Source organism: Solirubrobacter soli DSM 22325, from assembly GCF_000423665.1.
Classification (GTDB): Bacteria; Actinomycetota; Thermoleophilia; order Solirubrobacterales; family Solirubrobacteraceae; genus Solirubrobacter; species Solirubrobacter soli.
Window position 1 is genome coordinate 279,152 of record NZ_KE384072.1, and the last position, 54,028, is coordinate 333,179.

Genomic DNA, 54,028 nt, shown 5'->3' on the forward strand with positions numbered 1-54,028 from the left:
ACCCGGGCGCGCCGCTCCGCGCAGCCTCGCCGGCCAACCCGGGCGCGCCGCTCCGCGCAGCCTCGCCGGCCACCAGCGCGCCGCTCGCCATCGCCCGGGCCACCGCCGCGTTGCCGATCGTCCGGCTCAGCCCCAGCACATGTGACGCGGTGACGCCACGGCCGGGGCTCGGGAGCGCGATCGGCGTGCCCGCCGCGGGTGCGGCGACGGGGCCGACCGGCGCGGCAGGGGCTGGCTCGTGGACGTGACCCTCGTCCGGCACGCGGCGGAGTCTCTCACGCCACTCACAGCGAACGCAAGCGAGACGCTTGCGCATGGATCAGCGCATTTCAGCTATTCAAACGATCTCCCTGGCGCGATTCGATGTGCGCCATGAACACGATCCGCACACTCAGCCTGATGGCCGCGGCGCTCACGATGGGGCTCGCGACCGGCGCCTTCGCCCTGTACGCCCACGCGATCATGCCGGGCCTCAAGAAGACCGACGATCGCACGTTCGTCACGGCGTTCCAGTCGATCGACCGGGCGATCATCAACCCGTGGTTCATGCTCACCGCGTTCCTCGGTGCGCTCGCGTTCACGGTCGCCGCACTGGCCTTGAACGTCGGACGGGACGCGCTGCCGTGGGTCGCGCTCGCGCTCGGCCTCTACGTCGTCGCCGTGATCATCACGTTCGCCGTCAACGTCCCGCTCAACGACGCGATCAAGGCCGCCGGCGACGCCGATCCATCGGCCACGCGCGCCGCGTTCCACGAGACCCGCTGGGCCGCGTTCAACGTCGTCCGCACGCTGCTCTCCGCCGGTGCGTCGGTCTCCCTGCTGTGGGCACTCGTGGTGCACGGACAATCCGTCGCTTGACTTCCTAATGCCATTAGGTATTCTCCTAAGCACATTAGGAAAGGAACCGCCGTGAAGACCACCACCGTCACCGAGAACATCACCCAGCTCACGCGAGCCCACTTCGTCAACGCGTTCCTCGTGCGCGAGGACGACGGGTTCACGCTCGTCGACACCACCGTCGGTCGCGGCGCCGACAAGCTGATCGCCGCGGCGCGCGCGGCGGGCGGGCCGATCCGCCGCATCGCCCTCACCCACGGCCACGGCGACCACGTCGGCTCGCTCGACGCCCTGCGCGAGCGGCTCGGCGGCGAGGTCGAGGTGCTGATGCCAGAGCTCGACGAGCAGATCCTCGCCGGCGAGACGCAAGGCAAGTTCCCGGGCAGCTGGCCGACCGTCAACACCCGCGCCGACCGTCGTCTCGTCGCGGGCGACCGCGTCGGCAGCCTCGAGGTCGTCGCGACCCCGGGCCACACGCCCGGCCACGTCGCGTACCTCGACACCCGCGACCGCGCGGTGATCGCCGGCGACACCTTCACCGCCTACGGGCGGCTGGTGCCCTCCGACCGCCTCCGCCTGCCGTTCCCGCTCGCGGCGAGCGCGACGTGGGACGGCGCCCAGGTCCTCACCTCCGCCCGCACCGTCCGCGAGCTCTCACCGTCGGTGCTGGTCGTCGGCCACGGCCCGGTCGTGCGCGACCCGCTGCCGCGGATCGACAAGGCGCTCGCGCTGGCGGGCGCGCCGGTGGCGGCGCGATGACGCGCGCGGGAGTGGCGGCGCCGCCCGCGGGGCAAGGCGGCGCGCTGACCCGCCCGGGGGCGGCGCCGCCCGCCGGGCAAGGCGGCGCGGCGACGCGCCCGGGCGCGGCGGTGTCGCCCGCAGGCGCGGCGACGCCACCCGCAGCCGCGGCGACGCCACCCGCAGACGCGACGACGCCACCCGCAGACGCCGCGACGCCACCCGCAGGCGCGGCGACGCCACCGGCAAGCGCGGCGACGCCACCCGCGGGCGCGACGCGGCCACCCGCAGGCGCGGCGACGCCACCCGCAGACGCGGCGACGCCACCCGCAGGCGCGGCGCGCCCCCTCCCCACGACGGGGCGCCCCTGATGCCCCGCGCGGGGCTGGACGGCGACGCGGTCGTCTCCGCGGCCGCCGCGCTCGCGGACGCCGAAGGGCTCGAGGCGGTCACGCTCGCGAAGGTCGCGGCGCAGCTCGGGGTCAAGTCTCCCTCGCTGTATGTGCACGTGGACGGGCTGCCCGGGCTGCGCCGGCGGATCGCCGCGCGGGGCGCGCGGGAGCTGAGCACGCGACTGCAGGCCGCGGTCGCGGGACGCGCCGGAAGCGAAGCACTGGCGACGTTGGCGAACGCGTACCGCACCTACGCGCACGAGCACCCCGGTGTCTATGCGGCGATGCAACGCGCCGAGAACGTCGCCGACGACGAGGGCGCCGCGGTGCTGCTCGACGTCGTGTTCGCCGTGCTGCGCGGGTACGCGTTCGACGACGACGCCGCGATCCACGCCGCCCGCGTGGTCCGCTCGGCGCTGCACGGGTTCATCTCGCTCGAGGCGGGTGGCGGGTTCGGCATTCCGCTCGACCTCGACCAGAGCTTCAATCTGCTCGTCGCGACGCTCGATCGCGGGCTTCGCTGAGCAGCGCGTCGGTGTGCTCGCCGCGGAACGGCCCGCGGGTCGGCGGGACCGGCGCGCCGGGGACGCGCAGCGGGCTGGCGATGTGCCGGACGGTGCCGAGGACGGGGTGCTCGACCTCGACGATGCCGGCGCGGGCCGCGACCTGCGGGTCCGCGAGCGCGGCCGCGACGTCGTTGACCGGCTGCGCCGGCACGCCCGCCTCGCGCAGCGCGCGCACCCATTCGTCGGTCGGCCGCTTGCGGAACTCCGCCGCGAGCTCGGAGACCACGGCGTCGCGGTGCACGCGCCGGTCCTCGAACGTCGCGAAGCGGGCGAGGTCGCCGCGCCCGAGGACCTCGAGCAAGCGCTCCCAGAACTTCTGCTTCGCGCACGCGAGCATCAACCAGCCATCGGCGGTCTCGAACCCCTGGAACGGCACGATCGACTGATGCGCCGAGTTCGCCAGCCGCTCGGGCTCGTAGCCGCGGCTGGCCACCCACGTGCCCTGGTACGTGAGCAGGGCGAGCGCGGTCTCGAACAGCGAGAGGTCGCAGTCCCCGCCGACGCCCTCGCGCCGCGCGCGCCAGACCGCCGCGACGATCGCCAGGGCGGCGACGTACCCGCCCGCGAAGTCGACGAGTGACAGGCCGCTCTTGGTCGGTGGCTCGTCCGGGCCGCCGGTGAGGCTCATCCAGCCCGCGAGGCCTTGGACCACGTAGTCGTACGCACCCTCGTCGCGGCGCGGTCCGGTGTTCCCGTAGCCGCTCAGCGAGCAGCACACGATCGCCGGGTTGATGTCATTGAGTGAGGCGTAGGTGAGGCCGAGCTTGTCGGCGCCATCGCCGCGCAGGTTGGAGAAGATGGCGTCGGCGCCGCGGACGAGCGTGTTGAACGCGTCGCGTCCGTCGGGATCGCGCAGGTCGAGCGAGACGCTCTTCTTGCCGCGGTTGAACGTCTCGAAGAACAGCGAGTCCTCGCCCTCCTGATAGGGCGGGACGGAGCGGGAGACGTCGCCGCCGGACGCCGGATCCTCGATCTTGATGACCTCGGCGCCGAGGTCCGCGAGCTGCATCGTGCCGAACGGCCCGGCACCGAACTGCTCGACGGCGACGATCCTGAGGTCGGCGAGAGGCGCATTCATGTCCGGGAGTCTTCCCGATCTCTTACGTTCCTTCGGTGGTTCTCTTAGGCTGCTGACCGACGCTTGTGGGCGATGGACTCCGCGATCACCCCCGCCGAGCGCAATCGCGCGCACGCCCGCGTGGGCGTCGGCGCCGGCGCCGCGTTCGTCGCCTTGCTGCTCGTGCTGATCGCGACGCGCGGAGCGGCCGTCGCCGACCCGGGCGTCCCGACCACCGCACCCGCACCGACGGCCCAGCCGCAGCAGACGCAGCCCGACCCCGGGTTCCGCCCGCGGCGTGACGGTGGCTTCGGCCGCCGCGGCGGCGGCCGTCCCGGCTACGGCGGTGACCAGGCGCCCGACGGCGGCTTCGGCGGCCAGGCGCCGGACGACGGCTTCGGCGGGCAGGCGCCCGACAGCGGCGGCTTCGCCCCCGGCGGCGGGCAGAGCGTTCCCGCGCCCGATCAGACGGTCCCCGACAGCGGAGGCACCACGACATGAGCACCGCCGCCACCGCCGCGCTCCTCGTCGCGATCGGGCTGCTCGTCCTCGCCGCGGCGGCCTGCGCCGTGCAGATGACGCCGGTGAAGGACGCCCGACTGCGGCGCCTCGCCCGCCTCTACCTCGACCCGCTGAGCACCTGGTGCCTGGCGGCGATCGTCGTCCACGCGCTGACCACGGTCGCCGCGGGGGACGTAGTCGCGCTCAAGCTCGTCCTGCCGATCGGCATCGGCGTCGCGGCGTTCCTGCTGCGCTGGGCCGATGAGCCGCACGAGCCCGCGCCGGCCGCCGCGGCCACGCCCGCCGCCGACGACCCCGTCGCCGCCGTCCCGCCGCGCCCCGCCGCGCCCGTGCGCCCCACCACGGGGTCGCTCTGGTCGCGCCAGGCCTGACGCTCCCAGGAACCTCCCAGGTTCCTCTGATCGGGTCCTGACAGAACAACCCGAGACTCAAGGTCATGGTCGCGATTTCCTCACGAGACGTGCGCGTGGAGCGCGTCATGGGCACGGTGGTCTCCCTCGACATGCGCGCGGGCTCCCACGAGGGCGTAGCCGACGCCATGCAGTGGCTGCACGAGGCCGATCGCCGCTTCAGCACGTATCGCGCCGACAGTGACATCGCCCGCCTCGAGCGCGGCGAGCTCCTGCCGTGTGACGCCGACGACGACGTGCGCTGGGTCCTCGACCGCTGCGCCGCGCTCCGCGAGGAGACCGGCGGGTTCTTCGACATCCGCGCGACCGGCCGCCTGGACCCGTCCGCGCTCGTGAAGGGCTGGGCCACCCAGCGCGCCGCCGACATCCTCGACGCCGGCGGCCTGACCGACTACTGCCTGACGGTCGGCGGCGACGTCATCGCCCGCGGCGGACCGTGGAGGGTCGGCATCCAGCACCCGCTCGACCGCGACGCGATCGCCGCTCGCGTCCTCGCCGGCGACCTCGCGATCGCGACCTCCGGCACCTACGAGCGCGGCGAGCACATCCGCGCCCCGCACGGCACCCCCACGGGCGTGCTCTCCGTGACCGTCACCGGACCGGACCTCGGCACGGCCGACGCCTACAGCACCGCGGCGTTCGCGATGGGCATCGCCGGCCCACAGTGGACCCTCGGCCTCGTCGGCTACGAGGCCCTGACGATCCTCGCCGACGGCACGGTCCTGCAGACCCCCGGCTTCCCGCTGCTGGAGGATGACGAGTGAGCGGCTCCCTGTGGGCCGGCCCGCGCCCCGTGGAGCCGCGCGGCGTCGGCGAGGACGACGCCGCCGGGCGGGACCGCCCGCGCGCCGCAACCCCGCGGGCCACGCCCCCGCGCGCGGCGACCGCGCGCGACACGGCCCCGCGCGCCGCAACCCCGCGACCCACGCCGCGGCGGGCCACGACGGCGCCGGCCGCCGTCGCCCTGCCCGCCGGCGCGCATGTCGGCGCCCCGCGCCTCACCCGCGTGCGCCGTGTGCGGCGGCGCCTGCCCGCTCGTCCGCGGCCGCTCGTCGTCGACGCCCTCGCGGCGCTGGCCGGCCTCGGGCTCGGCATCACGCTCGCGCTCGGGGTCTCCGCCGAGAGCGCCGGGTCGCTGCGCGCCGACGGTGGCATCGCCACGGCCGCGGGGCGTCTCACCGGGTTGGCCGCCGCGTACGGCATGATCGTCGTGGTCGTGCTGGTCGCCCGCTGCGGGCCGCTCGAGCGAGCGGTCGGCCAGGACCGGCTCGTGCGGTGGCATCGCAGGCTCGGGCCGTGGCCGCTCTACCTCCTGACCGCACACGCCGCGCTGATCACCGTCGGCTACGCGCAGGCCGCGCACGACGGTGTCCTGCATCAGTTCGGGCAGCTGGTGTGGACCTATCCGGGCATCCTCGCGGCGACCGTCGCGTCCGCGCTGCTGATCGCCGCCGGTGTCACCTCGTACCGCCTCGCCCGCCGCCGCATGGCGCACGAGACCTGGTGGGCGGTCCATCTCTACACCTACCTGGCGCTCTTCCTCGCGTTCTCGCACCAGGTCGACACCGGCGCCTCGTTCGTCGGCCACCCGTGGGCGAAGACGTGGTGGACCGCACTGTGGATCAGCACGCTCGCGCTCGTCGTCGCGTACCGGATCGTGCTGCCGGTGTGGCGCTCGATCCGCCACCGCGTCACCGTCGAGTCGGTCGAGCCTGAGGGCCCGGACACCTACTCGGTGACACTCCGAGGGCGCCGGCTCCACCTGCTCCCGGTCGCCGGCGGCCAGTTCCTCCAGTGGCGATTCCTGCGCTGGGGGCTGTGGTGGCAGGCGCACCCGTACTCGCTCTCCGCCGCGCCCACCGGCTCGCGCCTGCGGATCACGGTCAAGAACCTCGGCGACCACAGCGCCGCGCTGGCGGCGATGGCGCCGGGAACGCGGGTCGCCATCGAGGGTCCATACGGCGCGTTCACCGCCGACCGCCGAACGAACGACCGCGTCCTGCTCGTCGGCGCGGGCGTCGGGATCACGCCGATCCGCGCCCTGCTGGAGGAGCTGCCGGAGACCGCCGACGTCGTCGTGATCCTGCGCGGCTCGCGGCGCGAGGATCTGGTCCTGCGCGACGAGATCGCGGCCCTCGTCGCGCACCGCGGCGGCCGGTTGCTCGAGCTCGTCGGACCGCGGGAGCGGGTGCGGCTCGACGCCGCGATCGATTCCAACGCCCGGGGCCGCGACGTCTACGTCTGCGGCCCCGACGGCTTCACCGCCGCCGTCGTCGCAACCGCCACCGACGCCGGTGTCACCCCCGATCGAATCCACTACGAGAGCTTCACCGTCTGACATGCGCCGATCCCCCATCATCCTGACCGCGACCGCCGCCGGCCTCGCCGCAGTGCTCGGCTTCGACGCCCACCAGCCCGCGCTGCCGACCGCGTCGGCATCCGCGACCCCGGCGCCCGCCGACCCGCCGGCGTCGTCGAGCGGCAGCACCCGCACCGCCACCGGCGATGCCATCGATACCCGCTACGGCGCGGCCCAGGTGAAAGTCACGATCTCCGGCGGCAAGATCACCGACGTCCAAGCGCTGCAACTGCAAGGGAACGATCCGAAGTCCGTGCAGATCTCGAGCTCGGCCGAGCCGCAGCTGCGCGCCAGCGCACTCGCCAAGCAGAGCGCGGCGATCGACGCCGTCAGCGGCGCGACGATCACGAGCGCCAGCTACGAGGCCTCGCTGCAATCGGCGCTCGACAAGCTCGGCTTCAAAGCCCCCGACGGCTCGCGAGGATCCTCGACGATCCCCGATGTCGAGGAGCATCACGACGGTCCGTTCGGCTGAGCAACGCGTTGAGCCCGAGAACCGCGGCGACGATCGGTCCCAGCCCGGCCAGCAGCAGCGCCGCCCGCGGCCCGAGCACACCGACCGCGACGCCGCCGAGCCCCACCGCACCCAGCTCGGCGGCGTTGCGCGCCGCGTTGTAGGCCGCGAACGCGCGGCCGTGCACCGCTTCCGGCACGCGCGCCGTGAGCAACGCGCGCAGCAGCACGTTCTTCACCCCGTGCCCGACGCCACCGATGACATAGCCGGAGAACGCGACCGGGAGGATCGCCCACGCGGTCTGGACGCCCGTGCCGGCACCCTGCACGGCGAGGGCGACGAGCGCGATCGGCGCGATCAGCCGCTTCGGAACCCGATGCGCGAGCCCTGTCGCGCCGCACACCATGCCGACCATCCAGGCCGCGACGAGCAGCGCGTAGGCGGTGTCACCGGCGCCGACGACGTCCTTGAGGTAGAAGATCTCGACCGTCAGCGAGGCGCTGATGAACAGCAGCGCGCCGACCGCGGGCGCGAGCGTCGCCCGCAGGACGCGGTCCTCGCGCAGGATGCGGAAGCCGTCGAGCGCCCGCTCCCTCGCCGTGGCGACGGGAGCTCGGCGGGCGCGCATCGCGACCGCGGCCGCGGCGATCGCGGCGAAGCTGGCGGCGTTGACGAGCAGCGCGGCCTGCGGGCCGAGCACGGCGAGCGCGGCGGCCAGCACCGGCCCCAGGGCGAAACCCGCGTAGCGAGCCGACTCGACGACCCCCGTCGCCCGCGTGGTGTCAGTCGCCACCGCGGGCACGAGCGCGAACTCCGCCGGCTGCGCGAAGGCGTTGCCGGCCGTCAGTAGCGCCGAGAGCGCGAGGATCGCCGAGAGGTCGTGCGTGAAGGCGAGCGCAACCGCGATCCCCGCCTGCGCGAGCGATGCCACAACGAGCACGCGGACGCTCTCGACGCGGTCCGCGACGAGCCCCGCCGGCGGCGCGAGCGCGATCATCGGGACCAGCGTCGCCGCGAACAGCGCCGAGACCGCCAACCCGCTCCCGGTGAGCGCGTGGACCTGCAGCGCGAGGACGATCAGCGCGAGCAGGTCCCCCGCCGAGGAGAGCAGAACGGCGCCCGCGAGCAAGCGGAGGTCGCGGGTCATCGCGCGGGCTGGATGTTCTGGTTGAGGTTGAAGCGGTTCTCGGGGTCGTAGATCGCCTTGATCCGGGCGAGCCGGTCGTGGTTGGCGCCGTAGCTCGCGCGGACGGCGGCCTCGCCCTCCTCCAGCAGGCCCGGGAAGTTGAAGTACGTCTTGCCGTCGGAGAACGGGACCGCCGCGTGCCAGAACGCGCGCGTGTAGTCGATGTTGGCCGCGTCGTCGCCCGGGCTCTGCCAGGTCGAGTCGATGCTCAGCATCCACTCCGAGCTGCGGTCGCCGAACGCGGTCTGCTCTGCGCCGACGCGGGCCATCGCGCCGCCGCAGTGGCGGACGATGACGAGCGTCTCCGGCGACGGGCGGCGGTTGGACCAGTCGACGGTCGTCTCGATCGCGTCGTCGGCGAAGCCGTCGAGGTAGAGCGCCTTCCAGTACCGGCGGGCACCGTTGGGGAAGAACGGGTCCAGCGAGGCCTGGAAGTCGCGATAGGGCAGCGTGCCGCTCATGTCCAGGAGCGGCGTGGCGAGCTCGCGCAGGGGTCGCGTGTACACCTCCCCGTAGCCCGGCTCCCCCGCCCACATGCCCGCGACGCCGACGTAGGGCGCGCCGCGCAGCGGCTCGGGGAGCTCTGGCGTGTCCGGGAGCGACCAGATGAACCCGGCGGTCGAGAGCTCGTCGGGGGCGTCCCGGACCGCGTCGCGCCAGCCCTTGAGGACGTGGGCCGCGGTGGCGATCGGATACGCGACGTTCAGCGCGAACACCTCCGGCCCGAGTGGGTGCATGCGCAGCTGGAAGGACGTGACGACGCCGAAGTTCCCGCCGCCCCCGCGCAGGGCCCAGAACAGGTCGGCGTGCTCGTCCGCACTGGTGTCGACGATCCGGCCGTCGGCGAGCACGACCTCAGCCGAGACGAGGTTGTCGACGGTCATGCCGTCGCGCCGGCGCTGGTGGCTGACGCCACCGCTGAGCGCGAGGCCCGCGACCCCGGTCTCGGACACCACGCCGCCGGGGACGGCTCGGTTCAAGGGCGCGGTGACCGCGTCGACGTCGGCCCACGTCGCCCCGCCCTGGGCGCGCACGGTGCTGCCGTCAGGGTCGATCCGCACCTCCCGCATGTTCGAGAGATCGATCACGAGGCCGTCCTCGACGAGCGCGGTGCCGGCGACGTTGTGGCCGCCGCCGCGAACCGAGAACGGGACGTCCCACTCGATCGCGAAGCGGAGCGCCGCGGCGACGTCGGTCGCGTGCGCGCAGCGGGCGATCGCCGCGGGGCGCTTGTCGATCATCCCGTTCCAGACGCTGCGCGCGGCGTCGTAGGCGAAGTGCTCGGGGGTGATGAGCTCGCCGGTCATGCGCTCGGCGAGCGCGGGGAACCGGTGGGTGCTGGGGAGGGTGGCCATGCGTCGGAAGGGTCCGTCTTGACCGTCCCGCGAGCGTCCCGCCGCGCGTCCCGCGTCCGTCCGAACCCCATGCGAACATACGTTCGCATGACCAGCGACGGATCGCCCTACGCCCGCCTGCGCCGAGCCATCCAGGCCCGCAACCTCGCCATCATCCACGCCACCACGCGCGAGCTGGGCTTCGTGGGCCTGCGCGACGCCCTGGGCATCCTGCTGGTCATCGAGGCCAAGGACGACGAGCGTTTCGAGGCCGCCGCCGTCCGCTGGGCGGGCCGGTTGGCGCTCGAGACGCCGGACCTGGAGCTCGCCGAGCTCGCCGGCGCACTGGAGTCGTTGCACGCCCTGCCCGACGAGCACGCCCAGCGCACCCTCCTCGCGTTGTCGGACCGCGCCGTCCGCCCGGGCCGCGCTACGGGAGCACGGTCAAGAGCGTGAGGAGGACGATGATCAGCGCCGCGGTCGCCGGCAGGATGCGCAGGTGCATGACAGCGCCAACGCGCCGCCCGCGGCGAACTTGCGGTCGCTCACACCATGCCGTAGAAGCGGATCGTCGCCCGCCCGTGCGTGCAGGTGTGGCGGCTCGCGTAGACGTCGCCGTCCTCGTTGCGCCAGTAATGAATGCGACACGTGTAGTCGCCGACCCGCCGCGGCATCGCCGGCCCACCCGCGTGTTCCGCGTACTCGCGCATGAAGGCCGAGGCCCGCCGGCAGCTCGCGTGCTGCACCGAAGCCCATTTGAAGAACCCGTTCCACGCCTTCGCCTGCGGGCAGCGCGTGAACCCGCTCGGCACGTCATAGCGCGGCCCCGCCGCGGCTGCGACGGCAGGCGCGGCGAACACCAGCCCCGCTACCACCATCATCATCGTCATCAGCCGTCGCATGTCGCTGCTTCGAGGATGACGCCTGTTGCCTGCGGCGTGACCCCGCAGAAGTCGAGAGAGCGCTGACGCGTGCCGGCCGCGCCCGGTCGAGTGGTCAGCTCTCCGGACAGCACGTTCGCAGTGGGCGGTGACGGGACGAAGCCTGCCGGCACACGAGCGCTCTGGGGGCATGCCCACTCATCGGATCCCGCATGCGGCGGGACGATCAGACATGTGTGGAGATCTCTCCACACCCGTTGACCGCCGGTCCCGCCGGGCGACCGACTCGGGGGTGACCTTCTCAGCCGTCCTCACAGGACGGTCCAGCAACACACCCCCGCCAACGCGGCGCGGCGCGGCGCGGCGCGGCGCGGCGCGGCGCGGCGCGGGGCGGCGCGGCGCGGCGCGGCGCGGGGCGGTGCGGGGCGGCGCGGGGCGGCGCGGCGCGGGGCGGCGCGGCGCGGTGCGGCGCGGTGCGGCGCGGGACGGCGCGGGGCGGCGTCGGGCGGGCGCAGCGCGGGCGTCGGGCGTCGGGCGTCGGGCGTCGGCGTCGGCGTGAGCGTGGGGCGTGATCGCGGGCGCGGCGTCGGCGCGGCGCGGGCGTGATCGCGGTCACGGCGTCGGCGCGAGGCGCAGCGTGGCGCGGGCCCGGCGTGGCGCTGGCCCGGCGTGGCGCGGGCCCGGCGTGGCGCTGGCCCGGCGTGGCGCGGGCCGGGCGTCAGCGGGCGCGACGCGGCGCGGCGCGGGGCGGCGCGGCGCGGGGCGGCGCGGCGCGGCGCGGCGCGGGGCGGGGCGACGCGACGTCGGGCGGGCGCAGCGCGGGCGTGATCGCGGTCACGGCGTCGGCGCGAGGCGCAGCGTGGCGCGGGCCCGGCGTGGCGCGGGCCGGGCGTCAGCGGGCGTGGCGTGGCGCGGCACGGCGCGAGCGCGGGTGTGGGCGCGGGACGGCGCGCGCGGCCCGGCAAGCGATGTGGGCGCGGGCGCAGGGCGGCGTGAGCGCGACGTGCGCGAGCAAACCGGGCCGCGCGTGCGCGCGACATGAAGTGGGCCGTTGGGGGGTGGGCTACAAGAGCGTCCGCTGAGGACCTTCGTGTAGCCCACCCCCACGAGTGCGCCAACTTGAGCGTTCGTCCGTGCTCGTTACACGGCCCGGATGCGGCAGGTGCGATCACAAACACCTACCGAGAACCGGTGGGCCCGCGGGCGGCGCGCGAGCGTGGCGTGGCCGGCGGTGCGGGCGAGCCGCGCGGGCGGTTGCCGCGTCGCGCACGGGCGAGTGCGGCGGCGCACGGGCGCGGGCGCGGGGCGCAGACGCGAGCGCGGCGGGGACGCGCGCGGCAGCGCGGGCAAGCACGGCAGCGCGGGCAAGCACGGCAGCGCGGGCAAGCACGGCAGCGCGGGCAAGCACGGCAGCGCGGGCAAGCACGGCAGCGCGGGCAAGCACGGCGGCGCGGCGAGCCGTGCGGGGCGCGCGTCCACGGCGAGCACGGCGAGCGCGGCGGCGCGGCGAGCGCGGCGTCGGCGCGGGCGCGTCTAGCCCATCAACGCGACGCTTGCGGCCACCGACGCGAGCAGCAGCGCCGCCACGGCGAGCTCGCGCAGGCTTCCGGTTGGAATTCGGGCGGAACGCGGGAGCAGCCAGCGGCGGCGGCCCGACAGGGGCGCCCAGAGCGCGATTCCGGACGGTGTGCACGCGTCGGCGGCGATGTGCGCGCCGTAGCCGAGGGCGAGCCCCGCGCCTGCCGCGACCGCGAGGCCGGGCGCGACGAGTGAGACCAGCGCCCAGCAGGCCAGTCCGAACGCCGCGCACGCGAGCAGTGAGTGGGTGAGTCCGCGGTGGCCGAGCAGGATCAGCAGCCGCAGTGGGACCCGCGCCACCGCACCCACGAGCCCGAGCGGCCAGACGCGCCGCTCGAGCCGCGTCCGGCGGTAGACCTTGGAGCCCGCGCGATCGGCGTCCGGCAGCGCCGAGCCGACGCACGCGGCCCCGCCCAAAACGACCGCGCTCGCCGTCGAGACGTCGAGCGCCACCCCGCACACCACGGCCAGGCCGACGCCGGCGATCTGATGGGTCGTCCAGCGCACGCGCTAGGCGGAGAAGTCGACCTCGACCGTCGACACCGTTCCCGCCGTCCGGCCCGGCGCGGCGTGGAAATTCCAGTAGAGGTTGGTGTGCGCGATCACCAGCGCGGGCGGGGGCGCCCCGTAGGCCGAGAGATCCTCCGTCGTGTGGGCGTCGCCGACGAGCGTCGCGTCGTAGCCGCGCACGATCGCGCCGTGCAACGTGGAGCGGATGCACTCGTCGGTCTGCGCCCCCGACAGGTACACGCGGCCGATGCCACGTGCGGCCAACACGGCCTCGAGGTCGGTGTCCTCGAACGCATCGGCGTAGCGCTTCTGCACCAGCGGCTCGGCGTCGTCGCGGACGAGCTCGGGCACGAACTGCCACGCCTCGCCGCCCACGACCAGGTCGTCGCTGTTGTGCTGGACCCAGACGACATCGACACCCGCCGCGCGCGCCTTGTCGATCAACGCGCCGACGTTGGCCACGACGCTGTCACGCTCGTGGGCGCCGCCCACCACGCCGTTCTGGACGTCGATGACCAGCAGTGCGGTGTTCGGGCGGTCCGGCAGGGTCGTCATGGCTCGATCCTACGCGTCGGACGGCGTGACGAGCGGGGTGCAATCTTTGGTGCCACCGAACTCTGCGCCCAGCTCTCCAGCCTGGGCCACGGCCTTGTCGAGACCCATCGACGCCCCGACCGCCATTCGCGCGACATGTGCGCGAGGGATCGCGACGATGGTCCCGCGGTCGTGGTTCCCGAGGCCGCCGCCCGACGGATACACGACCCCGATGTAGGTCGCTCCACCGTTCTGCCCGACATAGACCCCGCAGACGATCTCGCGAGTGCCCTTGAGGACCACGGCCGCCGGTCGCACCACCGGTCTGCCCCAGTTGCCGGCGACCGCCACGAGCGCGCCCAGCAGGGACACGACGCCGAGCAGGCCGAGCAGGTGCATGGCCTGGCCCAGCGGCTCGAGCTCGCGCCGGGCGCTCCTGGCGAGCTTCACGGCCGCGGCAGCGCACGCGACGCTGACGACGAGCACGCCGAGCAGGATCCAGATCTGCGTCCCCGTGCCACTGGCCTGGCGCGCCCACACGAAGAAGTAGTCGAGGAATCCGGCGACGACGATCAGGCCGCCGAACGCCCACCACCGCCACGTCCGGGCAGGCCACCGGACGGGAACCCAGTGGACGAGCGCCACGATCCCCACGGCCACGATCAGCGCCGGGAGGATCACCTCGATCCCGACCGCCACGTCGACCCCGCGCGACTCCAGCGACGAAGCGAGCTCGCTCGGGAGCCCGGCGCCGCGGAAGCGCGCCTGCATGGTCGTGGCACCGACCGCGGCGACGAAGCCGAGGCCGCCGAGCGCGGCACCGGCGGCACCGAGCGTCGCCACCAGCACGTCCACCGCGGGCGAGCGGGAGTCGGCCATCACTCCACAAGAACCGCGGCGCGCCCGTTCAAATACGCCAACCCGCTTGGTACGCTCACAAACGCGCGCCGTGACTGGCGCTCGGGTGGAACAGACCACCGGGGAGCGGCGCGACCCGCGAAGCCGCGCGCCTGGGCACACAACCCGTAGTGGGAGGTGCCCCGTGGCCGTCCTCGAAGCAGTCGACCCGCAACTCGCGCGACTCGTTGCGGCCGAGTCCGCTCGTCAGCACGACACGCTGTGCCTGATCCCGTCGGAGAACCACGTCTCGCCGGCCGTGCTGGAAGCGAGCGGCTCGGTGCTGATGAACAAGTACTCCGAGGGCTATCCGGCGAAGCGCTACTACCAGGGGAACGCGCTCGTCGACGACATCGAGACGCTGACGGCGCAACGCGCGCGGCAGCTCTTCAACGCCGAGCACGCCAACGTGCAGCCGCTCTCCGGCGCGCCCGCGAACCTCGCCGCCTACGCCGCGGTCCTGCAGCCCGGGGACACGGTGCTCGGCATGGCGCTCGACGCCGGCGGGCACCTCACCCACGGCCATGGCGTCTCGGTGACAGGCCGCTGGTTCAACTCCGTCCGGTACGGGGTCCGCCGTGACACCGGCACCATCGACCTCGACGAGGTCCGCGAGCTCGCAAGGACCCACCGCCCGAAGCTGATCTGGTGCGGCGGCACCGCGATCCCCCGGACGATCGACTTCGAAGGCTTCGCGACCATCGCCGACGAGGTCGGCGCCACCCTCGCGGCCGACGTCGCCCACATCGCCGGCCTGATCGCCGCCGGCGTGCATCCCACGCCGGTCGGCCACGCCGCGGTCGTCACGACGACGACCCACAAGACCCTGCGCGGCCCGCGCGGCGCGATGATCCTCACCGACGCAGAGCACGCCACCGCGATCGACCGCGCGGTCTTCCCCGGCCTCCAGGGCGGCCCGCACGACCACACGACGGCGGCGATCGCCGTCGCGCTGCACGAGGCCGCACAGCCCGCCTTCCGCACCTACGCGCAGGCGATCGTCACCAACGCCAGAGCCCTCGGCGAAGCGCTGAGGAACCGCGGCTTCGACCTCGTCTCCGGCGGCACCGACAACCACCTGCTGCTCGCCGACCTGACGAGCAAGGGCGTCGGCGGCCGCCCCGCCGCGGAGGGCCTCGAGCAGGCCGGGCTCGTCTGCAACTACAACGCGGTCCCCTTCGACCCGCGACCGCCGATGGACCCGTCGGGCATCCGCGTCGGCACGCCCGCGATCACGACCCGCGGCCTGACACCGACCCACATGGAGGACGTCGCGCGCTGGATCGACGAGGCCGTCGAGGCCACGCGCAAAGAGGACCCGGGGGCGCTCGACCGCATCCGGGGCGAGGTGGCCGAGCTCGCGCGAGAATTTCCCCCGCCGGCCTGACCCGTCCCTAAAGTCGGGAGATGCAGATCGTGGAGCCCGTGACCGCCGCCGACCTCGACGCCGTCCGCGGGCTGATCCGTGACTTCGTGGCGTGGCATCGCGAGCGCCACACCGAGGACCTGCACCTGATCGACTCCTACTTCGACGTCGGCGAGTTCGAGGCCGAGCTCGCCGGCCTCCCGGGCGCCTACACGCCGCTGCTGCTCGCCCGGTGCGACGGCGAGCCCGCGGGCTGTGTCGGGCTGAAACGGCTCGACGACGAGACGTGCGAGATGAAGCGCATGTACGTCGATTCCCGCTTCCGGGGCCGCGGCGTCGGGGGCGCGCTGACCGAGCGCATCCTCGCCGCCGCGCGCGCCGGTGGCTACGCCCGCATGCGCCTGGACACGAGCTTCCGCCAGACCGAGGCCCTCGGCCTGTACGAGCGCTTCGGCTTCACACCGATCGACCCCTACTACGACCTGTCGCCCGAGATGCGCGACTGGCTCGTGTTCAGGGAGCTGGATCTCGGAGCGCGAGCCGCCGTCCGCTGACGACCGACTCCGGCCGCTCGGCCGTGATGTCCGTGCCGGGCCGTGCCTCGTCGTCCTTGCGCTTGATCAAGAGCCACTGCGGCTTCGCGCCGCCGCCGGTGCGCTGCAACGCGAACCCGCCGTGGAGCTTCTCCCCGTGCAGGACGAACACCGCGTGGCCGCGCTCGATCGCCTCGGGCCACGCGACCCGCCCGCCCTGCTCGTAGGTGCCGCGGTCCCAGATGATCACGCGCTCGCCCTCGTAGTCGTTGTGGGCCATCCCGTGGTCGTCGACCTGGACCGCGAAGCGCTTCACGGCCGGGTCGAGCGAGGGGCCCTTCGGCACCGCCCACGACTTCATCACGCCGTCGACCTCGAGCCGGAAGTCGTAGTGGTGCGCGGTCGCCTGGTGCTCCTGCACGACGAAGACGCCCGCGCTGACGCCGCGGATGCCGAACTGCTCGTGCCCCTCGACGCGGGCCTTCTCCGCCGCGGCGCCGAACTCCTCGAGTAGGGTCTGCACCGCCGCCGGGTCCCCTTCGGCGTGGATCTCGCCGGTCGGCCGGACCCACCCGAGCACGCCGAGCTCGCGCGCCCGCGCCGCGACGGCCTCATGATCGACGCCGCCATCCACGGTCGCGCGCGCTGCTCGCTTCATCGTCCGAGCGTAGCCGCACCGGGATTGTTCACAACTTCGTTGACTGTTCGTCGGGACTACGGAGTCACGATCCTGTTCGTGACGCATGACATCGACGAGTCGGTGTACCTCGGCGATCGCGTGATGATCCTGTCGCAGCGGCTGAACTCGCTGATGGCGCGCTTCCAGTTCCGCACTCTGGGCGCCGCGCTACGCGGCACGCTCGGAGGCGACCATCTCCAGCAGCGTCTTGGCCACGTGGGACAGGTGACGACGCATCGCCGCCTCGGCGGCCTTGCGATCACCGGCCGCGATCGCCTCGACGATCGCGCCGTGCTCGGTCAGCGACTTCGACGGCCGGCCCGGCGCGAGCACCGTCCGGAACTGGAAGCGCACCATCTGCGGGTTCAGCCGAGCGCAGATCTCCTGAGCGACGGTGTGCTGCGAGATCTCGAGGATGCGCCGGTGCAGGCGGGCGTTGCGCTCGGAGATCGCGAGCAGCTCGCCGGCGGCCAGCAGCTTCCCCATCTCGGCGGTGATCTTGCGCAGCTCCTTGACGTCGGCGTCGGTTCGCCGCTCGGCCGCGTATCCGGCCGCGAGCGACTCCAGCGCGGCGCGCGCCTCGAGGATCTCGACCGCCTCCTCGGCGCTGATCCGGCGCACGCGCGCGCCGCGGTTGCGCTCGCGGATCACGAGCCGGTCGTGCTCGAGCCGCAGCAGCGCCGTGCGGATCGCGCCCCGGCTCTCCCCCAGCTGCTCGGCCAGCTCCTCCTCCACGAGGCGCTCGCCCGGGGAGAGCTCGCCGGCGACGATCCGCGCATGGAGCGCTTCGTAGGCGCTGGTCTCACTCACTGGGAAGAGAATATGTCATCACGATTGTTGACAATCTTGTTATCTTTCCGGTGGTGAAGCGGATCGGTCTGCTGGAGACGCTCCGTGCCTGAGCACCCGACTCCCACCGCGCGCGCCCGCGAGCTCGTTCGCGGCGCGTTCGACCCGTACGTCCACGCCGCTCCGGACTTCGCGCCACGCCGGATCACCGATCTGGAGCTGGCGCGGCGCTGCCTCGAGCTCGGGTTGGCCGGCTTCGGATTGACATCGCACTACACGGCGACGGCCGAGCGCGCCGCGGTGGTCAACGCCGCGGCGGGTGCGCGGCTCGCGTTCGGCGCGATCGTCCTCAACCACGCGGTCGGTGGCCTCAACGCGACGGCGGTGGAGGTCGCGGCACGTCAGGGGGCGCGGTTCGTGTGGCTGCCGACGGTCAGCGCGCTCGGAGAGTTCGCGACGGTCGAGCGGGCCGATGGGAACGTGCCCGTGTGGGTGCGGTTCGAGCGCGAGCTGCGCGAGGCCGGCGCCGCGCCCCGCCCGGTGGCGGTCCTCGATGACGCGGGCGCGCCGCTTCCGGCGTTGCTGGAGGTGCTGCGCGTCGTCGCCCGGCATCAGCTCGTCCTCGCCACCGGGCACCTTTCCCGCGAGGAGATCTTCGCGGTCGTCGACGCGGCCGCGGACGTCGAGACGATCGTGGTCACGAGCCCGGAGTTCCCGTCGCACAAGCTCAGCCCGGCCGAGCAGGTGCGGCTCGCGGGCCGCGGCGTGCTCTTCCAACGCGCGTTCACGACGCCCTACACGGGCAAGTGCACCTGGGACGAGATCTTCGATGCCACCCACGCGGTGGGTGCGACGCACACCGTGTGGGGCTCGGATCTCGGGCAGGTGTTCAACCCGCCGGTCGAGGACGGCCTGGCCTTGATGGCCGACCAGCACCTCGCGGCCGGCTTCAGCGAGGAGGAGGTCCGGGTGATGGCCGTCGAGAACACGCGGAGGTTGTCCGGTGCCTAAGCGGGTCCAGGTGATCGGCGCGCACGCGGCCGACTTCGTCTGGCGGGCGGGCGGCGCCGTGGCCAAGGCGGTGTCACTCGGCGGCGAGGCGGAGGTCATCGCGCTGTCCTACGGCGAGCGCGGCGAGTCCGGCGAGCTGTGGAAGGAGGAGGGGCAGACGGTCGAGAACGTCAAGCGGATCCGCCACGCGGAGGCGTCGGCCGCTGCCGCACACCTCGGCGCGTCGTTTCGCTGCCTCGACCTCGGCGACTATCCGTTGCAGATCGGTGCCGACGAGTTGCTGCGGATCGCGGACGCCGTCCGCGCCTTCGCGCCGGACGTGCTGATCACGCACACGGCGACCGACCCCTTCAACCCCGATCATCCGGTTGCTCATGCGGCGGTCGACCGTGCCCGCTCGCTGGCGGCCGGCGCCGGGGTCCCGAGCGCGTTCGGCACGATCACGCCGCCGCAGCTGTTCCTGTTCGAGCCGCATCAGCCCGGGCTGTGCGGGTTCACGCCGACGGTCCACGTCGACATCACCGCGGTGTGGGAGCTCAAGCTGGCGGCGATGGCCGAGATGAAGGCGCAGCAGTACCTGCAGACCTACTACGCGCAGCGGGGCGAGCAGCGCGGCAACCACGCGCGGCGCGCATCGGGGCGGACCGAGGTGCGCTACGGCGAGTCGTTCATGCGGGTGCTCCCGCAGGTCGTGGAGGAGCTGTGATCGCCGAGGAGCTCGCGCGGCTCGGCGCCGCGACGGTGTACGAGGCGTCGGGGCGTCGCGGCCTCGTCGATGTCGACCTGGTGCAGCTCGTGCCGGGCTCGCGAGCGTGCGGGCCGGCGCGGATCGCCCGCTGCGGACAGGACGACAACCTGATGGTCCACGCGGTGATGGCCGCACTGCAGCCCGGCGAGGTCCTCGTGTTGAGCATGCCCGAGGCGGCGCCGGTCGCGCTCCTCGGCGACCTGCTCGCGACGCAGGCACAGGTGCACGGTGCCGCCGCCGTCCTGGTCGACGCCGCCGTGCGCGACAGCGACGAGCTCGCGCGGATGGGTCTGCCGGTCTGGGCGCGCTGGATCCGCTCGCGCGGCGCCACCAAGGAGATCGCGGGCGAGCTCGACGTGCCGGTCGTCGTCGGCGGCTGTGAGATCCGCCCCGGGGACCTGGTGGTGCTCGACGCCGATGGTGCCACGGTCGTGGCCCACGAGCGCGCCGAGGAGGTGTTGGCGGCGTCGTTGGCACGCGAGGCGGCGGAAGCTTCGAAGCGGGCCAAGCTGCAGGCGGGCGCGCTGTCATGGGAGCTCGACGGCTATGCCTGATCTCGCCCACCTCGGCCCGGTCGAGATGTTCACGCCGCGCGGCGACGACAGCCTCGCGTTCTTCGTCGATGTCATGGGGATGGAGATCGAGGCGCAGGACGGCGCGTCGAGCTACCTGCGCTGCGCGCACGACTACCAGCGCTGGTCGCTCAAGCTGACCGCGTGTGACACGAACGGCATGGGCGTTCTCGGCCTGCGCGCTCGCAGTCCGGCCGCGCTCGAGCGGCGCGTGTCGGCGGTCGAGGCGCGCGGATTCGGGATCGGCTGGACCGACGGCGACCTCGGCCGCGGTCCCTCCTACCGGTTCCGCGACCCCGACGGACATGTCTTCGAGCTGTACTACGAGTGCGAGCGCTACGTCCCGCCGCCGCACCTCGCGCCCGCTTTGAAGAACGTCCCCGGCCGCTACACGGGACGCGGGTGCGCGGTCAAACGGCTCGACCACATCAACATCCTCGCCGCCGACGTCCGCGCGAATCGGTCGTTCTGCGTCGAGGCGCTGACCTATCGGCTCTACGAGCGCATCGAACTCGACGACGGCTCCGAGGCGGGCGCGTGGATGAGCGTAACGATCGCCGCCCACGAGCTGATCTACACCCGCGACGCGTACGGTTTGAACGGCCGCCTGCATCACGTCGCGTTCTGGGTCGACACCCGCGAGGAGTGCCTGCGCGCCGCCGACATCTGGCTCGACGCGGGCATCGAGATCGAGGCCGCCCCGTCCAAGCACGCGATCGCCCAGGGCTTCTTCCTCTATGGCATCGAGCCCGGCGGCAACCGCATCGAGGTCACGACGGGCGGTCGCTTCGTGTACGACCCGGAGGAACCGTGCGTCGTCTGGACCGAGGCCGAGCGAGCGAGAGGCCAGGCGTGGGGCGTGAAGACCGTGGAGTCCTTCCACACGTACGGGACGCCGGTCTCAGGCACCTAGCCCGCGGACGACGACCTCGACGTGCCGCCGCGCGTCCTCGGCCGGAATGCCCGGGCTGCCGGCGAGGCTGCCGACCATCCGCAGCGCGATCAGGACGTCGCGCGCGTCGAAGTCCTCGCGCAGCTCGCCCCGCTCGTGGGCGCGGTCGACGACCGGCGCGACCAGCTCCATCGCCGGGCCCCGCAACTGCTCGCGCACGTCCGAGCCCGCCGGGTGCCGGCTCAGCGCGTCGATCAGCCCCTGATGCTCGCCCTGGAGCCGCACCGCCTCGTGGAGGAACGCCGCCAGGACCGACCCGTCGCTCGCCAGCGCGTGGTCGCGCGCGTCCGCGAGCGGCGCGAGCACCTGGAGCAGCACCGCGGAGACGAGTTCCTCCTTGTTCGGGAAGTGGCGGTAGAGCGTCGCGACGTTGACGCCCGCGGCCTGCGCGATCGCGTTGACGCTCGCGCCGAGCCCGTCCTCGCGGAACGCGGCCGCGGCCGCGTCGACCAGCCGCGCGCGGTTGCGAGCGGCGTCCTTGCGCAACGGAGCGGGCATGCGTCCGACTGTACCGCAGTCATGACTTCGTTTCCGTGCTACCCTCGGCGCACTCGCTAACCGCAGCAGGGACTTCGTTTCTTCATATGACCGCACACGAAACGCGTCAGGCGCCCGGGCGCACGCTTCTGATCCTCGGTGTCGGCACGCTCGGGTTCGTGCTCGCCCAGACGACGGTGATCCCGGCGCTCGGCGACCTGCAGAAGGAGCTCGGGGCGTCCGCGACCGGGATCGCGTGGATGGTCACCGCGTACCTGCTCGTGGCATCGATCGCGACGCCGATCTTCGGGCGGCTCGGCGACATGTTCGGCAAGGAACGACTGCTGGCGATCTCGCTCGCGCTGTTCGCGGTGGGATCGATCGTGTGCGCGCTGTCGAGCAGCCTCGCCCCGCTGATCGTCGGCCGCGGGCTCCAGGGGCTCGGCGGCGGCGTGTTCCCGCTGTCTTTCGGGATCATCCGCGACGAGTTCCCGCGCGAGAAGGTGCCGACGGGCATCGCGATGCTCGGGGCGATCGCCGCGATCGGCAGCTCGATCGGCCTGCCGCTCGGCGGCATCCTCGTCGACGGTCCCGGCTACCACTGGATCTTCTGGGTGGCGGCGATCATGGGCGTGGGAGCGACGATCACCACCCACCTGTTCGTGCCCGAGTCGCCGATCCGCACGCCGGGGCGGGTGGACCTCCCCGGCGCGGGCCTCCTCGCCATCGGCCTGACGTCGCTGCTGGTCGCGATCTCGCGCGGCGCCGACTGGGGCTGGGGCTCGGCGCAGACGCTCGGCCTGATCGCGGGTGGCGTGATCGTCCTCATCCTCTTCGGCCTGTTCGAGCGCCGTCAGACCGCGCCGCTCGTGAACATGCAGACGTTCGTGCGCCGCCCCGTGCTGACCACGAACATCTCCACGCTGCTGATCGGCTCGGCGATGATCAGCACGTTCGTCCTCGTCCCCCAGCTCGCGCAGCTGCCGGAGGGCGGCGAGATCGGCTTCGGCCTCACCGCCACCCAGGCCGGTCTGCTGCTCGTCCCCGGAGGCATCGTCTCGCTTCTGCTCGCGCCCGTCGTGGGCCGCGTCGGCGAGCGGATCGGTTCCAAGCCGCCCTTCTTCGCCGGGTGCGTCGTCACCGCGGTCGCGCTGTTCGGCATGGCGCTCGCCCACGACACGGTGCCACTCGTGATCTTCTGGGCGTGCCTGGTCAGCGCGGGGGTCGGCGCCGTCTTCGCCGCCATCCCGAACCTCGTGGTCAGCTCCGTCGACCCCCACGAGACCGGCGAGGCGACCGGCGTGAACACGATCATGCGCAACGTCGGCGCGGCGATCGGCTCGCAGCTGGCGGGCACGATGATCGCCGCCCACGTGCTCGCGAGCGGCCTGCCGCAGGACCTCGGATTCCAGCTCGCGTTCCTGATCGGCGCCGCCGGCGCGGTCGTCGCCGCGCTCTGCGTGCTGCTGATCCCCACGGCGCCGCGATTCAGCCCTCAGCCGGCGGGAGCGCGCTAGGCTCGCCGCCATCGTGGAGCTCGACGTCGTCGCCCTCGCGGCCATCTTCGACCGTCGCCTCCTGCTCGTGAGCAAGCGCGAGGCGCCGGACGTCTTCTACCTGCCCGGAGGCAAGCGCGAGCCGGGCGAGGACGACCTGACATGCCTGCGGCGCGAGCTGGCCGAGGAGCTCGGCGTCGAGGTCGTGGCGCCGCGCGCCTGGCGGGAGGTCGTCGCGCCCGCCGCGCTCGAACCCGGCCGGACGATGCGGATGTCGGTGTACCTCGCGGGCCTGCAGGGCCGCCCCACGGCGTCGGCCGAGCTGGCGGAGCTGCGCTGGTGGCAGGCCGGCGACCCCACACGGCTCGCGCCCGCGATCGAGCACCACGTCGTCCCCGGCCTGCGCGCCGAGGGGCTACTCGGCTAGCACGACGCGCAGGCGGCCGCGGGCGCGTTGCAGCGCGCTGTTGGTCGCCGGAACCGTGGTGGAGAGGGCGGTCGCGACCTCGGCGGCGGACCAGCCGAGCACGTCGCGCATGATCAGCGTCGCGCGCTGGCGGGGCGGCAGGTGCTGGATCACGGCGAGCAGGGTCAGCTCGAGCGTCTCGCGGGCCAGCACGGCCTCGTCGGGGCGTTCGTCGAACGGCGCCACGAGCGCGGGCGCATCGTCGAGCGACGCGGTCTCACGCCGGGAGCGGACGTCGAAGCAGGCGTTCGTGGCGATCCGGTACAGCCACGCCCGCGGCGACGCCGACGACCGCGAGCGCCGGGCCCGCCACGCGCGCAGCAGCGTCTCCTGCAGCGCGTCCTCGGCGTCGGCGCGCGAGCTGGTCAGCCGGGCGCAGTGGCGCGCCAGCTCCTGGCGGTGCGGTTCGACGGCGAGCGTGAACGCCTGTTGGTCCTCGGTCACCCTGGCGATGCTGGCGAGCGACACCGGAAAAGGGAAAGACCGATGCTGCATCGCGGTCGTGCACGATTCGCATCACCCGCGCGAGCCATACTTGGACGCGATGGCCGGAGAAGTGCTCGCGTTCCCGCAGGCCCCCGACGGGGTCGAGGTGCGCCACCTGCGGGCGTTCGTCGCCGTGGCGGAGGATCTGAACTTCGGCCGCGCCGCCGCGCGGCTCTACCTTTCCCAGCCCGCGCTGAGCCGCCAGATCCGCGCGCTCGAGCGGCTGCTCGGCTGCGAGCTGCTGCGCCGCTCCACCCACCGGGTCGAGTTGACCGTCGCCGGCAGCGCGCTGCTGGATCGCGCGAGGAAGCTGCTCGCCGATCTCGACGAGGCGATCGCGACCACGCAGTCGGTGGGCGGCGAGCTCGCCAACCGCATGGCCACGCTGTGGGCGCCGGTCCTGGAGATGACACAGGCCGACCGTGACATCGAGGAGATGCGCACCGCGTACGAGACGTTCCTCGCCCAGGCGCCGGTGCCGGAGAGCGTCTCCGTGCGGGCGGTGAACGCGGGCGGTGTGTCATCACTCGCGCTCGACCCGGGCGTCGCGCCCGAGACCGGCATCCTCTACCTGCACGGCGGCGGCTACACCGTCGGCTCCGCGTACGGCTACCGGCCGCTCGTCGGCGCGCTGGTCGCCGCGGCGGGGGTCGGCGCGCTGGTGCCGGACTACCGGCTCGCGCCGGAACACCCGTTCCCCGCCGCGGTCGAGGACGCGCTGAGCGCCTACCGCTGGCTGGCCGAGCAGCGCGGCGCCGACCAGATCGTGCTCGCCGGGGACTCGATCGGCGGCGGACTCGCGCTGTCGCTCCTGCTGACGCTGCGGGCGCAGCGGCTTCCGTTGCCCGCGGGAGCGGTCCTGCTCTGCCCGGGCGTCGATCTCACCGGCGAATCGACACGCGCGGCCGACCCGGAGCAGCGCGCCATCCTGCGCCGCACGGTCGAGGGGTACCTCGCCGGCCACCCGGTCGACGACCCGATCGTCAGCCCGCTGCGCGCCGACCTCAGCGGCCTCCCGCCGCTGCTCGTCCAGACGGCGACGGGCGACATGGTGCTCGACGAGTCACGCGCGATCGCCGAGCGTGCCACCACGCAGGGGGTCGACGCGCGAATCACGGTCTATCCCGCCGATACGCACGTCTTCCACGTGTTCTGGCCGTTCCTGCCCGAGGCCGCCGACGCGCTCGCGGCGGCCGGTGCGTTCATCCGCGAGCGGCGTCAGGTCCGCCGTGCGGTGAGCAGCAGCGAGGTGTAGGGCATCGCGAAGGCGCCGCCGACGGCGTCGATCTCCTGGCCGAGGCCGGCGAGCAGCGCCTGGACCCGCTCCGGCGGGAACCGGTTGATGCCACCGTGGGTCGGGACCTGGTCGAGCCACGCGTCGCGCGTATAGACCTGCTCCCAGTGGAAGCGTCGTTCGTCCACGGTGGCGAACGCGCCTGTGCCGTCGATGCCGGCGCGCGTCTTCTCGAGGATCCCCGTGTACATCTGGACCGCCGGTCGCGCCCACGGCTCGAACGGCAGGTCGGGCAGGACGCGCCGATAGACGGCGGAGAAGGCGTCCGCGAGGTCGCCCGCCAGCGCGAAGACGTTCCAGAACAGGGCGAGGACACCGCCGCGGCGCAGTGCCTCAGCCGCCTTCGCGGCGCCCGCGTCCGGGTCGATCCAGTGCCACGTCTGGCCGGAGACGACCGCGTCGAACGTCCGTTGCGCCACGTCCCATTGCTCGAACGCCGCGACTTCGACCGGGACCCGTGTCTGCTGCGCGATCGCGGCCATCCGCGCGTCGACCTCGACGCCGAGGACGGTGCAACCGTGCGCCTGGAACTGGCGGGCGGCGATGCCGGTGCCGGTACCGACGTCGACGAAGGCCCGGCCCGGTGAGGCGGCGACGATCGCCTCGACCAACTCGGCCGGGTAGCTAGGACGGGCGCGGTCGTAGCGCGAGGCGTCCTCCCCGAACGCCGACGCGATCCTCTTGGTCATGTCCGCAAGCTAGTGGTACGGTCTAATATAAGTAACGACTTATGAAAGGGGTTTTCATGATCTCCGACCCGCTGGCGACGGCCGGGCTGGTCACGCGCGAGCTCCGCACGGGGTCCCGCGACGGGGCGCCGACGAAGATCGCGATCGCGCGCCGGACCTATGGCACCGATCAGGCCGACCTGTGGGACGCGCTGACCGACCGCGAGCGGATCCCGCGCTGGTTCCTGCCGATCAGCGGGGAGCTGTCGGTCGGTGGGCGCTACCAACTCGAGGGCAACGCGGGCGGCGTCGTCGAGCGCTGCGACGCGCCGGAGTCCTTCGCGGTGACGTGGGAGTACGGCTCGATGGTCTCGTGGCTCGTGGTCACGCTGACGCCGGACGAGGGCTCGACGACGCTCGAGCTCGCCCACGAGGCGCACGTCGACCCGGAGATGGGGCGCCAGTTCGGGCCGGGCGCGGTCGGCGTCGGGTGGGATCTCGCCCTGATGGGGCTCGGCCTGCACATCGAGAGCGGCGCGCCGGTCGACCGCGAGGCCGGCCTGGCGTTCCCGACGACGCCGGCGGGGATCGAGTTCGTGCGCAGCGCGGCGATGGGCTGGGCGGACGCGGCGATCGCCGACGGCGAGGAGCCCGACGCCGCCTACGCCGCCGCCGAGCGGACCATCGCGTTCTACACCGTCCCGCCCGACGCCTGAGTGGACGGCGTCTTCGAAGCCCTCGGCGACCCGACCCGCCGGCAGATCCTGCAGCTGTTGGCCGCGGGTGAGCAGTCGGCGGGCGCGCTCGTCGCGGCCTTGCAAGCGGGCGGGTCGATCACCCAGCCGGCGGTCTCCCAGCACCTGAAGGTGCTGCGCTCGGCCGGCCTGGTGACGATGCGCGCCGAGGGCACTCGAAGGCTGTACGCGATCGACTCGGCGGGGCTTTCGGTCGCCGACGCGTGGCTCGCGTCGTTGCGGGACCCGTTGGCCGTGTTCGAGCAGCCGTTGGACGCGCTCGCGACCGAGGTCGCCCGCGGGCGCCGGGCGCGGCGGGCAGGCGCGCGGGAGGAGCGGCGTAGGATCGCGTGATGCGCGACCACTGGCAGCGCCGGATCGCCGAACTCGACCCAGACGTCGACTACGCCGAGATCTACCGGATCATGGGCGCCCACGAGTTCCCGTGGGACGTCACCCAGGCGCTCGGCCTCGCGTTGTATCGGACCTACGCGGTGCCGAGCATCGGGCAGCTGCTGTCGCGCACGCGCGAGTTCGAGGACCGCACCCACAAGCGCTACGCCGACACGGGACTGATCCTCGAAGCCGTGCTGGAGCACGGCTTCGGCAGCGCCGACGGCCGCTCCGCGATCCGCCGCATGAACCAGATGCACGGCTCGTATCCGATCTCCAACGACGACATGCGCTACGTGCTCTGCACCTTCGTCGTCGTCCCGCTGCGGTGGCTCGACCGCTTCGGCTGGCGCGCGCCGACGGAGGCCGAGCGTCGCGCGAGCGCGAACTACTACCGCGAGCTCGGCCGCCACATGAACATCAAGGACCGCCCGGAGACCCACGAGGAGTTCGCGGCGGTGCTGGACGAGTACGAGCGCGAGCACTTCGCCTACTCCCCCGGCGGGCGCGCGGTGTCCGACGCGACCTTGTCGCTGCTCTTGAGCTTCTACCCACGGCCTCTGCGACCACTGCTGCGGCGAGGGACGATGGCACTGCTCGACCAACCGCTGCGCGAGGCCTTCGCCTACCCGCCGCCCGACCGCGTCACCTCGGCCCTGACCGTCGCGGGCCTGCGCGCCCGCGCGGCGGTCGAACGCCGCCTCCCACCCCGCATGGAGCCGAAGTACGTCCGCGACCTCCCCGAGTTCGCGATCTACCCGAACGGCTACCGGGTCGAAGAGCTCGGCACGTTCCCGCGCTGAGAGGTCCGTGGTGGGCGGGCCGCGGCGCGCCGGGCCGCGGGCCGCCGCGGGCTGCCGTGCGCAGCCGCGGGCTGCCGTGCGCAGCCGTGCGCCGCCGTGCGCGGCCGTGCGCGGCCGTGCGCCGCCGTACGCGGCCGCGCGCCGCCGTACGCGGCCGCGCGCCGCCGTACGCGGCCGCGGGCCGCCGTACCCGGCCGCGGGCCGCCGCGCCCCGCCGCAAGCCCAGAACGCGGACGGCGGTCCCTTGACGCTTCGTCACGTCTCGTGTTCAATTGTCGACAATTCAACTGTCGACGACGAGGCGACGCGGATGAGTGACGAGCGCTGGATGACCTTCGACTGCTACGGGACGCTGCTGGACTGGCAAAGCGGGTTCCGGCGCATCCTTGCGCCGTTTGCCGGGGAGCGGATCGACGGGCTGGTGGAGGCGTTCCATGCGGTCGAGCCCGAGGTGGAGCGAGACCTGCCGACATCGTCGTACAAGGCGATCCTGCGGGAGGGCGTCCGGCGGGCCAGTGAGCGGGCCGGGATCGAGGCGACGGACGCGGACCTCGAGCTCCTGATCGACGGCTGGGGCACGATCGAGGCGTTCGACGACACGGTCGCCGCGCTCGAGGAGCTCAAGCGGCAGGGGTGGCGGCTCGGCATCCTGACCAATTGCGACGACGACCTGTTCGCCGCGACGGAGGCGGCGCTCGGGGTCGAGATCGACCTGGTGGTGACCGCCGAGGAGGTGCGCAGCTACAAGCCGGCGCTCGGGCACTTCGAGCGCTTCGAGGCCGCCACCGGCGTGGACCGCGGAAACTGGGTCCACGCCGCGGTGAGCTGGTGGCACGACATGGTCCCGGCGAAGGAGCTCGGGCTGCGGCGGATCTGGGTCGATCGCGAGAACTCGGGGCACGATCCGTCGATCGTCAGCGCGCGGGTGCCGGACATGGCGAGCCTGGCGGCGATCGCATGACCCGCGCCGCCACGCCCGACGTCGCCGCCGCGCTGGCCGACGCGATCGCCCGCTACACCGCCCGCAACCCGAAGAGCCAGGAGCGCGCGGAGCGGGCCAAGCGGGTGCTGCCCGGCGGCAACACCCGCAGCGTCCTGCACTTCGACCCGTTCCCGCTCGCGTTCGAGCGCGGCGAGGGCGCGTATCTGACCTCGTTGGACGGCGACCGCTACGTCGACCTGCTCGGCGAGTTCACGGCGGGCCTCTATGGCCACTCGAACCCGATCATCCTCGACGCGGTGCGGGAGGCGCTCGACCAGGGCATCAGCTACGGCGCCACGAACGACCTCGAGCACCAACTGGCGGAGCTGCTCTGCGGGCGGTTCAACGCCCTCGAACTCGTCCGCTTCACGAACTCCGGCACCGAAGCGAACCTGATGGCGCTCGCCTTGGCGACCCACCACACCCGACGCGACCACATCCTCGTGTTCAAAGGCGGCTACCACGGCGGGGTGCTCGCCTTCGGCGGCGGCGAGCCGAGCCCGGTCACCGTCCCGCACCGGTGGGTCCTCGGCGACTACGACGACGTCGAAGGCACCCGCGCCCTGATCCGCGAGCACGCGGACACGCTCGCCGCGATCCTGGTCGAGCCGATGCTCGGCTCCGGCGGCTGCATCCCCGCCTCCCCCGCGTTCCTGACCATGCTCCGCGAGGAAGCGACCGAACACGACGCGCTCTTGATCTTCGACGAGGTCATGACGTCGCGGCTCCCGCGGCCACACGTGAAGCCGGACCTGATGACACTCGGCAAGTACCTCGCGGGCGGGATGTCGTTCGGCGCGTTCGGCGGCCGTCGCGACCTGATGTCCGACTACGACCCGACCCGCCCGAACGCGCTCTTTCACGCCGGCACGTTCAACAACAACGTCGTCAGCATGCGCGCAGGGATCGCCGGCTTGACCCACGTCCTCACCGACGAGGCGCTGCAAGCGCTCAACGCCCGCGGCGACGATCTCCGCGCGCGGCTGAACGCGATCGGCCACGGCATCCACGTGACGGGGCAAGGATCGCTGATGACGATCCACCCGCGCGACGAGACGTTGAAGCCGCTGCTGTTCTTCGAGCTGCTCGACGCCGGTTACTGGATCGCGTCGCGCGGGATGCTCGCGCTCAGTCTCCCGGTGACGGATGAGATGACCGAAGGGTTCGCGGCCGCCCTCGAAACGATCCTCGATCGCCACGCCGCGCTGTGCTGAGCCGCACGCTGCCCACGCAGGTCGCCGACCACGTCCGCGAGCTGATCCTCGACGGCAAGCTCGCCCCCGGCGAACGGATCATCGAGATCGACCTCGCGGCCGAGCTCGGTGTGAGCCGCCACACCCTGCGCAGCGCCCTGCAGACCCTCACCTCCGAGGGCCTGCTCGAACAGAGCCAGTTCAAGAGCACCCACGTCACCCGCCCCACCGCCCGCAGCGTCTACGAGACCTACACGCTGCGCAACGCGCTCGAGGCGATGGCCTGCCGGCTCGCCGCCGAGCGCGCACCGCATCAAGGCATGCCCGCCGTGGACGAGGCGATCTCCCGCATGCGCGCCGCCGCGAAGGCGGGTGACATCGAAGCGATGAAAGCCGCCGACTTCGACTTCCACGTCGCCGTGGTCGAGCTCGCCGATCACGGCCAACTCCGCGACCACTTCCACAAGCTCCACGCGCAGACCCGCCTGTACCTGAACCTGACGTCGAGCTTCCACTACGAGCTCGACGTCATCGCCCAGATCCACATCGACCTCGCCGACGCGATCCGCGCCGGAGACACCGAGTACGCAGAGAAGCTCGGCGGCGCGCACAACACCACGGACGGCGAGGCGCTCTGCGCGCGTCTCGAGGCACTCAGCTCACAAGGCCAAGCCCACGGCGGCCCGTCTCGTTGAGCTGCTCGGCCGCGAAGCGGTCCGGCCACGCGCGCTCGTAGTGCTCCTCGGGGAAGTCGCTCGGGCTCTCGCCGTGCAGGAACGCCTCGCGCACCTTCGCCGCGTAGCGCTCGTTGCGCGGGCACCACGGCGCGGCCGGGATGTACATCACGTTCCCCCACCCCTGCTGGTCCTCGACCGGGGCGACGCTGTGGATCATGTCGCAGTGCCACCAGACCGAGTCGCCGGCCTGGACGTCCGGGATGCCGACCAGCGCCCGCATGAGCAGCGGATGCCACTTCTCGATCGCCGGGAAGACCTGGTTGACGGTCGTGCCGCACATGTCGTCGTCGGCGACGTCGGACAGCAGCGGGCGCAGCATCAGGTACGCCATCGCCTCCGGGATCGGCACCGTGTGCAGCACGCCCTGGTCGTGCGCCATGTCAGACAGCGCGGTCCAGCCCTGGAAGGTGCGGAAGACTGAGCACATCGTCGTGCCCGGGTACTGCGGACCGGAGGTGCGGTACGACGCGTCCCACGGGTCGAACTGCTCGACGGAACCGTCGAAGAGGTGCCGGAACGCCTGCTGGTAGGCCTCGGTCATCCACAGATCGAGCGTGCCCGGATCCAGGTGGGCGCCCAGCCCGCCTGAGGAAGTGCCCGGCGGGCGGCGCCGGATCCGGTCCGGGTAGAGCGAGTCGCGGTCCGGGTCGAACCACTGCACGCCGTCGGACTCATACGTCCACAGGTGGTTCAGGAAGGCCTGCACGTTGGCCATGCGGTCGCTCTGACGCGCCTCCATCTGGGCGTGCGACCAGTAGACCGGATAGATCTCGGGGCGCGAGCCGACGCTGCCGAAGAAGTCGTCGCCCGGCCCGCGGTAGTGCTCGAAGAACGCGTTGCGCTCGACGTAATCGACGATGTCCTGGTCCCACGCGAGTGCCTGGTCGCGGTCGAAGTGGCCGCGGACGACGACGCAGCCACGGCGGCGCAGGTATGCGAGCTCCTCGGCCGAGACCGTGCCGGCGGCGATGTCCGCGTAGTCGATCACCGGCCAGACCTGCTCGCCACGCGCCTTGGCCGCCTCGATCTCCTCGACGCGCTCGGTCAACTGCGCGGTCACGACCTCCCAGACCTCCTCGACCGTCCGGCCGGAGGCTTCGATCCGTGCGCGGATCGCGGCCTTGATCTCACGCGTCGCGGCGCCGAGGTCCTCAGGCGTGGTCTCCCAGTGCGGCAGCGGGATCTGTGTGGTCGCGGACATCAGGTTCTCCTCTAGGAAGGACTACTTACTAGAACCGCAAGGTACCACCCGGATCCCATTTAGGCAAGAGCCCTTCCTAGAATCACGTCGATGCCCGCCAAGCCGACGTTGGACCTCCTCCGCTCGCTGTCCGACGAGCACGTGCTGCGGGCGCTGATGGAGCAGCGGCGGGCCACGCGCGCCGAGCTGGCCGCCGCCACCGGCCTCTCCAAGCCGACCGTGTCCGAGAGCGTCCGCCGGCTGAGCGAGTCGGGCGCAGTCATCGACACCGGCGAGCGGACGACCGGGCGCGGGCGCGTCGGGACCTACTACGCGCTGCCGGAGGTCGGCCGCGCGCTCGTGTGTGGCATCGCCCCGGAGGGCATCGTCGCCGAGGCGGTCGACGTCTACGGCGACGTCGTGGCCCGCGCCCACGCCGAGGTGCCGGGCGCGGACACCGTCGCCCGCGCGCTCGAGCAGGTGGCGGGCGACGTCGCCGACGGCCCGTTCCGGCTCGCCGTGGTGAGCGCGGCCGACCCGGTCGATCGCGAGACCGGGCGGCTGATCGAGCTCCCCGACGCCCCGTTCCTGGTCGGCGCGCTCGACCCGCCCGCCGTCCTGGCGACGCTCGTCGACGGGCCCGTCACCGTCGACAACGACGTCAACTGGGCCGCACGTGGCGAGCGCGCGGCCGGCGACTTCGTCTACCTCTACCTGGGCGAGGGCCTCGGCTGCGCGGTCGTGAGCGACGGCGAGGTCCGGCGCGGCCACGCGGGGCTCGCCGGGGAGATCGCGCACGTCGTGACAACCGGCCCGAATGGCGAGGCGATGCGCCTCACGGACGTCTTCCGATCGCTGGACCTCCGCCGCGCGGGGTCGACCGCGATCGACGTCCCGAGGCTGCTCGGCACCCTCGACACGACGCGGGACGCGCTGGCGCGCGCCCTCGGCGGCGTGCTCAACGCGATCGTGGCGCTCACCGACCCCGCCGTGATCGTCGTGGGCGGGCGGTGGGGTGAGGCGATCCTCCCGACCCTCGAGGCCACGCCCCGGACGGTGTCACTCCAAGCGGCGCAGGTCGACGACCCGCTGACCGCCGCACGCGCCGCGGCCTTGACGCAGCTCCGCGACGCCGTCGTCACGATGGCGTAGCCGCGACGCAGCACGATTTCCCTGCTGCTACGGTGTTTCGCAGTTCAGGCCCGCGACGGTCGGCGCGCCCACGCGCCCGCGGGCCACCAAAGAAAGGTTGTCCCGATGCCCCGCCGTTGGCGGTGGCTCGTCCCGTTGACGGCGCTGATGGCGTGCGTCTTGCCACGCGCTGGGGCGAGCGCCGCGCCCCAAGCTGTTCCGGATCTCCCGACCCCGCCGGCGGAGGGTCTCCTGGCCCGCGCGGCCCAGGCCGCGACCGCGCAAGCGATCGTGCAGCGCGACGAGGATCGTGCGGCCGAGCGACGCGAGCTGGACGGCGTGGTCGCCGTCGCGCTCGCCCAGGTCGGCGATGCCTACGCGTGGGGCGGCACCGGCCCGGACGCGTTCGACTGCTCAGGCCTGACCGCGTTCGCGTTCGCGCGGGCGCGAGTGAGACTTCCGCATACCTCGCAGGGCCAGGCGGCGATGGGCCGTCCCGTCGCCCGCGACGACATCCGCCCCGGCGACCTCGTCTTCTTCAGCACCGCGGGCGCCGGGCCGTCCCACGTCGGGATCGCCACCGGCAAGCGCACCGTCGTGTCCGCCACCAACTCGGGCGTGATGGAGCACTCCACCGAGGACGCGTACTGGGGCGGCCACTATGTCGGCGCTCGGCGGCTGGCTATGGCTGGTTCGCCTTGAGCACGAACCGCAGCCTGCGCAGTTCGGGAGCCTTCGTGTCACCCACCGCCTTGAAACGTTCCTCGGTGCTTGCGGCGACCTCCTCGAGAAGCTTCAGATCCTGATTGGAATGCGGGCGCGCCGCCCGCCAGATCGCGAGGAAGTCGCGCACGTCCGCGCGCAGCGCGGCGACGGACTCCTGCGCGTCGTGGCCCGGCGTGCGCTTGAGCTCGGCGGCCTTGCCGAGCAGCCGCTGCCGGAGCTCGCTGCGGCCGTCGTGCCGCGCCAGCACCTGGGCGTAGGCGTTCGCCATCGTGTGGAAGATCCCCGCGAAGCCGCCGAGGAACGTGTTCGGCCCGAAGTCGACCGTGACCGCGTCGCGTGGCGCTGAGCCCGCGGAGGTGCCGCGCGCGTTCCGGTCGATCCGGAACGGCTCCGCGATGTGGGCGTCGTAGCGGATGTCGGCGACGAGGTTGAGGTCGATCGCCCCGTAGTCGGCGATCAGGCGCAGGATCGATTCGAACTGGCCGAGCTCGCGCAGCCGCTCGACGATCGGGGTGATCGTCGCGTCGTCGAGCTGCCCGTTGACCGGCAGCTGCCGGCGCTGCTGGAAGTCCGCCAGCCATTGGGCGAACTCCTCGGTGGCGGGTGCGTCGGAATGACCGCCGGTGGCGAGCGCGACGATCGGGCCGGACACGAGCTCGGTCAGCACGAGGCTGTTGTGCGCCACCGCCTCCTTGAGCGCGTCAGGGGCCAGCGCCGCGGGCGCGGCCTTGGCGTCCGGGCCACGGATCGCGGGCAGCGCCGCGCTGATCGTCGCCTGGAGCGTGGCGAGGTCGGCGAACGCGGCGGGACCGAGTGTCACCGAGTTCAGCGCGCCCTCGTGGACGACCTCGGACGGCGTCTTCAAGCCGGGATCGAACCGCAACGAGAGCGCCAAGCGCGACCCGCCGAAGAGCTGCTGCTCGACGATCCGCGCGAACTGGGTCTGCTGGCCGCGCTCGACCGCGCGTGTGAGCAGGAGCGCGAGCATCGCGTCGTCGACCACGCCTCCGCCCGCGGGGTCGAGGAACACGAGCGCGTCGAAGGTGTCGACGGTGTAGGAGCCCTCCGCGAAGAGCAGGTTCAGCAGCGAGTTCAGCGCCCGCATCGGCGCGCCGTCGAGCCACTGGTTCGCGCGGGCGGCAGCCGCGAACCCGGGCGGCGGCGGCGTGCCCGTGGCGGGCACGCCTGTATTGACGTAGCGCGCGACCGCGGCATTGCCCGCGCTGCGCTGGAGGGCGAGGATCACGTCCGGTCCTCCGACGACGGCCGGCTCGGGCGCGCGGAGCGGTGGCGCCCGCTTCGGCGACTCGGTGGCGTGCACGCGCTCCACTAGGTGAAGGCCACCTCAGGCGGGGCCGGGGCGAGCGGGTTCTGCTGGTGCGGCATCGGCCCGTCGACGGGCGGCGACATGTCGAACTGTGGTGGCCCCGGGGTGGGCGCATGCTGCGTGTGGCTCCACTCCTGCACGCCCGTGATCCCACGCAGCGCTTCCAGGAACGTGACGCCGTGCCAGGGCTTGATGTCGTCGCCGGTGGACATGATCGACCCATCGTCCTTGCGCGGGACGCCGTGGCCGAACTCCGCCTTGACCAGCTCCTCGTGCGCGACCGGTTTCTTGAGCCGGTCCTCGTCGCCCGTGTACTCGTCGCCGAGCCCGAGCATGTGCCCGGCTTCGTGGAACGCCGCCGTCTGGTACTGGTCGCCCGTCTTCTCGGTCGACGTCAGGCTGCCGGAATTGAGCTTGACGTTCCCGTGGCCGTGAGCTTTGCGGCGCTTTGGGCCCTTGACCCTGCTCTGGCGGTACGCGGTGTCCGGCACCTTCGTGACCGTCAGGGCGTAATGCGACTCCTTCTCCTCGGACTCGACGAAACGCACCTGGACCGCCGCTTGCAGGTCTTCCCACCAGGGACGCCCGCAGTAGAACGTGAAGTTGCCGGACCACTTGGCGGAGACCTGGCGCATGAAGTCCGCCTTCCACTTCAGGATCGCCGCGGGGTCCCACCGGTTCTCGCCCGGCTCGACGTCCTCCTCGTCCTCCCAGTCGGCGGGGTCGCCGTCCTTGAACCAGAACTTGCACTTGACCGTGACGGTCAGCGCCGCGCTCTTGGGCTCATAGAGCACGTCGAAGTTGCCGCGGTGCGTGCTCGGGCGCCACGAATGGCTCTCGTACACCCATGCCAGGAACTTCTCACGCTCCGCCATCGCCTTGTCGTACGCGGCACGGTCGAAGCGCCGCGCCAGCACCGCCCGTGCCACAGCGGCGTTGCCGGCACTGCGTTGGAGCGCGAGCAGCGGGTGCTCGGCAGCGACGTCGCGAACCCCGCCGCGGCCCCTGCGCTCGCGGCGTTCCTGCGGTCCGGCGCGAAGCATGGCGCATGCTCCCACGACCGCTCCGCGCGAGTCAATGTCCACACGGGCAACAATGTGTCATGAACTCATGCCCGGTTCACGATGTCACTTTTGCGACCTGGCGTCGCGCAGCAGGCGCGCCATCCCGAGCTCCTCGCCGATCGCGATGGCCTCGCGGCGCAGCGCAGGGTCACGAAGCGCGGTCGCGAGCCCGAGCGACGCATGTGCCTCGTACGGCCGGCAGCGCATCGACCGGCTCATCGCGAGCGCGAGCTCGAAGTCCTCGACCGCGTCCTGGACCCGCCCGGTCAGCAGGCTGCAGAGACCGAGCGAGTAGGCGACCGGCCCGAGCGTCGCCGAGCCGATCCCGTAGACGATCCAGCAGTCGGCGGCGGGCCGCAGGTGCGGCTCGACCGCCGCCGCCAGCGTCGCGTCGCCGAGCTCCGCCGCGGCGTGGGCGAGCATCGCCATCCCGGGGTCGAAGTTGACATCGCGCGGCAGCATCGCGAAGTCGTCGCGCAGCAGCGCATCCAGTTCGGTCCGCGCCGCGTCGACGCGACCGGCCTGCGCGTACGCCCAGGCGACGCCCGTGCGCCAGGCGGGCAGCTCGGTGAACCGGCGCGCGTGGGCCTCGAGCTCCTCGGCCAACTCCCCCATCCGCAGCTGCTCGCCGCGGGCGATCAGCGTCACGACGCCCGCCTCCTGCAGCGAGAGGCCTGAGTGCTCGCCGATGGCCCGCACCTCGTCCGCGGCCTGGACGGCCTCCTCCCAGCGCCCGTCGAGCAGGATCTGCATCGCCCGCATCGAGGCGGCGTGCGTCAGCAGCTCCGGCTGGTCGAGCCGGCGGGCGAACTCGGCGTGGCGGGCGATCGCCGCGTCGGCCTCGTCGCGCCGCCCGCGGGTGAGCAACGCGCTGACCTGCCACATCCACGCCTCGGCGACCTGCTCGGGCGTCCCGATCCGCTCGACGACGTGCAGCAGCTCCTCGGCGAGCGCGAGGCGGATGTCGACGAGGTGCGGGCGCCAGTGCGCGAACTGCGCCGCCGACAGCGCTGTGGCGAGCGCGTGATCGTCGGCGACGCGGTGCGCCATCCGGATCGCCGACTCGATCAGGTCGGTGCCGCCCGCGGCCGAGAAGTACTGGACCGCGCCGAGCCGCGCCAGCACCTGGGCGCGCAGCGGCGTGTCCGTCTCGGGGAGCAGCGCGAGCGCCTCCTCGAGCAGGCGGGCGCTGGCGGGGTCCTCGTTGCCGAACCACGCCCACGGGCTGCCGGAATGCCCGAGCGCGGCGCGCGCGAACAGCTCCGCCCCGCCGGCGCGACGCGCGGCGCGCTCCAACGTCGCACGCGCGTCGGCGGCTCGCCCGAGACGCCAGTACGCCACGCCCAGGTCGAGAAGCAGCCGCGCGTCGTCGCGCTTGACCAGCGCCGCCTGCAGGAACTCCGCCGCCTCCGCGTACGCCAGCCGGCCCGTCGCCTGCTCGGCGGCGCGGATGGCGTACTCGACGGCACGCTCGTCGCCGGCCTCCGTGAAGTGGCGCGCGAGCTCGGCCAGCCACGGGTCCAACTCCGTGTGGCGGCCCTCGATGGCCTCGCCGATGCGGCGGTGCAGGAAGGCCCGCCGCGTCGCCGAGAGCTCGTGTTCGAGCGCGGTCCGCACGAGCGCGTGCACGAACGTGTAGTGACCCGGCGCGCCGTCCCACAACAACCCGGCCGTGACGGCGGCGTCGAGGTGGTCGAGAAGCTCGTCCTCGCGCAGCTCGACGACCGGCGCCAGCACCCGCAGGTCGAACTCGCGCCCGAGCAGCGCCGCGACACGCAGCACGCGGGACGCGTCTTCGCCGAGCCGCGCGACGCGCCGCACGATCACGTCCCGCAGCCCGGCGCTCACCGTGAACTCGCCCAGCAGCAGCTGCTTGACGAAGAACGGGTTCCCGTCGGTCTGCTCGCGCAGCGCGCCGGCGGTCTCCGGTGCGACCGCATGTCCCTCGGCCGCCGCGATCTCCGCGATCTCTGTGACATCGAGCCCGCGCAGGTTGATCCGTGACAGCGGGCCGTCGCGCTCGAGGTCCGCGAGCACCTCGGTGAGCGCGTCGCTGACATCGGTGTCCCGGTACGCGCCGATCAAGAGCGCCGGGCCGACGCCCAGCGAGCGCACGACGTGACGGGCGAGAAGCAGCGAGGAGCGATCCGCCCAGTGCAGGTCGTCGATGATCATGATCAGCGGCCGGCGGGCCGCCAGACGCCGCAGCAGCGCGATCACGGCGCTGTAGAGCCGGCGCAGCTGGTGCTCCGGGTCGGTCGTGTTCGACGCCGGCAGGTCGGGGACGCGGGCACGCAGTTCCGGGAGCAGCCGCGCGATCTCCGGCCCGTCGCCGCCGAGCAGGACCGCCAGCTCGTCGTCTCCGACACGCTCCAGCGCGGTGCCGAGCAGCTCGATCCACGGGCCGAACGGGAACAGCTGATCCTCGTCACAGCGGCCGTAGAGGACCTCCACGCCGTCGGTGTCGCGCGCGACCTCGGCGATCAGGCGCGTCTTGCCGATCCCGCCCTCGCCGCTGACGAGCACGACAGCCGTCTGGCCGCGACGAAGCTCCGCCCGCAGGCGCTCGAGCGGCTCACGTCTTCCCACCAGTGGCGTCGACAGCAGCGCCGTGAGGCGGTCGGGCAACGCGGCGGGCGCGCGCTCGGTGCGCAGCAGCTGCTCGTGCAGCTCGAGCAGGAGCGGCCCGGGCGTCGCCCCGAGCTCCTCGCGCAGGAGCGTCCTGGCGTCCTCGTAGGCGCGCAGCGCGTCGGCGACGTTCCCACGCGCGCGCAGCACCTCGATCAGTGCCGCGCGGGCGGATTCGCGGAACGGTGCCGCCTCGACCGCCGCCCGGGCCGCCTGCTCGGCGTGCGGGAGCTCCGGTCCGCCGAGCCGCGTCGCGCTCGACGCGACGATCTCGAGCAGCTCGATCCGCAGGTCGGCCAGCTCGGCACGCTTGTCCTCGATCCAGCGGGCCTCTAGTCCCGGCAGCAGTCCGCCCTCGGCGATCTGCAACGCCGCGCGGGCCGCGTCCCAGGCGTCCCGCCAGCGTCCTTCGCCGACCGCGGCATGCGCGACACCGAGGCCGGTGAACGCCGCCTCCCAGTCGACCCACGCGTCCGCCGGCAGGACGAGCGTGAGATCGCCGCGCCCCTCCAGCCGCCCCGGCCCGAGCACCTTGCGCAGGCGCGAGAGCGGAGCTGACAGCAGGGCGTCGGCGCTCGGTGGCGCGTCGTCGCCGGACCAGAGGACCTCGAGCAGCTCGTCGCGCCGGACCGCGCGGGCGCGGTGCAGGACCAGGTAGGCGAACAGCAGGCGGCCCTGCTTGCCGGGCAGCGCCGCCTCGACGCGCTCGCCGTCCAACTCCACCACGAGTCTCCGGCAGAGCTGGATGCGCGTCGCCACGCGCGGACCATAACGTTCACCCCGCCTTCCTGCCGATCGCGACGAGGTACTCGGCCCGCAGCAGGAAGGAGCCGTCGCGCGCGGCGTTGAGCCGCTCGACGAGGTCGACGATCTCCGCCCGGCACTCCTCCCACCGGTCCTCGGCGGTGAGGCGCACGCGGGCCTTGACGGCCGGGCCGTAGTTGGTCTCCATGAACCGCGTCCAGGCCTCCGCGGACACGAACCGCCACGGGTTGTAGCCGCGCGCGAACGTCCACTCGACGCCCGAGCCGGCGAACAGCCGGCTCAGGTGCTCCTCGTTGCCCCACAGTGGCGGCGGCGAGGCGTAGCCGGGCGCGGGCGGCAGGTAGCGGCCGAGGATCGCGAGGAACCGGCCGATCGCCCCGTCGGGCGTCCAGTTGACGAGGCCGACGCGCCCGCACGGGCGGCAGACGCGCGCGAGCTCGTCCGCGGTGACCTCGTGGCGCGGCGCGAACTGCGCGCCGAAGACCGAGAGCACCATGTCGAACGACTCGTCGTCGAACGGGAGCGCCTCGGCGTCGCCCTCCAGCCAGTCGACGAACACGCCGGCGTGCACCGCACGCCGCTCGGCGATCTCCAGCAGATGCGGGGACAGGTCGAGGCCGACGACCCGCGCGCCCGCCCGGGCCGCGTGGATCGCCACGTTGCCGGTGCCCGCGGCGACATCGAGGACGTCCTCGCCGGGCGCGACGGGCAGGCGGGTGAACAGGTCGGCGGGCGGCGCCACGTCGACCAACTCGGCGACCGCGGCATAGTCGCCCGCGCTCCAGGTGGAGCGGTGGATCTCCTTCAAGTCGGCGAGAGGGGTCATCGTGGGGAACCTTGATCCGGGTCGCCTGCAGAAACCCTGCGGTGATCTTGCGGCACGGTTCGAAGCTACGGCTCGCCATGCGGGCCGTCATGGGGCATTCGCCCCAACTTCAGGTGATCAGCCCGTGGCGCATCGCATAGAGCGAGGCCTCGGCGCGGGTGGAGACGCCGAGCTTGGAGTAGATGCGTTCGACGTGGTTGCGGGCGGTCTTGTCGGCGATGGTGAGCCGGCGGGCGACGTCGCGGCTCGATGCCCCGCGGGCGACGAGCAGGAGGACCTCGAGCTCGCGCGCGGTCAGTCCGCCCGGGCGGGCTCGTTCGCGGGCGCCGCGGGTCGCGTGGCCGGCGGCGGCGAGGACGTCCTCGGCGGCGTCGGCGTCGATCCGGCCGGCGCGGGCCGCTTCTCTGAGCTCGACGGCGGCTTGTTCGGGAGTGCGGGCCGGGCGGTGCGGGCGGGCCTCGGTCATCGCGTGGTAGACGTCGGCGGCCGCGAGGATGCGCGCGGAGGGCGAGAGCGCGGAGCCGGGCAGGGTGCGGTGGTAGCCGGAGCCGTCGAGGCGCTCGTGGTGGCAGGCGGCGAGCGCGCCGAGCCCGGCGAGCGCCGTCGGGCGGGCGAGGACGCGCTCGGTGTAGTACGGGTGCAGGCGGACCCGCTCGCGCTCGGCGTCGGTCAGTGGGCCGGGTTTGTCCCAGATCGTGTTCGGCACGCCGGAGCGGCCGAGGTCGTGGACCAGGCCCGCCCGCTTGAGCTCCATGACCGCGTGCTCGGGAAGGCCTGCCCGCTGTGCGGCTCCGGCTGCCAGTCGGGCGACGCCGCGCGAGTGGCCCGTGAACCAGGGCGACTTGAGGTCGGCGAAGTCGGCCACCGCCTCGAGGGCCCCGTCGAGCGCGGCTTCGGTGAGCGGCGTGTCGAGCGCCGGCTCGGCGGCGATCACGGCGTCCCAGCTGGACTCGTCGGCGAGCTGGCCGAGCAGGTCGTGCGCGCAGTCGGCGAACGCCTCCGCCAGGCGCGGGTCGAACTGCCCGCCGGCCCGCTCCCGCGTGACCGCGATCGCGCCATCGACGCCGTGGACGCGGTGGTGGACCTCGGCGATCGAGGCGATGTGGACCAGCCGGATCGCGGGCGGCAGCGACTCCCCACTCGTCCCCTTCGGCAGCCCCTTCCCGTCCCAGCGCGAGAACACATGGAGCAGCGGCTGCTGGACCTCCGGCCCGAGCCCGAGCCGCTGCGCGAACACCGCCGCGACACGGCAGTGCGCCGTCATCGCCTCGGTCGCGCCACGCCCGCCGGTCGCCACGAGCGTCGCCGCCATCTGCGCTCGCTTCAGCGGCGGTCGCCCTTCCCCGACGCGGCGGAGCATGAACCCCATCAGCGGCAGCCCGGCGAGGTCGGTGTGATGGGCGTCCGCGCGCAACGCGATCTCGTCCCCGAACCGCGATGCCAGCTCGTGCGAGTCGGCCGTGCACCCGACCCATGCCAGCATCGCGACGTAGTACACCGCCGCGCGCTCCGCCGGCTCCACGCCCACGCGCTCCGCCAGCCCCAGCGCGATCCGGCACTGCCGCAGCACGTGCTCCTGCGGCAGCCCGAGCCCGAGGTCGGTCGCCAGCGACAAGGCCGCGATCAGCTCCGCCAGGCGCAGGCGCATGTCATTTGGAACCTACCAGCGGCGCGCGACGTTGCGACCGTGCCGCAGCGCGAGGTTGACCGCCACGAGCACGATCAGCGTGGTGAGGAGCGGCCACGCGAGCGCGGCGCGGCCGACCGCCAGGTACCCGATCGCGTAGATCGCGGCGAGCCCACCACCGAGCACGGTGACGAGTGAGGAGAGACCGATCGACAGGTCCCACAGAGGCGTGGTGGACGCGTCGCTGAACTGCTCGTAGGCGTCCTGGGCGTTGAGTTCGGGCATGGCCCGATCCTCCGCGCGCGGGTGGGTTCCCGCCAGGCACCCTGGCGGTGCGAGTTCACACCTCGCCGTCTTCGAGGCCGACCGCGTGCAGCTCGATCCGGTACACGAGGGTGTCCTCGTCGATCGGTCCCGCGTGGGCGGCGCGGGTGCGCAGCGTCTCGCGGTCGGGCTCGCCCGCGAGGCGGACGTCGTCCTCGGTGATCGCCGAGAACGGGACCAGCTCGACGGCGTCGATCTCGATCAGGCCGGGGCCGACCCGGTAGCGGCCGCCCGCCTTGACCTGCGGCCGTTTCCACAACCTGATCGACACGGTGATGTCGCCGGCCAGGACGTCGTCGCGCAATTCGCGGCTGAACTCCATGGCTAGAGCTTTTTCAAGAACACGTTGCCCGGGCCTCGGATGTCGTCGTACGTGGCGCGCTTGACGCTCCACGCCGCCCAGCGGTCCGTGAGCGCGACCTCGCCCTCCGGCCAGCGCCTGGAGCCGTAGCGGTCCAGCCGCTTGAGGATCTTGCCGTCCAGGTCGGCCAGGACGAGGCGATCGGGGCCGCTGTTCGCGTCCTCGGAGACGTAGAGCACGCGGCCCGCGGCGGTGGCGATCGACGACGCCCACAACCGCTTCGCGAGCACGCGCGGGGTGGGAGCGGCGAGGCTGAACGCGACGAGCCCGTCGCCGCCGACGGCGACGATGTTGCCCTGCTCGTCGATGTCGAACACCTCCCACGAGCTGCGCTTCGACGGGTAGGTGGCGAGGACGGCGCCGGTCGCGCGGTCGGCCACGGTGATCAGGTCGCCGCCGCCTCCAGGGGCATCGAGCCACGCGACGTACGGGCCGGCGACGCGCACCTGCCGCGACTCGCCGCGCGTGTCGATCTTGCGGCCGTCGACGTACACGCCGGCGCACGGCTGCTCGCCCATCACGCCGAGCACGACGGTGTCGCCGTCGACGGCGGTGGTGATGTTCGCGCCGGTGGTGCATCCGAGCGGATTGGTGAACGGCCCGCCGGCCGCAGAGACGAGCGGGGTGAACGTGCTCGACTCGCTCACGTAGTCGCTCCCCGAGTCGGTGACCCGCGAGTCGACGCGGGTGTAGACGATCCGCGTCGGCGACGCACTCACCGCGCCGGGCACGCCGGTGAAGGAGCGGCTGCGCTTCTTGCCCTTCGCCCGCTCGAACCGCGTCGCGACGCGCCCGTCGACCTTCACGGCGCCGCTGCCGTCGGTGTACTCCGTGCCCCACACCACGCTGTCACCGCTGATCGCGGGCCCGGCGAACGCCATCCCGTTGAAGCGCTTCGCGTGCGCCGCCGGAGCGGTCGCCAGGCTGAGCGCCGCGCACGCCAGAACGAGGCCCCGCTTCACGCCCGTGACCATACCCGTCGACGCACAGATCAAGCGCCGGCGACGATCTCAGGCGTACGCGTTCGACGAGGGCGAACGGTCAGTGCCAGCTCGCGGACGGTGGGTCCCACACCGTGTGCACGCTCGCGTCGCCACCGACCGAGAGCCATGTCTCTCCGCCGGCGGAGCCGCCTGACGCCGCCACCCATCCGTCACCGCGGCGCTGACACAGCCCGGCATAGGGCTGACTCGCGTTGTACTCCAGCAGTACGACCGCGTGCTGCCCGTCGGGCGACTGGCTCACGAGCCGCACCTCGCTGACCTCACCGTTGGGATCGTCGGATCGTGCCGCCGCCTCGGGGCTGGGAAAGACGCGATCCATGCCGCGAGCATCGCACACGCCGGCCTCCCATTCGTACTCACTCCAGCCGATCTCGCGGTCTCCCGCCACGTCCGCCATCGCCTCATAGATGGCTCGCTTGATCGCATGGACGGCCGACTCGCGATCCGCCGCGTCCAGGACGACGTCGACCTCGAGCCATCTGACCTGCTCGTCGTCGACCCCCGCGCCACGACGCGCGGCGAGGCGGGCGCGAACGACCGACCCCTCTGACGCCAGACGCGCGTAGGCGCGCGCTGCCCACGCCTCGATCGAGAGCCCGGCCGTAGCGATCCGGTTCTGCACGTTCAATCGCACGCGTCCGATGATGTCAGCGGCGCCGGAACGTAAGCTCCGGCGCCATGTCCGACTACTCGATCGTGAACCTGCGCGAAGCTGACGACGACACCGGCGGCCGCGTCGAGGGGATGCGCGGCGTCTTCGGCCGCAAGTACCTCGACTCCCGCGACCTCGGCGTGTCCCTCTGGTCCTTCGACGCCGGCGTCCGGCCGCCGTTCGCCCACTCCCACCGCGAGCAGGAGGAGGCGTACGTCGTCGTCGCGGGCTCCGGCCGGGTGCGCCTCGGCGACGAGGTGCGGGAGGTCAACGCGTGGGACGTCGTCCGCGTCGCGCCGCACGTCGTCCGCGGCTTCGAGGCCGGCCCGGACGGGCTCGAGCTGATCGCGGTCGGCGGCCCGAAGCCCGAGGGCGGCGACGGCGTGCCTTCAGACTCGCCCTGGCCGGAGTAGGGGCCCGAGCGCGACCCGGCCGCGCGGTCGCGGGGAGCGCAGGAGGCGGCGGACGAGCACGAACGGCGCGGCGAGCAGCGCGCCGACCGCCGCCACCAGCAGTGCCGCGACGACGAGCGCGACCGCGAGCGTGACCAGCAGCGCGAACGGCCCGGTCAGCATCAGCGCGAGGAGCAGCCAGGGAACCGCCACGAGCGCGACCGGCGGCCCGTAGACGGGGACCGCGCCGCTGAGCGGCTCGGTCTCGTCGACGATCTCGCGGAGTGTCATCGCGCGGCCCGGAGGATGAGGGCGGTCACGTCATCCGGATGCGAGATGTAGGACGCGTGGGACGAGTTGATCTCGACCGTGTGCGACTTCGCTCGCTTGGCCATGAAGCGCTGCGCGGCGGGGCTGATGACCTGGTCCTGGCGGCCGATCAGATACCAGGACGGGATCCGCTTCCATGCCGGTTCGGTCGACGGCTCCTGGATCGCGGCGAGTGACACCGGCCGCTGCGCGCTGGCCATCCGCGCGGCCGTCCGGGCGGGGACGTCGGCGGCGAACACCGGGTGGAAGCTCGCCGGATCGACGTAGAGGTCCGTGCCCTGCGTGCCGTCGGGCAGCGGGAACGGGCGCGGCCGCAACGTCTTGCCGAACTCGTTCGGGAACCGCTCGGTGATGCCGAGGTTGCTCTCCCCCACGTCCAGCGCGAGCGCGTTGAGATAGACGAGGGACTTCACGTTGCCGACGAGGTTCGCCGCCTCCGTGGTCACGGCGCCGCCGTAGGAGTGGGCGACGAGCACGATCGGCCCGTCGATCGTCTTCAGGACGCTCGCCACGTACGCGGCGTCGCTGGCGGGACCGCGCAAGGGGTTCGCCGGCGAGATGACCGTGTACCCGCGGTCCTGGAGACGATCGGTCACCGCGCCGAAGCCGGACGCGCCGGCGAACGCGCCGTGGACGAGCACGATCGTGGGCTTGGGCTGGCGCGCCGAGGCGCTGCCGGCAGGGAGCAACAGCACGGCCGCGACGGCCGCGACGACAAGTCGGAGCATGGAGACGATCCTTCGGTCGGATGTTCGGTCACTGGACCGTGACCGGATCACCCGCCGTTCTGTGACACCGCCGAGGTCAGGCGGCCGATGCCAGGTGGGCGCCGAACCACCGCTGCGTCGCGTGCGCGACCCGCTCGAGCGCCCGCGGCTGCGGGAAGCCGTGCGTGGCGCCGGGAACGACCACCGTGTGGGTCTCGCACCGGCGCAGGAGCGCGCGGGCGTCGCGGACCCAGCGCTGCTCGATGTGATCGTCCCCCGCGGCGATCAGGAGCGTGGGCGCGGTGATCGACAGCAGCACGTCGGGATCGGGCTCGTGGTGGCCGCCGGCGACGACGAGCGCGTCGGCGTCCTTGGCCGCGGCGAGCACCGTGTCGGCACCCTGCCCGAGTCCGACGAACCCGATTGCCAGACCCCGCGAGCGCACGCGCGCCGTCGCCTCCCCGAGCGCACCCGCGTCATCGAGTCGCAGCGTCGCGAAACCGGCGCCCGCCAGCGCCTCGGCGACGGTGAGGTCGACCGGCGGGACGAGCACCGTCAGCCCGCGCGCCGCCTCGGGGATCGAGAGGACGCCGTCGGCGTCGCGCGCCTGTTCCCCGCCCGGCAGCGGGACCGCCGTGTCCTCCGTCGAGGCCAGGAGCGGCTGGTCGTACCACTGCAGCAGGCTCGCGGCGAGCGGGGCGCAGCGGACGCAGATGACCTCGTCCAGCAGTTCGCCGAGAAAGGCGATCGCGTCCGCCGTGGCCACCGGCGCCGCGGCCACGACCCGGATCGCTCCCTGCCGCCGCGCCGCATACCCGGCCGCCGCGGCGGCACGTCCGGTCGCGATCCCGTCGCCCACGAGCACGACGGTCCGGCCCGTCAGGTCCGGGATCGGCGTCGTGCGTCGCGCCGTGCGGTCAGCCACCGCGTTCTCGGCCTCCTCGCGCGCGGTCGCGAGCGCCACCGCGTCCATCCGATACGTGCGCGCGAGCCGGTGGTCGATCACCGGCGGGCCGCCCTCCGCCACGGCGCCCACACGCTGCCCGGGCTCGCCGATGCGGGCGACGGCGATCACGCCGAACGGCGCGCCGAGCGCCTCGGCGGCCACCGCGCCGACCGGCACACCGCCGGGCTCGAGGGCGAGGATCACCGGGTCGTCGTCGCGCAGCCGCTCGAGCCGCGCGGCCAGGGCGAGCCCGGCGGTACGGCGGTCCGGGAACGGATGCTCGGGAGGATCGTGCACTTCCGCACGATCCTACGCCCTTACAGCTTCTGGGCCAGTTCGATGATCAGGCCCTCGGGGCCGCGGAGGTAGCAGAGCCGCCAGCTCGTCCCGTAGTCCTGGACCTCGCCGACGGTGTCGAAGCCCTTCTCGCGCATGCCATCGACGATCCTGTCGAGGTCGTCGACCTCGAAGAGGAGGTGCCGGAGGCCCAGCCGATTCGATGGAGCGGGCTGCGGGGTCTCGCCGCTCGCGGGTGCGTGGTACTTGACGAGCTCGAGCGTGCACGTGCGGTCGGGGGTGCGCACCATCATCAGCTCCGCGCGTACGCCGTCGAGGCCGTTGATCCGGTCCACGACCTCGCCGTCGACGTGCATCCGGCCATCGGACTCGAAGCCGAGGTCGAGGAAGAACGCGCCGACCGCGTCGAGATCGTCGACGACGACGCCCACATGTTCGAAACGCAGCATTCGCTCCACTTAACCATCGGGCGCGACATCCTCGAGCAGAGGGCGAGATCATCAAGTCGGTCGGCTTCGCGCTCGCCTTCGGCGTCCTCGTCGTGCGCATGACCCTGTGGCTGCCGCGGAAGCTTTCACCACTTCCGGTTCGCGCGCCGTCATAGTCGACGCCATGCCCTTCATCACCCCCGTTTCCGAAGACGAGGCGACGGGCGCCGTCGCCGCCATGTACGAGGCCGATCGCGAGATATTCGGCCACCTGCCGAACTTCACGCAGGGCTTCTCGCACCGGCCCGAGGTGTACGCCGCGTGGCGCCGGCTCAACGGGACGATCAAGGGCAACATGGACCTGCGGCGCTACGAGCTCGCGACGATCGCCGCGGCGACCCGGCTGCGCTCCAGCTACTGCACGCTCGCGCACGGCTCGGTGCTGCTGGACCAGTTCCTCGGCGCGGACGAGCTCCGTGCCGTGGTCGAGCACGACACCGCCGATCTCGACGCGGTCGACAAGGCCGTGCTCGAACTCGCCGACAAGGTCGCGATGGACGCCGCGTCGGTCACGGCGGACGACATCGACCGGCTGCGCGTGCTCGGGTTGAGCGATACCGAGATCCTCGACGTCGTGCTCGCCGCCGCGGCGCGCTGCTTCTTCAGCAAGGTGCTCGATGGCATCGGCGTCGAGCCGGACGCGAAGTTCGCCGCGCTCGAGCCCGAGCTTCGCGACGCCCTCACCGTCGGGCGCCCGATCGCGACGGCCTAGCGAGCCCAGCGGACCGTCGCCTCGGCGACGACGTCGCCGTCCTCGGCCGAGGCGCTCGCGTCCAGCTCCGTCACGAGCACGCGGAGGGCGGGGGCGGTGTCGTCGCCGAGCCAGGCGGCGGCGCGGTCGATCAAGGTGGGGAAGTTGACATGGAGGCGGGTGGCCGCTTCCGGCGCCGGCTCGGTCTTCAGCGCCGCGACCTCGCGCGCCAGGCCGGCGGAGGAGGCGACGACGAACGCGTCGCCGATGAGCCCGTAGACGACGCGTTGCGGGCCCGCGCCGGGGTCGAGCCCGGTGATCTCGTAGAGCTGCTCCGTTCCCCCGGCGGCCAGGCGGCGGACGTCGACGCCGGCCAGCAGCGCGAAGCTGCTCGGGGTCAGCGGTGCGTCCGGGGCGACCAGCAGCAGACTCGTCAGCCCGGTCGAGCCCAGCCCTTGCAGCCCTTCCAGGATTCCCGGGAGGTCGGGCTCGATGCGGTCCAGCAGCGTCCGCATCGCGGCGGGATCGCGGAGCGTGGAGCGGGCGGCGAACGACGTGCTGCCGTCGCGGTCGGGGCGCAGGATGCTCAGCGACGGCCCGGAGAACTGGCGCAGCACCGCGTCCTCGAACCGCACGCCCACCCGCTTCTCGAGCCCTTCGACACGACGGACGAAGCGCGAGTCGGGGTAGAGCTCGCGCGCGAGGCGGGCGAGGAAGACCGTGGTCTGGCTCTGGTTCGTCGACGCGCTGGAGATGCCCTCCTGCGGGGCGAGCGCGAGCGGGCCCGGTCCCGGGAGTGGGAGGTCCTTGTCCGCGAGCCCGTCGAAGTCCACGCGCGCGGTCGCCCGCGCGGCGTCCTTGCCGATCCGCAGCCGCGCCTCGGCGCCTCGCAGCGCCCGGCCGGCGCTGCCCGCCAGCACGCGCCGCAGCTCGTCGCGGTCCAGCCAAGCGCCGAGCACCGCCGGCGACGCGTGGGCGGCGATGAAGTCCTCGCCGAGCTCGGGCGGCACGGGCCCGTCGCTCTGCAGCCGCCGGCGCAGGATCCCGTCCGCCTGGTCCTCATCATCCGCGAGCACCGCGACCAGCGTGTCCCCGCCGATCACGGCCACACCCGTGCCGAGCCGCTGCGCACCTTCGATCCCCTCCATGGCGAGCGGCTCCAGCCCTTGCCCACGCAGCTTGTCCAGCAGGCGTTCGAGCGCCTTGGGGTCCTTCACGCGGTAGGACGCCGTGAGCGTGGTCGACGGTTGTCGCGCCGACCGTTCGCGGAGCGCGACCTCCACCGCGCGCTTGTCGAGCCGCTTCCCGTCGAAGTCGTAGTAGCGCACTCCGCCCTTCCCGTAGCGCGTCGCGTCCTCGTCGAGGAGCTCGAGCACGTGTTTCGCGTTCGCCGAGGGCGGCGGAGCGGGCTCGACGGACACGCCGATCAGCAGCCGGCCGCCGAGCAGCGGGCGGATGTCCTCCGCGAAGGACAACCCGGTCGTCGAGGCGAGCACGCCGAGCGCCCCGTCGAGCGTCGGCGGCGTGAACTCGCCTTCGTCGATGCCACCCTCCTGCACCGCGCGTGCGTACAGCCGCTTCACCTGCTGCCAGTTCGAGCTCCCGTAGTCGAGGTCGATCGCCACGATCGCATCCGAGCCAGGATCGAGGTGGCTCGCGGGGTCGGCGTCGCCACCGCATCCCCAGACCAGGATCGCAACCGCCACGGCGATGGCCAGCACGCGCCCCACGGCGCCCGTCTACCCACTGCGCGTCACCGGCAAGCCCGGCCTGAAGCGGCCCGTGCGGTCGACCGACCGCACCGTGGCACCGCGCGCCCGCAGCCGTTCGACCTCCTCGGCGCGCAGCCCGTCGGCGAGGACCAGGGAGACCGCGTCCAGCGACGCGATCGCCTGCCGCCCGCGGGCGGCCAGCTTGGACTCGTCGACGAGCAGCACCCGCTCCCCCGCCTGCTCGAGCATCGCGAGCTTGACCGCCGCCTCGAGCTCGTCCGCGTCGGTCAGCATCCCTCCGGCGGTGACACCGGTCACGCTCAGGAACGCCTTGTCGGCGAAGTGCTCGCGGATCGTGCGGACCGACGACGGGCCCACGTAGGAGCCCGTCAGCCGCCGCAGCATCCCGCCGATCGCGTAGAGCTCGACCTGCGGGTCCTCGCACGCGGCCAGGACCTGCATCACGGGGCCGCTGTTGGTGATGACGCGCAGGCCGAGGCCGCCCTCGGCGATCCGGCGGGCGACGAAGAACGCGGTGGAGGACGAGTCCAGGAACACCGTCTCACCGCCCGCCAGCAGCGCGTAAGCCGCTTCCGCGAGGCGCATCTTGGCCTCGGTCGCCACGCCCACCCGCTGTGTGAACGAGTCCTCGGGCACGGCGACCGACGGCAGCACCGCGCCGCCGTGCGTGCGGCGTGCGCTGCCTCCCTGTTCCAGCGCTTCGAGGTCGCGCCGCGCCGTCATCGGCGAGACGCCGAAGCGCGTCTGCAGCTGGCTGACCGTGACCGCGCCGCTCTCGAGCAGCATCGCACGGATCTGTTCACGACGGGTCGCGGCCAGCATCGTCATCAGGGGTCGTGGTGGACAACGTGAACGTGAGCGTCCGGCTGTACGCGCCGGTCCGCAGGGCATCGCCGGCGCCGATGTGCTGCTTGAACGCGATCGTCACCGAATCGTGTGACATCGGCGCCGTCCAGGCCTTGCCGACGTCGACCGTCGTCGTGTAGGTGCCGACGCCCGAGACGTCCGTCAGCGCCGGGATCGCGCTCCAGGCGGGCAGGGTCGTGCCGGTCACGCTGACGGTGCGACCGTCGCTGAGCGTGCTGCTCACGGTTCCCGCCGTCGTCGCGCGGGCGACGATGTGCTCGCCGGCGTGAGCGCCGGGGCCGCCGGGTCCTCAGCCGCGCCCGCGAGTGCCGGCGCGGCCGGCGAGCCGACGACCGCCGACGTCGCGGCGGCAACCGCTATGCGTTGCAATGCTCTCTCCTCCGATCGGGTGGCCCAGGATCACCCCCTGAGTCCAGGCTCGTAACGGGGGCCACCCTCGACTTCGCGCGCTTCGCGTACGGGTCGCGCGGCGTTCGTATGAGGGTTCAGTTGCGTGTCTGAGCCCGGGTCGTTATGGTCGTTTTCTCCGCGTCGATAGCCATGCTCAACCGGAATCGACCGGGTCCGGTCCAGAGGAGGAGAACGCCGCCGTGCCCCATGCCTCGTGGCGAGGAACGATCCTGGCTGCGCTCGCCAGCTACATCGACGCCGGCTCGATCGTCGCCGGCGCTGCCGGGCTCGCGCTGTGGGCGGAGGAGTATGGCCTCAGCACCTCGACCGTCGGGCTGATCGCGGCGTTCAGCTCCAACGCGATCTCGGCCGGCGTCGGCGCGCTCGCCGGCGGCTGGCTCGCCGACCGCTACGGCCGCACCCGCGTCTACCGCTGGGACCTGCTCCTGTACGCGTTCGGCCTGCTTTGGATCATCTTCGCCGTCTCGCCCTGGATGCTCGTGCTCGGGTACGTGCTCACCGGGCTCGCCGTCGGCGCCGACGTCCCCGCCTCGTGGACGCTCGTCACCGAGACCGCGCCGAACGGACGACGCGGCCAGCGCACCGGCGTCGCCCAATTGCTGTGGTCGCTCGGCCCGCTCGTGGTCCTGCTCCTCGCACTCGCCCTCTCAGACCTCGGCGTGCTCGGCATCCGCCTGATCTTCGCCCACCTGCTGGTGGTCTCGCTCGTCCTCTGGGTGCTGCGCGGGCGCATGGAGGAGTCGCGCGACTGGGAGACGGCGACGTCGACCTCGCGGGTCACGCTCGCGGGCGTGCGCGAGCTCTTCAAGCCCGCCTATCTCCCGCCGCTGCTGCTGCTCGCCGGCATGTACGGCATCTGGAACCTGAAGGCCGGCACCGGCGGCTTCTTCATGCCGTACATCTTGCGAACCGTCGGGGCGCAGACCCAGGGCCAGGCGCTCGCGCTGCAGGGAGCCGGGTTCCTGCTCGGCATGATCGTCACCTTCACGATCTTCATGCGCCTGGTCGACCGCTCCAACCAGGCCCGCCTCTACGGCGCCGGGATCGCGTTGCAGGCCGGCAGCATGCTGATCCTCGCCCTCTTCCCGTTGACCACCACCGTGGCGCTCGTCTACGTGGCGATCGGCGGCGCGGGCGGCGGCCTCGGCGCGCAGGGCTTCTTCGGACTCTGGAGCACCGAGTCGTTCCCGACCGCGCTGCGCGCCACGGCGCTCGGGCTGATGTTCGCGGTCGTGCGGATCGCCCTCGGCATCTGGAGCCTGTTCGTCCCCGCGATCACCGCGGCGGGCTTCGCGACGCTCGCGTGGATGCTGACCGCCTTCGTACTCATCAGCGGGGTGTTCGGCTTCTGGTACCTGCACCGCCGTCGGCCGTCCCGCGCGCGGGTCGGCCTGGCGGCGTTTCATCCGGATGGGGTGATGTAGCCCACCGCCCCTGGCTGGCACGATCGCGCCCAGCCGGCCGGACGAGGAGGCGTGTTGATGCTGCGGCAGGGCCCAGAGGTGACCAAGCTGCTCCCAGAGTTGACGGACGACCTGAAGCGGCTGGTCGCGATCCCGTCCGTGTCGGTGCCGGGACGCATCGACGACGCGCTGTTGGAGGCGTTCGAGCTGACGAGCGCGCTGTTCGCGGACGCGGGCGTCGAGGTCGGGCGCCTCGACCTGCCGGACACCGCGCCGGTGGTCACGGGATCGATCCCAGCGCCGCCGGGCGCGCCGACCGTGCTGCTGTACAGCCACTACGACGTGGTGCCGGCGGGGGACGAGTCGCTGTGGGACTCGCCGCCGTTCGTGCCCACCGAGCGCGACGGGGCGCTGTTCGGCCGCGGCGCGGCGGACACGAAGTCCAACATCGTCATGCATGTCGGCGCGTTGCGGGCATGGGGCGGTACGCCGCCGGTCGGGATCAAGCTCTGCATCGAGGGCTACGAGGAGATCGGCAGCGGCGCGCTGACCAGCTACCCGGCGACGGACCCAGAGCGGTTCGGCGCGGACGCGCTGATCATCGGCGACATGGGCTCGATCCAGCCCGGCATGCCGACGCTGACGACCGCGCTGCGCGGCATGGCGAACGTGATCGTCGAGGCGCGGACGCTCGAGTCCGGCAAGCACAGCGGCCAATACGGCGGCGCGGCGCCGGACGCGCTCCTGGCCGTCCTGCAGGCGATCGCCACCCTGCACGACGAGCACGGGAACGTCGCGGTCGCGGGTCTGGACCGCAACGAGTGGGACGGTCCCGGCCAGCCGGAGGAGGACTTCCGGCGGCTCGGCACCGTGCTCGACGGCGTGCCGCTGATCGGCACCGGCGGGCTCGGCTCGCGCGTCTGGTCCGGGCCGGCGATCACGGTGATCGGGATCGACGTCCCGTCCGTCGACGGGGCGGTGAACGCGGTCTCCCCGCACGCCCGCGCCGTGCTCAACGTGCGCGTCCACCCCGGCCAGGACGCGGTCGAGGCGCAGGACGCCGTGATCGCGCACCTGCGCGCCGTCAAGCCGTTCGGAATCGAGCTCGACGTGCAGCGCGGACCGACCGGGAACGGGTTCGCGGCGCAGACCGACGGGCCCGCGTACGCGGCGGCCCGAGCCGTGTGGTCGGAGGCCTGGGGCCGCGACGTGCTGCTGGCGGGCAGCGGCGGCTCGATCCCGATCGTGAGCGCGCTCGCCGGCGCGCTGCCCGACGCCGAGGCGCTGCTGATCGGTACCACCGACGGCTACGCGAACATCCACGGCCCGAACGAGCGTGTCCTCCTCGACGAGTTCGAGAAGGCGATCGTCGCCGAGGCGGCGTTCTTCGGCGAGTACGCGAAGCGCTGGAGCTGACGCGATGCAACGGCTCCTCGACGCCATCGAGCGTCTCGGGAACAAGATGCCGGACCCGGCGCTCCTGTTCGTCTGGCTCTGCATCGGCGTGATCGTGC

61 protein-coding genes, 2 pseudogenes and 1 riboswitch (1 of these 64 only partly in view) are annotated in these 54,028 nt (G+C 72.9%); of the genes and pseudogenes, 33 read left to right on the plus strand and 30 right to left on the minus strand.

The features are described from left to right. A pseudogene (locus G569_RS64325) lies at window positions 1-262 on the minus strand (hypothetical protein); the annotation flags it as partial. A 110-nt stretch (window positions 263-372) separates the two neighbouring features. On the opposite strand from G569_RS64325, the gene G569_RS0140240 reads away from it, so the two are divergent. From G569_RS0140240 to G569_RS0140250, 3 genes are all read left to right on the plus strand, one after another. Further along, entirely contained in the window at window positions 373-858 is a 486-nt protein-coding gene (locus G569_RS0140240) for an anthrone oxygenase family protein (protein ID WP_028067598.1), read from the plus strand. Between the two features lie 51 nt (window positions 859-909). Then, complete coding sequence (locus G569_RS0140245; RefSeq protein WP_028067599.1) at window positions 910-1,596, plus strand: MBL fold metallo-hydrolase; 687 nt, start codon at window positions 910-912, stop codon at window positions 1,594-1,596. A gap of 349 nt (window positions 1,597-1,945) precedes the next feature. After that, the gene (locus G569_RS0140250; RefSeq protein WP_028067600.1) at window positions 1,946-2,491 is read left to right on the plus strand and encodes a TetR-like C-terminal domain-containing protein; all 546 of its coding nucleotides are present in this window, start codon (window positions 1,946-1,948) and stop codon (window positions 2,489-2,491) included. On the opposite strand, the gene G569_RS0140255 is transcribed toward G569_RS0140250, so the two are convergent. After that, a complete protein-coding gene (locus G569_RS0140255) occupies window positions 2,451-3,611 on the minus strand; it encodes a CaiB/BaiF CoA transferase family protein (protein WP_028067601.1) in 1,161 nt (386 codons plus the stop codon). The genes G569_RS0140250 and G569_RS0140255 overlap by 41 nt on opposite strands. A gap of 72 nt (window positions 3,612-3,683) precedes the next feature. Here G569_RS0140255 and G569_RS0140260 point away from each other — a divergent pair, with 72 nt between their 5' ends. From G569_RS0140260 to G569_RS55720, 5 genes are all read left to right on the plus strand, one after another. Then, window positions 3,684-4,091: a hypothetical protein gene (locus G569_RS0140260; protein ID WP_037502560.1), complete on the plus strand. Its 408-nt coding sequence runs from the start codon at window positions 3,684-3,686 to the stop codon at window positions 4,089-4,091. Beyond that, window positions 4,088-4,483, plus strand: a complete 396-nt coding sequence (locus G569_RS0140265) for a hypothetical protein (RefSeq protein ID WP_028067603.1) — start codon at window positions 4,088-4,090, stop codon at window positions 4,481-4,483. The genes G569_RS0140260 and G569_RS0140265 overlap by 4 nt, the downstream gene beginning before the upstream one ends. Before the next feature lie 65 nt (window positions 4,484-4,548). After that, window positions 4,549-5,286, plus strand: coding sequence for an FAD:protein FMN transferase (locus G569_RS0140270; RefSeq protein ID WP_037502563.1), 738 nt, complete (start codon window positions 4,549-4,551; stop codon window positions 5,284-5,286). Next, on the plus strand, window positions 5,283-6,860 hold the full coding sequence (locus G569_RS0140275) for a ferric reductase-like transmembrane domain-containing protein (protein WP_157592639.1): 1,578 nt from the start codon (window positions 5,283-5,285) through the stop codon (window positions 6,858-6,860). The genes G569_RS0140270 and G569_RS0140275 overlap by 4 nt, the downstream gene beginning before the upstream one ends. 1 nt (window position 6,861) lies before the next feature. Beyond that, complete coding sequence (locus G569_RS55720; RefSeq protein WP_053227721.1) at window positions 6,862-7,356, plus strand: FMN-binding protein; 495 nt, start codon at window positions 6,862-6,864, stop codon at window positions 7,354-7,356. Here the strand turns inward: G569_RS55720 and G569_RS0140285 are convergent. Then, a complete protein-coding gene (locus G569_RS0140285; protein WP_028067606.1) occupies window positions 7,280-8,482 on the minus strand; it encodes an MFS transporter in 1,203 nt (400 codons plus the stop codon). The two genes, G569_RS55720 and G569_RS0140285, sit on opposite strands and share 77 nt — an antisense overlap. Next, window positions 8,479-9,876 (minus strand): FAD-binding oxidoreductase, encoded by a 1,398-nt coding sequence (locus G569_RS55725; RefSeq protein ID WP_037502566.1) that lies wholly within the window; start codon window positions 9,874-9,876, stop codon window positions 8,479-8,481. The genes G569_RS0140285 and G569_RS55725 overlap by 4 nt, the downstream gene beginning before the upstream one ends. Before the next feature lie 87 nt (window positions 9,877-9,963). Between G569_RS55725 and G569_RS0140295 the strand changes: the two genes are divergently transcribed. Beyond that, window positions 9,964-10,311, plus strand: a complete 348-nt coding sequence (locus G569_RS0140295; RefSeq protein WP_028067607.1) for a hypothetical protein — start codon at window positions 9,964-9,966, stop codon at window positions 10,309-10,311. Between the two features lie 89 nt (window positions 10,312-10,400). On the opposite strand, the gene G569_RS0140300 is transcribed toward G569_RS0140295, so the two are convergent. Next, the gene (locus tag G569_RS0140300; RefSeq protein ID WP_028067608.1) at window positions 10,401-10,757 is read right to left on the minus strand and encodes a hypothetical protein; all 357 of its coding nucleotides are present in this window, start codon (window positions 10,755-10,757) and stop codon (window positions 10,401-10,403) included. Window positions 10,758-12,012: 1,255 nt separating this feature from the next. Between G569_RS0140300 and G569_RS63450 the strand changes: the two genes are divergently transcribed. After that, window positions 12,013-12,273, plus strand: a complete 261-nt coding sequence (locus tag G569_RS63450) for a hypothetical protein (RefSeq protein ID WP_028067609.1) — start codon at window positions 12,013-12,015, stop codon at window positions 12,271-12,273. Here the strand turns inward: G569_RS63450 and G569_RS60065 are convergent. Genes G569_RS60065 through G569_RS0140325 form a run of 3 tightly spaced genes read right to left on the minus strand, consistent with a single transcriptional unit; the run spans window position 12,270 to window position 14,237 of the window. Then, window positions 12,270-12,821, minus strand: a complete 552-nt coding sequence (locus G569_RS60065) for a metal-dependent hydrolase (RefSeq protein WP_053227722.1) — start codon at window positions 12,819-12,821, stop codon at window positions 12,270-12,272. The two genes, G569_RS63450 and G569_RS60065, sit on opposite strands and share 4 nt — an antisense overlap. Before the next feature lie 3 nt (window positions 12,822-12,824). Beyond that, window positions 12,825-13,379 carry an isochorismatase family protein gene (locus tag G569_RS0140320; RefSeq protein ID WP_028067610.1) on the minus strand — a complete coding sequence of 185 codons (555 nt, stop codon included), beginning with the start codon at window positions 13,377-13,379 and terminating at the stop codon, window positions 12,825-12,827. A 9-nt stretch (window positions 13,380-13,388) separates the two neighbouring features. Then, entirely contained in the window at window positions 13,389-14,237 is an 849-nt protein-coding gene (locus tag G569_RS0140325) for a hypothetical protein (RefSeq protein ID WP_028067611.1), read from the minus strand. Window positions 14,238-14,297: 60 nt separating this feature from the next. Continuing rightward, window positions 14,298-14,381: riboswitch (ZMP/ZTP riboswitch) on the plus strand. A gap of 19 nt (window positions 14,382-14,400) precedes the next feature. Here G569_RS0140325 and glyA point away from each other — a divergent pair. Then, on the plus strand, window positions 14,401-15,642 hold the full coding sequence (glyA, locus tag G569_RS0140330) for a serine hydroxymethyltransferase (protein ID WP_028067612.1): 1,242 nt from the start codon (window positions 14,401-14,403) through the stop codon (window positions 15,640-15,642). Window positions 15,643-15,662: 20 nt separating this feature from the next. Then, on the plus strand, window positions 15,663-16,175 hold the full coding sequence (locus G569_RS0140335) for a GNAT family N-acetyltransferase (RefSeq protein ID WP_037502571.1): 513 nt from the start codon (window positions 15,663-15,665) through the stop codon (window positions 16,173-16,175). On the opposite strand, the gene G569_RS55735 is transcribed toward G569_RS0140335, so the two are convergent. Continuing rightward, window positions 16,135-16,812: an acylphosphatase gene (locus G569_RS55735; protein WP_053227723.1), complete on the minus strand. Its 678-nt coding sequence runs from the start codon at window positions 16,810-16,812 to the stop codon at window positions 16,135-16,137. The two genes, G569_RS0140335 and G569_RS55735, sit on opposite strands and share 41 nt — an antisense overlap. A gap of 42 nt (window positions 16,813-16,854) precedes the next feature. Between G569_RS55735 and G569_RS66615 the strand changes: the two are divergent. Beyond that, a pseudogene (locus tag G569_RS66615) lies at window positions 16,855-16,947 on the plus strand (ABC transporter ATP-binding protein); the annotation flags it as partial. Window positions 16,948-17,001: 54 nt separating this feature from the next. Here G569_RS66615 and G569_RS0140345 read toward each other — a convergent pair. Then, a complete protein-coding gene (locus tag G569_RS0140345) occupies window positions 17,002-17,643 on the minus strand; it encodes a GntR family transcriptional regulator (protein WP_211233220.1) in 642 nt (213 codons plus the stop codon). A gap of 84 nt (window positions 17,644-17,727) precedes the next feature. On the opposite strand from G569_RS0140345, the gene G569_RS0140350 reads away from it, so the two are divergent. The 4 genes from G569_RS0140350 to G569_RS0140365 are packed head-to-tail and all read left to right on the plus strand — an operon-like array spanning window position 17,728 to window position 20,866. Beyond that, window positions 17,728-18,633 (plus strand): DUF6282 family protein, encoded by a 906-nt coding sequence (locus G569_RS0140350; protein WP_028067615.1) that lies wholly within the window; start codon window positions 17,728-17,730, stop codon window positions 18,631-18,633. Continuing rightward, window positions 18,626-19,339, plus strand: a complete 714-nt coding sequence (locus G569_RS0140355) for a PIG-L deacetylase family protein (RefSeq protein WP_028067616.1) — start codon at window positions 18,626-18,628, stop codon at window positions 19,337-19,339. The genes G569_RS0140350 and G569_RS0140355 overlap by 8 nt, the downstream gene beginning before the upstream one ends. After that, window positions 19,336-19,935, plus strand: coding sequence for an RraA family protein (locus G569_RS55740; RefSeq protein WP_037502574.1), 600 nt, complete (start codon window positions 19,336-19,338; stop codon window positions 19,933-19,935). The genes G569_RS0140355 and G569_RS55740 overlap by 4 nt, the downstream gene beginning before the upstream one ends. Further along, on the plus strand, window positions 19,928-20,866 hold the full coding sequence (locus tag G569_RS0140365) for a VOC family protein (RefSeq protein WP_028067617.1): 939 nt from the start codon (window positions 19,928-19,930) through the stop codon (window positions 20,864-20,866). The genes G569_RS55740 and G569_RS0140365 overlap by 8 nt, the downstream gene beginning before the upstream one ends. Here the strand turns inward: G569_RS0140365 and G569_RS55745 are convergent. Next, on the minus strand, window positions 20,855-21,403 hold the full coding sequence (locus G569_RS55745) for a TetR/AcrR family transcriptional regulator (RefSeq protein ID WP_053227724.1): 549 nt from the start codon (window positions 21,401-21,403) through the stop codon (window positions 20,855-20,857). The two genes, G569_RS0140365 and G569_RS55745, sit on opposite strands and share 12 nt — an antisense overlap. Before the next feature lie 86 nt (window positions 21,404-21,489). Here G569_RS55745 and G569_RS55750 point away from each other — a divergent pair, with 86 nt between their 5' ends. Continuing rightward, a complete protein-coding gene (locus G569_RS55750) occupies window positions 21,490-22,899 on the plus strand; it encodes an MFS transporter (RefSeq protein WP_053227725.1) in 1,410 nt (469 codons plus the stop codon). Between the two features lie 13 nt (window positions 22,900-22,912). Beyond that, window positions 22,913-23,305, plus strand: coding sequence for an NUDIX hydrolase (locus tag G569_RS0140380; protein ID WP_211233221.1), 393 nt, complete (start codon window positions 22,913-22,915; stop codon window positions 23,303-23,305). Here G569_RS0140380 and G569_RS55755 read toward each other — a convergent pair. Beyond that, window positions 23,294-23,788 (minus strand): sigma-70 family RNA polymerase sigma factor, encoded by a 495-nt coding sequence (locus G569_RS55755; RefSeq protein WP_053227726.1) that lies wholly within the window; start codon window positions 23,786-23,788, stop codon window positions 23,294-23,296. The genes G569_RS0140380 and G569_RS55755 overlap by 12 nt on opposite strands. A gap of 100 nt (window positions 23,789-23,888) precedes the next feature. Here G569_RS55755 and G569_RS55760 point away from each other — a divergent pair, with 100 nt between their 5' ends. Next, window positions 23,889-25,085: an alpha/beta hydrolase fold domain-containing protein gene (locus tag G569_RS55760; RefSeq protein WP_084286276.1), complete on the plus strand. Its 1,197-nt coding sequence runs from the start codon at window positions 23,889-23,891 to the stop codon at window positions 25,083-25,085. Here the strand turns inward: G569_RS55760 and G569_RS0140395 are convergent. Further along, entirely contained in the window at window positions 25,049-25,813 is a 765-nt protein-coding gene (locus tag G569_RS0140395) for a class I SAM-dependent methyltransferase (RefSeq protein ID WP_053227727.1), read from the minus strand. The genes G569_RS55760 and G569_RS0140395 overlap by 37 nt on opposite strands. Window positions 25,814-25,854: 41 nt before the next feature. Here G569_RS0140395 and G569_RS0140400 point away from each other — a divergent pair, with 41 nt between their 5' ends. The 6 genes from G569_RS0140400 (at window position 25,855) to G569_RS55775 (ending at window position 30,592) form a co-directional block, all read left to right on the plus strand. Further along, entirely contained in the window at window positions 25,855-26,508 is a 654-nt protein-coding gene (locus G569_RS0140400) for an SRPBCC family protein (RefSeq protein ID WP_028067620.1), read from the plus strand. Beyond that, a complete protein-coding gene (locus tag G569_RS55765) occupies window positions 26,509-26,880 on the plus strand; it encodes an ArsR/SmtB family transcription factor (protein WP_037502580.1) in 372 nt (123 codons plus the stop codon). Beyond that, entirely contained in the window at window positions 26,880-27,722 is an 843-nt protein-coding gene (locus tag G569_RS55770; protein ID WP_037502879.1) for an oxygenase MpaB family protein, read from the plus strand. Before G569_RS55765 ends, G569_RS55770 begins: the two co-directional genes overlap by 1 nt. Window positions 27,723-28,032: 310 nt before the next feature. Then, window positions 28,033-28,683 carry an HAD family hydrolase gene (locus G569_RS0140415; RefSeq protein WP_028067621.1) on the plus strand — a complete coding sequence of 217 codons (651 nt, stop codon included), beginning with the start codon at window positions 28,033-28,035 and terminating at the stop codon, window positions 28,681-28,683. Then, a complete protein-coding gene (locus G569_RS0140420; protein WP_028067622.1) occupies window positions 28,680-29,918 on the plus strand; it encodes an aspartate aminotransferase family protein in 1,239 nt (412 codons plus the stop codon). The genes G569_RS0140415 and G569_RS0140420 overlap by 4 nt, the downstream gene beginning before the upstream one ends. Further along, complete coding sequence (locus tag G569_RS55775; RefSeq protein ID WP_053227728.1) at window positions 29,912-30,592, plus strand: GntR family transcriptional regulator; 681 nt, start codon at window positions 29,912-29,914, stop codon at window positions 30,590-30,592. Before G569_RS0140420 ends, G569_RS55775 begins: the two co-directional genes overlap by 7 nt. Here G569_RS55775 and G569_RS0140430 read toward each other — a convergent pair. Further along, complete coding sequence (locus tag G569_RS0140430; protein WP_028067623.1) at window positions 30,552-31,835, minus strand: DUF1479 domain-containing protein; 1,284 nt, start codon at window positions 31,833-31,835, stop codon at window positions 30,552-30,554. The two genes, G569_RS55775 and G569_RS0140430, sit on opposite strands and share 41 nt — an antisense overlap. 90 nt (window positions 31,836-31,925) lie before the next feature. Between G569_RS0140430 and G569_RS0140435 the strand changes: the two genes are divergently transcribed. After that, window positions 31,926-32,966 carry an ROK family protein gene (locus tag G569_RS0140435; protein ID WP_037502583.1) on the plus strand — a complete coding sequence of 347 codons (1,041 nt, stop codon included), beginning with the start codon at window positions 31,926-31,928 and terminating at the stop codon, window positions 32,964-32,966. Window positions 32,967-33,071: 105 nt separating this feature from the next. Continuing rightward, the gene (locus G569_RS55780) at window positions 33,072-33,647 is read left to right on the plus strand and encodes a C40 family peptidase (RefSeq protein ID WP_084286245.1); all 576 of its coding nucleotides are present in this window, start codon (window positions 33,072-33,074) and stop codon (window positions 33,645-33,647) included. On the opposite strand, the gene G569_RS0140445 is transcribed toward G569_RS55780, so the two are convergent. The 9 genes from G569_RS0140445 to G569_RS0140485 form a co-directional block, all read right to left on the minus strand. Continuing rightward, window positions 33,628-35,001: a hypothetical protein gene (locus G569_RS0140445; protein WP_028067625.1), complete on the minus strand. Its 1,374-nt coding sequence runs from the start codon at window positions 34,999-35,001 to the stop codon at window positions 33,628-33,630. The two genes, G569_RS55780 and G569_RS0140445, sit on opposite strands and share 20 nt — an antisense overlap. Further along, window positions 35,001-36,041, minus strand: coding sequence for a hypothetical protein (locus G569_RS0140450; protein ID WP_028067626.1), 1,041 nt, complete (start codon window positions 36,039-36,041; stop codon window positions 35,001-35,003). The genes G569_RS0140445 and G569_RS0140450 overlap by 1 nt, the downstream gene beginning before the upstream one ends. An 84-nt stretch (window positions 36,042-36,125) precedes the next feature. Beyond that, complete coding sequence (locus G569_RS0140455) at window positions 36,126-39,449, minus strand: ATP-binding protein (RefSeq protein ID WP_028067627.1); 3,324 nt, start codon at window positions 39,447-39,449, stop codon at window positions 36,126-36,128. Between the two features lie 16 nt (window positions 39,450-39,465). After that, window positions 39,466-40,281: a class I SAM-dependent methyltransferase gene (locus tag G569_RS0140460; RefSeq protein WP_028067628.1), complete on the minus strand. Its 816-nt coding sequence runs from the start codon at window positions 40,279-40,281 to the stop codon at window positions 39,466-39,468. Between the two features lie 109 nt (window positions 40,282-40,390). Then, complete coding sequence (locus G569_RS66220; protein WP_028067629.1) at window positions 40,391-41,929, minus strand: HD domain-containing phosphohydrolase; 1,539 nt, start codon at window positions 41,927-41,929, stop codon at window positions 40,391-40,393. A gap of 12 nt (window positions 41,930-41,941) precedes the next feature. Continuing rightward, window positions 41,942-42,193 carry a hypothetical protein gene (locus G569_RS0140470; RefSeq protein WP_028067630.1) on the minus strand — a complete coding sequence of 84 codons (252 nt, stop codon included), beginning with the start codon at window positions 42,191-42,193 and terminating at the stop codon, window positions 41,942-41,944. A gap of 55 nt (window positions 42,194-42,248) precedes the next feature. Next, a complete protein-coding gene (locus tag G569_RS60070) occupies window positions 42,249-42,554 on the minus strand; it encodes an ASCH domain-containing protein (RefSeq protein ID WP_053227730.1) in 306 nt (101 codons plus the stop codon). 2 nt (window positions 42,555-42,556) lie between these two features. Then, a complete protein-coding gene (locus tag G569_RS0140480) occupies window positions 42,557-43,555 on the minus strand; it encodes a hypothetical protein (RefSeq protein WP_157592641.1) in 999 nt (332 codons plus the stop codon). 79 nt (window positions 43,556-43,634) lie between these two features. Continuing rightward, window positions 43,635-44,231: a hypothetical protein gene (locus tag G569_RS0140485; protein ID WP_157592642.1), complete on the minus strand. Its 597-nt coding sequence runs from the start codon at window positions 44,229-44,231 to the stop codon at window positions 43,635-43,637. Between the two features lie 44 nt (window positions 44,232-44,275). Here G569_RS0140485 and G569_RS60075 point away from each other — a divergent pair, with 44 nt between their 5' ends. Then, on the plus strand, window positions 44,276-44,662 hold the full coding sequence (locus G569_RS60075; RefSeq protein WP_053227731.1) for a cupin domain-containing protein: 387 nt from the start codon (window positions 44,276-44,278) through the stop codon (window positions 44,660-44,662). Here G569_RS60075 and G569_RS0140495 read toward each other — a convergent pair. From G569_RS0140495 to G569_RS0140510, 4 genes are all read right to left on the minus strand, one after another. Continuing rightward, entirely contained in the window at window positions 44,639-44,932 is a 294-nt protein-coding gene (locus G569_RS0140495; RefSeq protein WP_028067633.1) for a hypothetical protein, read from the minus strand. The genes G569_RS60075 and G569_RS0140495 overlap by 24 nt on opposite strands. Beyond that, window positions 44,929-45,699, minus strand: coding sequence for an alpha/beta fold hydrolase (locus G569_RS0140500; protein ID WP_053227732.1), 771 nt, complete (start codon window positions 45,697-45,699; stop codon window positions 44,929-44,931). Before G569_RS0140500 ends, G569_RS0140495 begins: the two co-directional genes overlap by 4 nt. Before the next feature lie 76 nt (window positions 45,700-45,775). Next, window positions 45,776-46,921, minus strand: coding sequence for a phosphoribosyltransferase family protein (locus G569_RS0140505; RefSeq protein WP_028067635.1), 1,146 nt, complete (start codon window positions 46,919-46,921; stop codon window positions 45,776-45,778). Window positions 46,922-46,941: 20 nt separating this feature from the next. Next, window positions 46,942-47,370 (minus strand): VOC family protein, encoded by a 429-nt coding sequence (locus G569_RS0140510; RefSeq protein WP_037502588.1) that lies wholly within the window; start codon window positions 47,368-47,370, stop codon window positions 46,942-46,944. A 163-nt stretch (window positions 47,371-47,533) separates the two neighbouring features. Here G569_RS0140510 and G569_RS0140515 point away from each other — a divergent pair, with 163 nt between their 5' ends. Then, complete coding sequence (locus tag G569_RS0140515) at window positions 47,534-48,121, plus strand: carboxymuconolactone decarboxylase family protein (protein WP_028067637.1); 588 nt, start codon at window positions 47,534-47,536, stop codon at window positions 48,119-48,121. Here the strand turns inward: G569_RS0140515 and G569_RS0140520 are convergent. The 3 genes from G569_RS0140520 to G569_RS63455 are packed head-to-tail and all read right to left on the minus strand — an operon-like array spanning window position 48,118 to window position 50,923. Continuing rightward, window positions 48,118-49,830: a hypothetical protein gene (locus G569_RS0140520; RefSeq protein ID WP_028067638.1), complete on the minus strand. Its 1,713-nt coding sequence runs from the start codon at window positions 49,828-49,830 to the stop codon at window positions 48,118-48,120. The two genes, G569_RS0140515 and G569_RS0140520, sit on opposite strands and share 4 nt — an antisense overlap. 9 nt (window positions 49,831-49,839) lie before the next feature. Then, the gene (locus G569_RS55795; RefSeq protein WP_169542357.1) at window positions 49,840-50,661 is read right to left on the minus strand and encodes a DeoR/GlpR family DNA-binding transcription regulator; all 822 of its coding nucleotides are present in this window, start codon (window positions 50,659-50,661) and stop codon (window positions 49,840-49,842) included. Continuing rightward, complete coding sequence (locus tag G569_RS63455) at window positions 50,633-50,923, minus strand: hypothetical protein (protein WP_037502591.1); 291 nt, start codon at window positions 50,921-50,923, stop codon at window positions 50,633-50,635. The genes G569_RS55795 and G569_RS63455 overlap by 29 nt, the downstream gene beginning before the upstream one ends. A 367-nt stretch (window positions 50,924-51,290) precedes the next feature. Between G569_RS63455 and G569_RS55805 the strand changes: the two genes are divergently transcribed. The 3 genes in view from G569_RS55805 to G569_RS0140550 are tightly spaced (at most 57 nt apart) and all read left to right on the plus strand, a layout consistent with a single transcriptional unit that may run on beyond the window. Next, window positions 51,291-52,535 carry an MFS transporter gene (locus tag G569_RS55805; protein ID WP_064750569.1) on the plus strand — a complete coding sequence of 415 codons (1,245 nt, stop codon included), beginning with the start codon at window positions 51,291-51,293 and terminating at the stop codon, window positions 52,533-52,535. A gap of 57 nt (window positions 52,536-52,592) precedes the next feature. Further along, window positions 52,593-53,930, plus strand: a complete 1,338-nt coding sequence (locus G569_RS0140545; RefSeq protein ID WP_028067639.1) for a M20/M25/M40 family metallo-hydrolase — start codon at window positions 52,593-52,595, stop codon at window positions 53,928-53,930. Window positions 53,931-53,934: 4 nt separating this feature from the next. After that, on the plus strand, window positions 53,935-54,028 hold the start of the coding sequence (locus G569_RS0140550) for an AbgT family transporter (RefSeq protein ID WP_028067640.1). Its footprint extends 1,520 nt past the window's final position; only the first 94 of its 1,614 coding nucleotides appear in the window; it begins with the start codon at window positions 53,935-53,937; the stop codon falls past the right edge of the window.

What these genes read in the sequence shown, in the direction of transcription:
- G569_RS0140240 (WP_028067598.1), top strand. Translation starts at nt 373, where the DNA reads ATGAACACGATCCGCACACTCAGCCTGATGGCCGCGGCGCTCACGATG.
- G569_RS0140250 (WP_028067600.1), top strand. Translation starts at nt 1,946, where the DNA reads ATGCCCCGCGCGGGGCTGGACGGCGACGCGGTCGTCTCCGCGGCCGCC.
- G569_RS0140255 (WP_028067601.1), bottom strand. Translation starts at nt 3,611, where the DNA reads ATGAATGCGCCTCTCGCCGACCTCAGGATCGTCGCCGTCGAGCAGTTC.
- G569_RS0140260 (WP_037502560.1), top strand. Translation starts at nt 3,684, where the DNA reads ATGGACTCCGCGATCACCCCCGCCGAGCGCAATCGCGCGCACGCCCGC.
- G569_RS0140265 (WP_028067603.1), top strand. Translation starts at nt 4,088, where the DNA reads ATGAGCACCGCCGCCACCGCCGCGCTCCTCGTCGCGATCGGGCTGCTC.
- G569_RS0140270 (WP_037502563.1), top strand. Translation starts at nt 4,549, where the DNA reads ATGGTCGCGATTTCCTCACGAGACGTGCGCGTGGAGCGCGTCATGGGC.
- G569_RS55720 (WP_053227721.1), top strand. Translation starts at nt 6,862, where the DNA reads ATGCGCCGATCCCCCATCATCCTGACCGCGACCGCCGCCGGCCTCGCC.
- G569_RS0140285 (WP_028067606.1), bottom strand. Translation starts at nt 8,482, where the DNA reads ATGACCCGCGACCTCCGCTTGCTCGCGGGCGCCGTTCTGCTCTCCTCG.
- G569_RS55725 (WP_037502566.1), bottom strand. Translation starts at nt 9,876, where the DNA reads ATGGCCACCCTCCCCAGCACCCACCGGTTCCCCGCGCTCGCCGAGCGC.
- G569_RS0140295 (WP_028067607.1), top strand. Translation starts at nt 9,964, where the DNA reads ATGACCAGCGACGGATCGCCCTACGCCCGCCTGCGCCGAGCCATCCAG.
- G569_RS0140300 (WP_028067608.1), bottom strand. Translation starts at nt 10,757, where the DNA reads ATGCGACGGCTGATGACGATGATGATGGTGGTAGCGGGGCTGGTGTTC.
- G569_RS0140320 (WP_028067610.1), bottom strand. Translation starts at nt 13,379, where the DNA reads ATGACGACCCTGCCGGACCGCCCGAACACCGCACTGCTGGTCATCGAC.
- G569_RS0140325 (WP_028067611.1), bottom strand. Translation starts at nt 14,237, where the DNA reads ATGGCCGACTCCCGCTCGCCCGCGGTGGACGTGCTGGTGGCGACGCTC.
- G569_RS0140335 (WP_037502571.1), top strand. Translation starts at nt 15,663, where the DNA reads ATGCAGATCGTGGAGCCCGTGACCGCCGCCGACCTCGACGCCGTCCGC.
- G569_RS55735 (WP_053227723.1), bottom strand. Translation starts at nt 16,812, where the DNA reads ATGAAGCGAGCAGCGCGCGCGACCGTGGATGGCGGCGTCGATCATGAG.
- G569_RS0140365 (WP_028067617.1), top strand. Translation starts at nt 19,928, where the DNA reads ATGCCTGATCTCGCCCACCTCGGCCCGGTCGAGATGTTCACGCCGCGC.
- G569_RS55745 (WP_053227724.1), bottom strand. Translation starts at nt 21,403, where the DNA reads ATGCCCGCTCCGTTGCGCAAGGACGCCGCTCGCAACCGCGCGCGGCTG.
- G569_RS55750 (WP_053227725.1), top strand. Translation starts at nt 21,490, where the DNA reads ATGACCGCACACGAAACGCGTCAGGCGCCCGGGCGCACGCTTCTGATC.
- G569_RS55760 (WP_084286276.1), top strand. Translation starts at nt 23,889, where the DNA reads ATGGCCGGAGAAGTGCTCGCGTTCCCGCAGGCCCCCGACGGGGTCGAG.
- G569_RS0140395 (WP_053227727.1), bottom strand. Translation starts at nt 25,813, where the DNA reads ATGACCAAGAGGATCGCGTCGGCGTTCGGGGAGGACGCCTCGCGCTAC.
- G569_RS0140400 (WP_028067620.1), top strand. Translation starts at nt 25,855, where the DNA reads ATGAAAGGGGTTTTCATGATCTCCGACCCGCTGGCGACGGCCGGGCTG.
- G569_RS55770 (WP_037502879.1), top strand. Translation starts at nt 26,880, where the DNA reads ATGCGCGACCACTGGCAGCGCCGGATCGCCGAACTCGACCCAGACGTC.
- G569_RS0140415 (WP_028067621.1), top strand. Translation starts at nt 28,033, where the DNA reads ATGAGTGACGAGCGCTGGATGACCTTCGACTGCTACGGGACGCTGCTG.
- G569_RS0140420 (WP_028067622.1), top strand. Translation starts at nt 28,680, where the DNA reads ATGACCCGCGCCGCCACGCCCGACGTCGCCGCCGCGCTGGCCGACGCG.
- G569_RS0140430 (WP_028067623.1), bottom strand. Translation starts at nt 31,835, where the DNA reads ATGTCCGCGACCACACAGATCCCGCTGCCGCACTGGGAGACCACGCCT.
- G569_RS0140435 (WP_037502583.1), top strand. Translation starts at nt 31,926, where the DNA reads ATGCCCGCCAAGCCGACGTTGGACCTCCTCCGCTCGCTGTCCGACGAG.
- G569_RS55780 (WP_084286245.1), top strand. Translation starts at nt 33,072, where the DNA reads ATGCCCCGCCGTTGGCGGTGGCTCGTCCCGTTGACGGCGCTGATGGCG.
- G569_RS0140450 (WP_028067626.1), bottom strand. Translation starts at nt 36,041, where the DNA reads ATGCTTCGCGCCGGACCGCAGGAACGCCGCGAGCGCAGGGGCCGCGGC.
- G569_RS0140460 (WP_028067628.1), bottom strand. Translation starts at nt 40,281, where the DNA reads ATGACCCCTCTCGCCGACTTGAAGGAGATCCACCGCTCCACCTGGAGC.
- G569_RS66220 (WP_028067629.1), bottom strand. Translation starts at nt 41,929, where the DNA reads ATGCGCCTGCGCCTGGCGGAGCTGATCGCGGCCTTGTCGCTGGCGACC.
- G569_RS0140470 (WP_028067630.1), bottom strand. Translation starts at nt 42,193, where the DNA reads ATGCCCGAACTCAACGCCCAGGACGCCTACGAGCAGTTCAGCGACGCG.
- G569_RS60070 (WP_053227730.1), bottom strand. Translation starts at nt 42,554, where the DNA reads ATGGAGTTCAGCCGCGAATTGCGCGACGACGTCCTGGCCGGCGACATC.
- G569_RS60075 (WP_053227731.1), top strand. Translation starts at nt 44,276, where the DNA reads ATGTCCGACTACTCGATCGTGAACCTGCGCGAAGCTGACGACGACACC.
- G569_RS0140495 (WP_028067633.1), bottom strand. Translation starts at nt 44,932, where the DNA reads ATGACACTCCGCGAGATCGTCGACGAGACCGAGCCGCTCAGCGGCGCG.
- G569_RS0140500 (WP_053227732.1), bottom strand. Translation starts at nt 45,699, where the DNA reads ATGCTCCGACTTGTCGTCGCGGCCGTCGCGGCCGTGCTGTTGCTCCCT.
- G569_RS0140510 (WP_037502588.1), bottom strand. Translation starts at nt 47,370, where the DNA reads ATGCTGCGTTTCGAACATGTGGGCGTCGTCGTCGACGATCTCGACGCG.
- G569_RS0140515 (WP_028067637.1), top strand. Translation starts at nt 47,534, where the DNA reads ATGCCCTTCATCACCCCCGTTTCCGAAGACGAGGCGACGGGCGCCGTC.
- G569_RS55795 (WP_169542357.1), bottom strand. Translation starts at nt 50,661, where the DNA reads ATGACGATGCTGGCCGCGACCCGTCGTGAACAGATCCGTGCGATGCTG.
- G569_RS0140545 (WP_028067639.1), top strand. Translation starts at nt 52,593, where the DNA reads ATGCTGCGGCAGGGCCCAGAGGTGACCAAGCTGCTCCCAGAGTTGACG.